The organism is Collinsella sp. 1033st1_E11_1033SCRN_220408 (assembly GCF_039062465.1).
Lineage (GTDB): Bacteria > Actinomycetota > Coriobacteriia > Coriobacteriales > Atopobiaceae > Parolsenella.
In genome coordinates, this window is sequence record NZ_JBCLNF010000007.1 from 1 (window position 1) to 57,671 (window position 57,671).

46 protein-coding genes and 2 tRNA genes (1 of these 48 running past the window's edge) are annotated in these 57,671 nt (G+C 62.5%); 41 read left to right on the top strand and 7 right to left on the bottom strand.

Annotated features, from left to right (window positions below; genetic code table 11):
• Positions 1–277 precede the first annotated feature (277 nt).
• Positions 278–1,168: an aldose 1-epimerase family protein gene (locus tag ABCN07_RS06180; protein WP_343005861.1), complete on the bottom strand. Its 891-nt coding sequence runs from the start codon at positions 1,166–1,168 to the stop codon at positions 278–280.
• Between the two features lie 340 nt (positions 1,169–1,508).
• Here ABCN07_RS06180 and ABCN07_RS06185 point away from each other — a divergent pair, with 340 nt between their 5' ends.
• The 4 genes from ABCN07_RS06185 to pckA all read left to right on the top strand — a co-directional run bounded on the left by ABCN07_RS06185 (position 1,509) and on the right by pckA (position 6,480).
• Positions 1,509–2,516 carry an ABC transporter substrate-binding protein gene (locus tag ABCN07_RS06185; protein ID WP_343005862.1) on the top strand — a complete coding sequence of 336 codons (1,008 nt, stop codon included), beginning with the start codon at positions 1,509–1,511 and terminating at the stop codon, positions 2,514–2,516.
• 12 nt (positions 2,517–2,528) lie between these two features.
• Positions 2,529–3,926, top strand: coding sequence for an ATP-binding cassette domain-containing protein (locus tag ABCN07_RS06190; RefSeq protein WP_343005863.1), 1,398 nt, complete (start codon positions 2,529–2,531; stop codon positions 3,924–3,926).
• A 59-nt stretch (positions 3,927–3,985) separates the two neighbouring features.
• Positions 3,986–4,636, top strand: coding sequence for a peptidylprolyl isomerase (locus tag ABCN07_RS06195; protein WP_343005864.1), 651 nt, complete (start codon positions 3,986–3,988; stop codon positions 4,634–4,636).
• A gap of 236 nt (positions 4,637–4,872) precedes the next feature.
• The gene (gene pckA, locus ABCN07_RS06200) at positions 4,873–6,480 is read left to right on the top strand and encodes a phosphoenolpyruvate carboxykinase (ATP) (RefSeq protein ID WP_343005865.1); all 1,608 of its coding nucleotides are present in this window, start codon (positions 4,873–4,875) and stop codon (positions 6,478–6,480) included.
• Positions 6,481–6,761: 281 nt separating this feature from the next.
• Here the strand turns inward: pckA and pta are convergent, their stop codons facing one another.
• Positions 6,762–7,742, bottom strand: coding sequence for a phosphate acetyltransferase (gene pta / locus ABCN07_RS06205; RefSeq protein ID WP_293814077.1), 981 nt, complete (start codon positions 7,740–7,742; stop codon positions 6,762–6,764).
• A gap of 156 nt (positions 7,743–7,898) precedes the next feature.
• On the opposite strand from pta, the gene glf reads away from it, so the two are divergent.
• Together glf and ABCN07_RS06215 are read left to right on the top strand one after the other, a co-directional pair.
• Entirely contained in the window at positions 7,899–9,101 is a 1,203-nt protein-coding gene (glf, locus tag ABCN07_RS06210; RefSeq protein WP_293814078.1) for a UDP-galactopyranose mutase, read from the top strand.
• Positions 9,102–9,202: 101 nt separating this feature from the next.
• Entirely contained in the window at positions 9,203–10,240 is a 1,038-nt protein-coding gene (locus ABCN07_RS06215) for a glycosyltransferase family 2 protein (protein WP_343005866.1), read from the top strand.
• Positions 10,241–10,398: 158 nt separating this feature from the next.
• Here ABCN07_RS06215 and ABCN07_RS06220 read toward each other — a convergent pair whose 3' ends face one another.
• Entirely contained in the window at positions 10,399–11,292 is an 894-nt protein-coding gene (locus ABCN07_RS06220) for an RNA methyltransferase (protein ID WP_343005867.1), read from the bottom strand.
• Between the two features lie 228 nt (positions 11,293–11,520).
• On the opposite strand from ABCN07_RS06220, the gene ABCN07_RS06225 reads away from it, so the two are divergent.
• From ABCN07_RS06225 to ABCN07_RS06350, 26 genes are all read left to right on the top strand, one after another.
• Complete coding sequence (locus tag ABCN07_RS06225) at positions 11,521–12,999, top strand: L,D-transpeptidase family protein (RefSeq protein ID WP_343005868.1); 1,479 nt, start codon at positions 11,521–11,523, stop codon at positions 12,997–12,999.
• 130 nt (positions 13,000–13,129) lie between these two features.
• Positions 13,130–15,040 carry a fructose-1,6-bisphosphatase gene (locus tag ABCN07_RS06230; protein ID WP_343005869.1) on the top strand — a complete coding sequence of 637 codons (1,911 nt, stop codon included), beginning with the start codon at positions 13,130–13,132 and terminating at the stop codon, positions 15,038–15,040.
• Between the two features lie 87 nt (positions 15,041–15,127).
• Positions 15,128–17,020, top strand: coding sequence for an ATP-dependent zinc metalloprotease FtsH (gene ftsH, locus ABCN07_RS06235; RefSeq protein WP_343005870.1), 1,893 nt, complete (start codon positions 15,128–15,130; stop codon positions 17,018–17,020).
• Between the two features lie 122 nt (positions 17,021–17,142).
• Positions 17,143–18,276, top strand: a complete 1,134-nt coding sequence (locus ABCN07_RS06240; protein ID WP_343005871.1) for an acyltransferase — start codon at positions 17,143–17,145, stop codon at positions 18,274–18,276.
• A gap of 76 nt (positions 18,277–18,352) precedes the next feature.
• Entirely contained in the window at positions 18,353–18,778 is a 426-nt protein-coding gene (locus ABCN07_RS06245) for a transcriptional repressor (protein ID WP_343005872.1), read from the top strand.
• An 80-nt stretch (positions 18,779–18,858) separates the two neighbouring features.
• Positions 18,859–19,446: an NADH peroxidase gene (locus tag ABCN07_RS06250; RefSeq protein WP_293814086.1), complete on the top strand. Its 588-nt coding sequence runs from the start codon at positions 18,859–18,861 to the stop codon at positions 19,444–19,446.
• Entirely contained in the window at positions 19,446–19,886 is a 441-nt protein-coding gene (locus tag ABCN07_RS06255; protein ID WP_343005873.1) for a DUF3783 domain-containing protein, read from the top strand. Before ABCN07_RS06250 ends, ABCN07_RS06255 begins: the two co-directional genes overlap by 1 nt.
• 388 nt (positions 19,887–20,274) lie before the next feature.
• Positions 20,275–23,097: an isoleucine--tRNA ligase gene (gene ileS, locus ABCN07_RS06260; protein WP_343005874.1), complete on the top strand. Its 2,823-nt coding sequence runs from the start codon at positions 20,275–20,277 to the stop codon at positions 23,095–23,097.
• Between the two features lie 2 nt (positions 23,098–23,099).
• Positions 23,100–23,630 (top strand): signal peptidase II, encoded by a 531-nt coding sequence (gene lspA / locus ABCN07_RS06265; RefSeq protein ID WP_343005875.1) that lies wholly within the window; start codon positions 23,100–23,102, stop codon positions 23,628–23,630.
• A 1-nt stretch (position 23,631) separates the two neighbouring features.
• The gene (locus ABCN07_RS06270; RefSeq protein WP_343005876.1) at positions 23,632–24,660 is read left to right on the top strand and encodes an RluA family pseudouridine synthase; all 1,029 of its coding nucleotides are present in this window, start codon (positions 23,632–23,634) and stop codon (positions 24,658–24,660) included.
• A gap of 51 nt (positions 24,661–24,711) precedes the next feature.
• Positions 24,712–26,013: a glycosyltransferase family 2 protein gene (locus ABCN07_RS06275; protein ID WP_343005877.1), complete on the top strand. Its 1,302-nt coding sequence runs from the start codon at positions 24,712–24,714 to the stop codon at positions 26,011–26,013.
• A 385-nt stretch (positions 26,014–26,398) separates the two neighbouring features.
• Positions 26,399–27,910 (top strand): IMP dehydrogenase, encoded by a 1,512-nt coding sequence (locus tag ABCN07_RS06280; RefSeq protein ID WP_343005878.1) that lies wholly within the window; start codon positions 26,399–26,401, stop codon positions 27,908–27,910.
• Between the two features lie 211 nt (positions 27,911–28,121).
• The gene (leuS, locus tag ABCN07_RS06285) at positions 28,122–30,686 is read left to right on the top strand and encodes a leucine--tRNA ligase (protein WP_343005879.1); all 2,565 of its coding nucleotides are present in this window, start codon (positions 28,122–28,124) and stop codon (positions 30,684–30,686) included.
• A 58-nt stretch (positions 30,687–30,744) separates the two neighbouring features.
• Positions 30,745–31,314 carry a PASTA domain-containing protein gene (locus tag ABCN07_RS06290; protein ID WP_343005880.1) on the top strand — a complete coding sequence of 190 codons (570 nt, stop codon included), beginning with the start codon at positions 30,745–30,747 and terminating at the stop codon, positions 31,312–31,314.
• Positions 31,315–31,606: 292 nt separating this feature from the next.
• On the top strand, positions 31,607–32,143 hold the full coding sequence (rimP, locus tag ABCN07_RS06295; protein ID WP_343005881.1) for a ribosome maturation factor RimP: 537 nt from the start codon (positions 31,607–31,609) through the stop codon (positions 32,141–32,143).
• A 90-nt stretch (positions 32,144–32,233) separates the two neighbouring features.
• Entirely contained in the window at positions 32,234–33,493 is a 1,260-nt protein-coding gene (gene nusA / locus ABCN07_RS06300; protein ID WP_343005882.1) for a transcription termination factor NusA, read from the top strand.
• An 84-nt stretch (positions 33,494–33,577) separates the two neighbouring features.
• Positions 33,578–36,193, top strand: a complete 2,616-nt coding sequence (gene infB, locus ABCN07_RS06305) for a translation initiation factor IF-2 (RefSeq protein ID WP_343005883.1) — start codon at positions 33,578–33,580, stop codon at positions 36,191–36,193.
• Positions 36,194–36,275: 82 nt separating this feature from the next.
• Positions 36,276–36,728, top strand: a complete 453-nt coding sequence (rbfA, locus tag ABCN07_RS06310) for a 30S ribosome-binding factor RbfA (RefSeq protein ID WP_343005884.1) — start codon at positions 36,276–36,278, stop codon at positions 36,726–36,728.
• Positions 36,729–36,731: 3 nt separating this feature from the next.
• Positions 36,732–37,808 carry a bifunctional oligoribonuclease/PAP phosphatase NrnA gene (locus ABCN07_RS06315; RefSeq protein WP_343005885.1) on the top strand — a complete coding sequence of 359 codons (1,077 nt, stop codon included), beginning with the start codon at positions 36,732–36,734 and terminating at the stop codon, positions 37,806–37,808.
• Positions 37,809–37,816: 8 nt separating this feature from the next.
• On the top strand, positions 37,817–38,776 hold the full coding sequence (gene truB / locus ABCN07_RS06320; protein ID WP_343005886.1) for a tRNA pseudouridine(55) synthase TruB: 960 nt from the start codon (positions 37,817–37,819) through the stop codon (positions 38,774–38,776).
• A complete protein-coding gene (locus tag ABCN07_RS06325) occupies positions 38,776–40,011 on the top strand; it encodes a riboflavin kinase (RefSeq protein WP_343005887.1) in 1,236 nt (411 codons plus the stop codon). Before truB ends, ABCN07_RS06325 begins: the two co-directional genes overlap by 1 nt.
• A gap of 23 nt (positions 40,012–40,034) precedes the next feature.
• The gene (dnaG, locus tag ABCN07_RS06330) at positions 40,035–41,933 is read left to right on the top strand and encodes a DNA primase (RefSeq protein WP_343005888.1); all 1,899 of its coding nucleotides are present in this window, start codon (positions 40,035–40,037) and stop codon (positions 41,931–41,933) included.
• Between the two features lie 145 nt (positions 41,934–42,078).
• Complete coding sequence (gene rpoD / locus ABCN07_RS06335; RefSeq protein WP_343005910.1) at positions 42,079–43,353, top strand: RNA polymerase sigma factor RpoD; 1,275 nt, start codon at positions 42,079–42,081, stop codon at positions 43,351–43,353.
• 238 nt (positions 43,354–43,591) lie between these two features.
• On the top strand, positions 43,592–43,843 hold the full coding sequence (locus ABCN07_RS06340) for a hypothetical protein (protein ID WP_343005889.1): 252 nt from the start codon (positions 43,592–43,594) through the stop codon (positions 43,841–43,843).
• Complete coding sequence (locus ABCN07_RS06345) at positions 43,833–44,213, top strand: hypothetical protein (protein ID WP_343005890.1); 381 nt, start codon at positions 43,833–43,835, stop codon at positions 44,211–44,213. The genes ABCN07_RS06340 and ABCN07_RS06345 overlap by 11 nt, the downstream gene beginning before the upstream one ends.
• Before the next feature lie 182 nt (positions 44,214–44,395).
• Positions 44,396–44,469 (top strand) — tRNA-Trp (locus ABCN07_RS06350).
• 315 nt (positions 44,470–44,784) lie between these two features.
• Here ABCN07_RS06350 and ABCN07_RS06355 read toward each other — a convergent pair.
• Positions 44,785–45,003 carry a hypothetical protein gene (locus ABCN07_RS06355; RefSeq protein ID WP_343005891.1) on the bottom strand — a complete coding sequence of 73 codons (219 nt, stop codon included), beginning with the start codon at positions 45,001–45,003 and terminating at the stop codon, positions 44,785–44,787.
• 232 nt (positions 45,004–45,235) lie between these two features.
• Between ABCN07_RS06355 and mscL the strand changes: the two genes are divergently transcribed.
• From mscL to ABCN07_RS06375, 4 genes are all read left to right on the top strand, one after another.
• On the top strand, positions 45,236–45,673 hold the full coding sequence (mscL, locus tag ABCN07_RS06360; protein ID WP_343005892.1) for a large conductance mechanosensitive channel protein MscL: 438 nt from the start codon (positions 45,236–45,238) through the stop codon (positions 45,671–45,673).
• Between the two features lie 131 nt (positions 45,674–45,804).
• Complete coding sequence (locus tag ABCN07_RS06365; RefSeq protein WP_343005893.1) at positions 45,805–47,565, top strand: ABC transporter ATP-binding protein; 1,761 nt, start codon at positions 45,805–45,807, stop codon at positions 47,563–47,565.
• Positions 47,566–49,425, top strand: coding sequence for an ABC transporter ATP-binding protein (locus tag ABCN07_RS06370; protein ID WP_343005894.1), 1,860 nt, complete (start codon positions 47,566–47,568; stop codon positions 49,423–49,425).
• Between the two features lie 44 nt (positions 49,426–49,469).
• Positions 49,470–50,003: a hypothetical protein gene (locus ABCN07_RS06375; protein WP_343005895.1), complete on the top strand. Its 534-nt coding sequence runs from the start codon at positions 49,470–49,472 to the stop codon at positions 50,001–50,003.
• A 72-nt stretch (positions 50,004–50,075) separates the two neighbouring features.
• On the opposite strand, the gene ABCN07_RS06380 is transcribed toward ABCN07_RS06375, so the two are convergent.
• On the bottom strand, positions 50,076–50,852 hold the full coding sequence (locus ABCN07_RS06380; protein ID WP_343005896.1) for a radical SAM protein: 777 nt from the start codon (positions 50,850–50,852) through the stop codon (positions 50,076–50,078).
• A gap of 171 nt (positions 50,853–51,023) precedes the next feature.
• A tRNA-Asn gene (locus ABCN07_RS06385) sits at positions 51,024–51,098 on the bottom strand.
• A 228-nt stretch (positions 51,099–51,326) separates the two neighbouring features.
• Between ABCN07_RS06385 and ABCN07_RS06390 the strand changes: the two genes are divergently transcribed.
• From ABCN07_RS06390 to ABCN07_RS06405, 4 genes are all read left to right on the top strand, one after another.
• On the top strand, positions 51,327–52,526 hold the full coding sequence (locus ABCN07_RS06390; protein WP_343005897.1) for an EpsG family protein: 1,200 nt from the start codon (positions 51,327–51,329) through the stop codon (positions 52,524–52,526).
• 100 nt (positions 52,527–52,626) lie between these two features.
• Positions 52,627–53,466: an ABC transporter permease gene (locus ABCN07_RS06395; protein ID WP_343005898.1), complete on the top strand. Its 840-nt coding sequence runs from the start codon at positions 52,627–52,629 to the stop codon at positions 53,464–53,466.
• A 30-nt stretch (positions 53,467–53,496) separates the two neighbouring features.
• Positions 53,497–54,264, top strand: coding sequence for an ABC transporter ATP-binding protein (locus ABCN07_RS06400; protein ID WP_343005899.1), 768 nt, complete (start codon positions 53,497–53,499; stop codon positions 54,262–54,264).
• Positions 54,264–55,214: a glycosyltransferase gene (locus ABCN07_RS06405; RefSeq protein ID WP_343005900.1), complete on the top strand. Its 951-nt coding sequence runs from the start codon at positions 54,264–54,266 to the stop codon at positions 55,212–55,214. The genes ABCN07_RS06400 and ABCN07_RS06405 overlap by 1 nt, the downstream gene beginning before the upstream one ends.
• Before the next feature lie 227 nt (positions 55,215–55,441).
• On the opposite strand, the gene ABCN07_RS06410 is transcribed toward ABCN07_RS06405, so the two are convergent.
• Positions 55,442–57,286, bottom strand: coding sequence for a glycosyltransferase (locus tag ABCN07_RS06410; RefSeq protein ID WP_343005901.1), 1,845 nt, complete (start codon positions 57,284–57,286; stop codon positions 55,442–55,444).
• 225 nt (positions 57,287–57,511) lie between these two features.
• Here ABCN07_RS06410 and pyrR point away from each other — a divergent pair, with 225 nt between their 5' ends.
• A protein-coding gene (gene pyrR, locus ABCN07_RS06415; protein ID WP_293834512.1) for a bifunctional pyr operon transcriptional regulator/uracil phosphoribosyltransferase PyrR crosses the window boundary here: on the top strand, positions 57,512–57,671 show its 5' end (the start). Its footprint extends 431 nt past the window's final position; only the first 160 of its 591 coding nucleotides appear in the window; its start codon is at positions 57,512–57,514; its stop codon lies beyond the right edge, outside the window.

Sequence of the window (57,671 nt, forward strand, 5' to 3'; positions counted from 1 at the left end):
CACAGCGCGTGCGGGGGCCTGCCTCCGATGTCACGCATACTCGGTGTAAACAACGTCATGGCACATAACAGCTAGCGCGCTCCTGAACCGGCCGGATATAACGTTCGTCCTGTGGGGCGGTCGCGTTGAGCGGCCGCCCCTCTGCTTACGTGCCTTTCGTGACGTGCCGCTACAAGAAGGGCCCCTCGGACTCTGTTCGCCACGAGTTTTTCGGCGCAACGCGCCGAAACTGTCTGAGTGGAGAACAGAGCCCGAGGGGCCCAAACCTTTCAGGTGGCTACATCACCGTAATCGTGAAGGTCCGCCTGACGGTCTCGCCCGGCGCAGCCATCAGGAGCCCCTGCTTGAGTTCGAAGGTGTCGTCTTCGTCGGTACGAGTTGCGGTTCCGCACCAGGGTTCGAGCGCGACGAAGGGCGTCGGCGTGCCGTCCGCCGCGGGAAGCGCGCTCCAGATGCCGATGTAGGGGAAGTCCGGGAAATCGACGCGAACTCCGTGACCGGAGGGGCCCACCATCGTGATCATGTCGTCGGGGACATCGGTGAACATGAAGGAGTCGTCGTCGAAGAGCGAGTGGCGGAGCGGCAGCGTGTCTGAGTCCTCGAACAGCGTGGTCATGTGCGCGTAGTCCTGAAGGCCATCCGAGGTAAGGCCTGGCGTGGTGCCCGTCCAGGGGCGCGTGAACTTGAGGGAATAGTCCTCGAACGCCTCACCCTCGACCACGGGAATGTTGAATGCCGGGTGTCCGCCCAGGAAGAAGGGCATGTCGACCTTGCCCGTGTTCGTTACCGAGAAGGTCTGGCGCAGCGTGCCCTCGCCTTCGAGGGCGTAGGTCATCTCAAGGCGGAAATCATACGGATAGCTCGCGTGCATCTCAGGCGTGCTGTCGAGACGGAACGTCACGGAGCTGCCGGTGTTCTCGATGACCTCGTGCTCATAGTTACGGGCGATGCCATGGCGACCCATGTGGCACTCTCCCTCGGCGGACATGGCGAATCCGTCGCGAAGGTTTCCCACGATGGGGAAGAGGATGGGGGCGCTGCGAGGCCACCACTTGGCGTCCGCCTGCCACAGGTACTCGATATCGTTGCGGACGAGGCTTGTGAGCTGGGCGCCCTTGCTAGCGATTGCAGCGGAGAACTCTCCGAGGGAGATCTTGACGACTGACATGGCGGCTCCTTGCGTTTATCGGGCAGGCACGGTTGCCTGCTATGTCTGCTGTTTCAGATTGTAGTATCTGGCCGGAGAGAACGAGACGCGTTAGCTGTCCCCTCATTCGAAATGCCTCATCGCCAATGAGGACGTTACGTATGCGGCAATCTCCGCGCGAAACCCTGCTAGGATTTCTTCCGGGCAAACCCTCGCCAGGCGGCCTTGGCCGTCGATGGGCTCGCGCGCAAGTAGGAAGACTGCAGGGGAGCTTGCGCGAGGTGCGGCATGCGACACATTTAGGCTCTCGCATGAATCGCTGCCTCGAGCGGCATGCATGATGTGGAAGGATGGAACAAGTATGAACATCACTGTCACCAGGAAGGGTTTCGTCGTGGGTTCCGTTGCGGCCTCTCTGTCGCTTGCGGCCTGTGGCTCGAGGGCCACGGCTCCCGCCGCCACCTCGTCCGACCCCGTCGAGGTCCGCGTCGCGTCGCTTAAGGGCCCCACGTCCATCGGCCTCGTCGCCTTCATGGATAAGGCCTCCCTTGAGCAGACCGGTCTTACGAACACCTATGATTTCCAGGTCTACGGTACGGCGGACGAGGTCCTTCCCAAGGTCATCTCGGGAGACGTCGACATCGCCCTCGTTCCCGCCAACGTCTCGAGCGTTCTCTACAACAAGACGCAGGGTGCCATTCAGGCTCTCGACATCAACACGCTGGGAGTTCTGAGCATCGTCACCGGAGACGCCTCCGTGGCCGAGTTCGCTGATCTCGCCGGACGCACCGTCTATCTCACGGGCAAGGGGACGACGCCGGAGTACGTCATGGGCTATCTCCTCGATCGCGCCGGCATCACGGACGCCGTGACGCTCGAGTTCAAGAGCGAGGCTGCTGAGGTCGTGAGCGCCCTCGCCGCGGATCCGTCCGCCGTCGGCGTCCTGCCTGAGCCCTACAAGACCGCCGCGCTCGCAAAGAACGACAGCCTCTCCGCGCCCGTCGCGCTTTCGGATGTCTGGGACTCCCTGGCGACCGACGGTTCCCGCATGGTCACGGGTGTCACCATCGTCCGTCGCGAGTTTGCCGAGAACAATGCCCAGGCTGTCGAGGAGTTCCTCGCCCAGCAGGAGAGCTCGGTCGAGGTCGTGAAGGCGGACCCTGCCACCTACGCCCAGTCCGTCGTCGACCATGGCATCATCGACGCGGCGCCCGTTGCCGAGAAGGCCATTCCGGGTTGCAACCTCGTTTGCCTCGCAGGTGACGACATGAAGGCCGCCCTTTCGGGATACCTTGACGTCCTCTCGCAGTTCGACGCTTCCTCGGTGGGCGGCTCGCTCCCTGGGGATGACTTCTACTACGGCGCCTAGGGTCGTGCCGCAGTGCCTGCATCCAGCTCATCCTCGGATTCCAAGGTCAACGCCCGCGCGCGGAACGCATCCGTGCTCCTGTGGCTTCTCGTGTGGGAGGTCGCGACGCTCCTTATCGACCAGCCGCTGATCCTCCCTGGCCCCGTCGAGGCTGTCTCGTGCCTTGGCGAGCTGATGTGTGACGTGGGCGTGTGGTCTAAGCTGCTCGTTTCCGGAGCTCGCATTATGGGAGGGCTTCTCGCCGCTTATGTCGTGGCGCTTGCGTTGGCGGGCATGTCGCACCGCTACGTCATCGCGCGGGAGCTCGTCCGGCCGCCGCTTTTGGTCTTCAAGGCGACGCCGGTCGTCTGCGTCGTGGTCCTGCTCCTCATGTGGCTGGGCGCTGCCAACGTGAGCGTCGCCGCCGTGTTCCTCATGGCCTTGCCGGCAATCTACTTCTCCGCTCTCGAGGGATTTGACCACGCGAGCGCGTCTATGGCGGAGCTTATGGAGGTCCACGGGGTTTCCGGCATGAGGCGTGTCCTCGCGTACTCCTGGCCCGGGCTTCTGCCGTATCTCTGTGCCACGAGCGAGGCCATCGTAGGCATGAGCTGGAAGGCGGGCGTTGCCGCCGAGCTCATCGGTATGCCCGCGGGTACCATCGGCGAGCGCATATATCAGGCGAAGCTCCTGCTTGAGACGGGAGACCTCTTTGCTTGGACCTTTCTCGTGATCGCCTGCGCGAGCCTCTGCGAGAGGGTCGCGCTCTGGCTCCTGGGGCTAAGCGGCTCGGCGTCGCTTCGCCTGGCGTGCCGCCTCCGTGCGCATGAAACCATGGGTGAGGCTGGCGAGCCCGCTCGCGGTGCGATGGCGACCGACGGCCTCATCCTCCCTCATGGTGCCGCCGCGGGACGCCCCGTGTCCTTGAGCCTCGCTTCGGGTGGCCGCCTCTGCGTGATGGCGCCATCCGGTGCCGGCAAGACCACCCTGCTGCGCGTGCTCGCCGGCCTTGACTCGGCAGACGCGGGCCGGGCCGACCTCGCGCCTCGGGTGTCAGCGGAGTTCCAAGACGCGCGCCTGTTCGAGGACGCCTCCGCGCTTGCGAACGTCCTCCTCTTCGCGTCTCCCCGTCATTCCGAGAAGGGCCTCGAGCAGATGCTCGCTCTCGTTCTTCCCGACGTCGATGCGCGTACGCCCGTGCGCGAGCTCTCTGGCGGGCAGCGCCGGCGCGTGGAGCTCGTCCGAGCCCTTGCCGCCCCGGGCGATGTCGTCCTTCTCGACGAGCCCTTCGCAGGGCTTGACGCCGCCTCCCGCGATGCTGCATGCGCTTTCGTCGTGAGCGAACTTCGTGGACGCTCCCTCGTAGTGGCCACGCATGACGAGGACGACGCGGCAAGGCTCGGTGCTCGTGTGCTTGTCTTGCCCTTTTAGGGTCTCGGGTTTTTCGGGTTACACTAAACGGGTTAACTCACGATTCCTTGGGAGGCCCCATGTCTCGCTCTATCAGCCGTCGTACGTTCGTCTCCGCCACCCTTGGCGTCGCCGTCCTGGGCCTCTCTGCATGCGGCGGCGACACGAAGCCCGCGACAACCTCTGCCGCCTCCGGCGCCTCCGCGGCCTCCACGCCAACGGGTGAGTTCGCAAGCGGTAAGCATGCCGCCACGATCGAGATCGAGGGCTTTGGCACCATCACGCTCGAGCTTGACGCGGATTCCGCGCCCATCACGGTCTCCAACTTCGCGAAGCTCGCCAACGAGGGCTTCTACGATGGCCTCACGTTTCACCGCATCATCCAGGGCTTCATGATGCAGGGCGGTGACCCCAAGGGCAACGGTACGGGCGGTTCGGGCGAGACCATCGTCGGCGAGTTCAGCGACAACGGGATCGACAACCCCATCAAGCACGTGCGCGGCACCATCTCCATGGCGAGGTCTTCGGCTATGGACTCTGCGAGCTCGCAGTTCTTCATCATGCAGGAGGATGCGGACTACCTCGATGGCCAGTACGCGGCGTTTGGCCATGTGACGGACGGCCTGGATGTCGTCGACGCCGTCTGCGACTCCGCCAAGCCAAGCGACAACAACGGCACCATTGCCCCCGCTGACCAGCCCAAGATCGTCTCCATCCGCGTGGAGGCCTAGCGCCCCTGCGGCCGCCTTTTCCGCCTGGCTCAAGCAAGCCTGGCGTCAGTCTCCAAATCCCGTTGACGGCACGATGAACGCCGCCTGCCGTTGGGGGCGCTTTCGCTCTCATGTCATTGGGTATCAAAGCGCCAATGACGTCTCGCGCCGCGCGAGCCTGGGCAAAGGCTCGTTTTTCGCGAGGCAGAGGCACATCACCTCGCTTTGCGAGGCAGGGGGTATTGGAGGCAACCATCATGAAGCAGACTCTTACGGGGCGTCTTCTCAAGCGTGAGCAAACGGTTCCTGGCAGCGCCAGGGTGAACGAGGATCTTGCGCCCGCGAGGCTCGTCGAGGCGGCCCTTGCCAATGGCGAGGGCGTGCTCGCATCGAATGGCTCTCTCGTCGTCGACACGGGGGAGCGCACGGGGCGCTCTCCGCTCGATCGCTTCGTGGTCGATGACCCGGCGATCCATGACAAGGTGTGCTGGGGTAAGGTCAACGCCCCCATTTCGCGCGAGAGCTACGAGCGCATCTGTTCGGGCGTCGCTGGCTACCTTTACGGGCGCGAACTCTACGTTGTCCGCGGCTTTGCCGGGTCTGACCGCAACCACTCCCGCAAGGTTTGCGTCATCTGCGAGCGCGCGAGCCAGGCGCTGTTCATCCACCAGATGCTCGTTCGCCCGTCGGCACGCGAGCTCGCGAGCTTCGGTGAGCCGGACATCTACGTCCTCGCCGCCCCGGGCTATCACTGCGACCCGGAGTCCGATGGCGTCAATTCCTCCGCGGCCGTCATCCTTGACCTCGCCCACGGCGGTATCGTTGTCGCCGGCACCGGCTATTCCGGAGAGATCAAGAAGGCGATCTTCTCCTACATGAACTACCTGCTCCCGGTCGAGGATGGCGTTCTGTCCATGCACTGCTCGGCCAACATCGACCCGCAGACCGGCCAGACCGCCGTCCTCTTTGGCCTTTCCGGCACCGGCAAGACGACGCTCTCCGCAGACCCCAACCGCCTGCTCATCGGTGATGACGAGCATGGTTGGTCAGAGCACGGCATCTTCAACATCGAGGGCGGCTGCTACGCCAAGGCCATCGACCTGAGTCCCATCGCCGAGCCTGATATCTATCAGGCTATTCGCTTTGGTGCCGTGTGCGAGAACGTCATTCTCGACCCTGAGAGCCGCGAGCCGGACTACACGGACGTCTCGCGCACCCAGAATACGCGCGTCGCGTATCCCGTGGAGCACATCAAGAGCGTCAAGCTTGACGGGCGTGGCGGCGTTCCGAGCGTGGTCCTGTTCCTCACGTGTGACGCCTTTGGCGTTCTTCCCCCAATCTCGAAGCTCTCCCGTGAGGCCGCCATGTACCACTTCATGGCCGGCTTCACCTCGAAGGTCGCCGGTACTGAGGAGGGCGTCGTCGAGCCCCAGCCCACGTTCTCCGCGCTTTTCGGTGAGCCGTTCATGCCGCTCGCGCCCAGCGTCTACGCAGACATGCTGGGATCGCGCATCGACAAGACCCGTGCTCGCGTGTACCTCGTGAACACGGGCTGGCAGGGTGGCGCCTATGGCACGGGTTATCGCATCAGCCTCGCCGTGACGCGTTCGCTCGTGGCGGCGGCACTCTCGGGCGACCTCGACAACGCAGGCTACGAGCACGACGATCGCCTCAACCTCGACATCCCGGTCGAGTGCCCGGGCGTGAGCCCTGTGGTGCTCAACCCGCGCAATACCTGGGCGACGGGCGAGGCCTATGACGAGGCAGCGGAGAAGCTCGCGTCGATGTTCGAGATCCACATGGGCAAGCGCTATCCGGAGCTTGATGAGGCCGTCCTCAACGCGGGCCCGCACCATATCGCCTAGACGCGGGTTGCGAATATAAGCCTTCCTTTGACCCCGGTCGCTCGCGGCCGGGGTTTTCGTTTGCTGCGTATCGGTGCTTTTCGCGCCCCTTGCGAAGGCGCGGGTAGGCTCTCCCTGGGCGACCCTTCGCGATTGCCTTATGCTCGCTGGCTGTTTGTCGCGCGGTATCGTTCGGCTTTTCTGTTCGACAAGGACGCGCCGGCTAGGATGCGAGGCCAAAAAAGCGGGGCGCCCGCAGGTGAATGCGAGCGCCCCGTTGGCGTGCGATATGTGACGCCCTGTTACTCGGCCATCTGGGCCTGGACGGCGGTGATGGCGACGACGCCCACGATGTCGTCAGCGGAGCAGCCGCGGGACAGGTCGTTCACCGGCTTGGCGATGCCCTGGAGAACCGGGCCGTAGGCCTCGGCGCCACCGAAGCGCTGGACGAGCTTGTAGCCGATGTTACCAGCCTCGAGGTCCGGGAAGACGAGGATGTTGGCGTTGCCGGCGACGGTGGAGTTCGGGGCCTTGAGATCAGCGACGCTCTGAACGAGAGCGGCGTCGAGCTGCAGGTCGCCATCGAGGGCGAGCTCGGGGTTCTTCTCGTTGGCGAGCTTGACGGCCTCCTGGACCTTGGTGGGAACATCGCCCTTGGCGGAGCCCATCGTGGAGAAGGAGAGCATGGCGACCTTGGGCTCGACGCCGGGCATGAAGGCCTTCCAGGACTCGGCGGAGGCAAGGGCGATCTCGGAGAGCTCGTCGGCGTTGGGGTTGATGTTCAGGCCGCAGTCGGCGAACAGGAGGGTGCCGTCGGCGCCATACTGCTCGGTCTTGGTGCACATGATGAAGAAGGCGGAGACGAGCTTGGTGCCCGGGGCGGTCTTCAGAATCTGCAGGGCAGGACGCAGGGTGTTGGCGGTGGAGTGGCAGGCGCCGGAGACCAGGCCGTCAGCGTCGCCCATCTTGACCATCATGGTGCCGAAGTAGGTGGCGTCGTTCATCTGCTCGAGGGCCTCGGGAAGGGTGACGCCCTTCTTGGCGCGGAGCTCGGCGAACTTCTCGGCGTAGGCCTGCTTGCGCTCGGCGGTGCGGGGGTCGATGACGGTGACACCCTCAACCTGGATCTCGTCCGGGTTGCCGAGGATGACGAGGTTGGCGAGGCCCTCCTCGACGATCTTCTTGGCGGCCTCGATGGTGCGCGGGTCCTCGCCCTCGGGAAGGACGATGGTCTTCTTCTCAGCCTTTGCAGCAGTCTTCATACGATCTAGGAAATCGCTCACGTTCGCTCCTTTTTTGGCGTTTTGCTGGCAATGGATGACACGATAGTCATTATAAGGTTGTCTGCTATAGAATGACATGCAGATTGGACGCACGTTATCGCTCTAGAACGATGGCGTGCGTCACGTTTGAACCGCAAGTTTGTCGAGAGGACATGAATGGGTATCGCAAACGGGCTTCCCGCTGGTTTTTCTGCCGACAGCTACGACATGATCGTTGTCGGAGCTGGCTATGCGGGTTCGGTCTGTGCTCGCCGTCTCGCGGAGGCCTGTGGCTTCCGCGTCGCCGTCATCGAGCGCCGCGACCACATCGCTGGTAACGCGTATGACTACGAGGACGAGGCTGGCATTCTTGTTCACAAGTATGGTCCGCACATCTATCACACGCAGGACGAGCGTGTCCACCAGTTCCTTTCTCGCTTCACCGAGTGGACGGACTACCAGCACAAGGTGCTCGCCAACATCCACGGCACGCTCATGCCGGTCCCCTTCAACCACAAGAGCCTGAAGCTCGCCTTTGGCGAGGAGCGCGGCGAGGCCCTCTACCAGAAGCTCGTCGAGACCTTTGGCGAGAACAAGAAGGTCCCCATCCTCGAGCTTCGCGAGAAGAACGATCCGGATCTCCAGGAGGTCGCGGATTACGTTTACAAGAACGTGTTCCTCTACTACACGATGAAGCAGTGGGGCACCACGCCCGACCAGGTCGACCCCTCCGTTACCGGCCGCGTTCCGGTCTTCGTCGGCGATGACGAGCGCTACTTCCCGCGCGTCGCGCACCAGGGCATGCCGGCGGAGGGCTACACCAAGCTCTTCGAGCGCCTGCTCGACCATGACCTCATCGACGTCTTCCTCGGTGTCGACGTCCGTGACATCCTTACGATCGACGAGGACTATGCGAAGGTCTGCGGCAAGCCCTACGGCGGCGAGATCGTCTACACCGGCCCGCTCGACGAGCTCTTTGGCCTCGATCTCGGTGCCCTTCCGTATCGTACGCTCGACATGGTGTTCGAGACTCTCGATGAGGACCAGTTCCAGCCCGTGGGCACCGTTAACTACACCACGACGGAGGATTTCACCCGCATCACCGAGTTCAAGAACATGACGGGTCAGGTCGTTCCGGGCAAGACGACGATCATGAAGGAGTACTCGAAGGCCTATACGCCCGAGAGTGGCGAGACTCCTTACTACGCCATTCTCGAGGACGAGAACAAGGCGCTTTACCAGCGCTATCTCGACCGCGTGAGCCGTCTCACGAACTTCCACCCGGTGGGTCGACTCGCTGAGTACCGCTACTATGACATGGACGGTGTCGTCGCCAGCGCACTCGACCTGTCCGACGAGCTCGTCGCGGCTCACAACTAGTTCGTTCTTTTAGGGAGTTGCCGGCGTCCATGCGGCGCCGGCGCTCTTATCCGTGTAGACAATGCCTTGCTAAGGCAGAGGGCAACCAGGAGATTTCTCGTATGGCAAAGGGCAAGACCATAACCTTCGGCATCCCGTGCTATAACTCGGCCGAGTATATGGATCACTGCATCACCTCGATTCTCGAGGGCAGCGACTACGCCGATGACGTGCAGATTGTCGTCGTTGACGATGGCTCCACCAAGGACAACACGTACGAGAAAGCCCTTGAGTGGCAGAACCGCTATCCCAACATCGTCAAGGCCGTTCATCAGGAGAACGGTGGGCACGGCATGGCCGTCCTTGCCGCGCTCGAGAACGCCGAGGGCCTCTATTTCAAGGTCGTTGACTCGGATGACTGGCTTGACGAGGATGCTCTCTCGAAGCTCCTTTCGACGCTTCGTGATTTCGAGTGGCGCGATATGCGCGTGGATCTCGTCATTACCAACTACGTCTACGAGCACGTTGAGGACAACACGCACAACGTTGTTGACTTCAGGTATGCGCTTAAGCGCGGCAAGGTGATTACCTGGGATAAGATCGGCCACTTCAACATGGCCCAGAACCTGCTCATGCACTCGTTGTGCTATCGCACCGACGTCCTTCGTGACGGCGGCGTCCCGATGCCCGCCCACACCTTCTATGTGGACAACATCTATGCCTATGTGCCGCTGCCGCGTTGCAAGACGCTCTATTACCTCGACGTCGACCTCTATCGCTACTTCATTGGCCGCGATGACCAGTCCGTCAACGAGAAGGTCATGGTCAGCCGCATCGACCAGCAGCTGCGCGTCACACGCATCATGATGGACGCGTATCACCTCTACGACATCGAGAGCACGAAGCTCCGCAACTACATGATCGGCTACTTCACCCTGATGATGGCCGTCTGCTCGATCTTCTCCCGCCTGAGCGATGCTCCGGATGCCATGGAGAACTGCGACAAGCTTTGGGTGCACCTTAAGCACTATGACAAGCGCATGTACCGCCGCGCACGCATGGGCGTCGTAGGCATCGCGACGAACCTCCCCACGAAGGCCGGAGAGAAGTTCACGCTTGGCATCTATCGCATTGCCTCGAAGCTGATGAAGTTCAACTAGAGCAACGTTTGCCCTGCGCACCGCTTGCGCTTGCGGCGCGTGCCGACCTGAAAAAGGGACAGTCCCTTTTTCAGGTGATTTGACGTTTGCGGGACCCGTCCGTGTGGGCGGGTCCCGTTTTTTAAGCGACCTCAGTCTGTTGGGGCGCGTGCCATTGTTTATCTGCAGAGGTCCCAGAACGCGACGGCCGTCGCAGCGGCGACGTTCAGGGAGTCCACGCCGTGCTGCATGGGGATGCGGACGGTGAGGTCGCACGCCTCGATCGTCTCGGATGCCAGGCCGTCGCCTTCGGTCCCGAAGAGCATCGCGAGCTTCTCTATGCCGTAAAGCTCTGGGTCACCAAGTGAATAGGAATCGTCGCGAAGGGCGAGCGCCGCGGTCTTGAAGCCGAGCTTGCGGAGGAGCGCCATGCCGTCCGCATCTGCAGCGCCTGCGCTGGGCCAGACGCCAAAGCGCGCCCAGGGCACCTGGAACACGGTTCCCATGCTCACGCGGACGGCGCGCCTCACGAGGGGGTCGCAGCAGGTGGGGGTGAGGAGCACCGCGTCTACGCCAAGAGCCGCTGCGCTCCTCATGGCGGCGCCGACGTTCGTGGCGTCGGTCACGCCTTCAAGAATGGCAACTCGGCGAGCTTCTGGCATGGAGGCGAGGAGCTCGGCTGCACTCAGCTCAGAGGGGCGGCGCATGGCGCAGAGGACGCCGCGCGTCACGTTGTAGCCCACGAGCTTCGATATCTCCTCATGGGGGAGCACGTAGACGGGGAGGTCGTCGACCGGTTTTATCTCGAGATGGCCGGCGTGCTCGAGGACCTCGGCGCCCGCCATGCTCTCGACGAGCCTCACGAGGTCCGCCTGCCTTTCGACCTGTCTCTCTTCGAGCAAGAGGGAGAAGGGCTCGAGCCCCTGTGCGATAGCGAGACGAACGACCTTCTCGCTCTCGGCGACGAGCACGCCAGAGGTTGACTCGAGTCGGCTCCTGAGCTGGCGATCCGTAAGGCGCGCGTAGACGTCAAGGCGCGGATCGTTTGCGGAATCGATGCGAATGATGCCCATGCTCTTATCCCCTTGCTATGGTCCCGCGGACGGAGGCGAGGCGGCTTGATGCCCGTCCTTGTTGGGACAAATGTCGCTATCTGTTAAACCGATGCCATGGAAGCCGAATGGCGGGAGTCATTGTCTTCTCCATGCGCTACGATACAGCATACTGTGTGTCGGGAAACAAGCGGCTGCGTAGGCCGGGGAAGACAGATAGCCTCAATGCGGAAAGAATCGAAGCCCAGTATGGGAAAGCACACCGCTGCCCCTGAGAAGCCGGAAGGTCGCAAGGGCAAGGTCGCGCTCATCGTTCTCGCGGTGATCGCCGGCGTCGTCCTCGCAGCCTACCTTGCCGGCGTTCTTGCGTTTTCATTTCTGTTCATGCCCAGCACGACGCTTGACGGTACCGACGTCTCACTCAGGCTTGCAAGTGACGTAAGCGCCGAGTTCGCCACCAAGGCGTCTACCTATAAGACGAAGGTCAAGGGAGACGGCATCGACCTTGACCTTTCCGGGAGTGACGTTAACCTGACATTTGACCAGGGCGCCTATACCAGGGATATCGTTTCGCAGCAGCATGCCTGGGAATGGCCCCTGCGCATCCTTGCCTCTCGTGACATCAAGCCTACGACGGGTGCTTCCATTGATGAGGATCAGCTCGATGCCTTGTTGTCACCCCTCGTCGATGAGATTAACAAGACGGCGACCCAGCCAACGGATGCCACGATTGGCTTCTCGGAGCAAACGCAGCAGTACGAGGTCGTGCCCGAGACTGTTGGCACCGCCATCGACATGGACGCTACCGTCAAGAAGATCTCGACGGATGTCATGAGCCTGCCTGCGAGCATCACGCTTGATGATTCCTGCCTCGTTCAGGCCAAGGTCACGCAGGATGAGCCGAGCCTGGCCACCTCCGCCCAGAACGCGAATCGCTTCATGAAGGCGGACATCCCGCTTACGCTCAACGGCATGCAGGCCGGCGAGGTCACCCGCGCCCAGATCTCGAATTGGATCGCGCTGGATGACCAGCTCAATGCCACGATTGACGCCAACAAGCTGAACGAGTGGCTTAAGACCGATTTCTGCGCCCTGTATGACACCCGCGGCGCGGAGCGTACCTACACGCGCCCTGACGGCAAGCAGGTCACCGTTCCTGCCGGCACGGGTCACTGGGATAACCTCTACGGTTGGACCATTGACGAGGAGGCTCTGGCGCCCATGCTCCAGCAGGCCGTCGAGGCTGGTTCTACGGATCCCATCGCGGTCCCCACGAAGCACGAGGCCAACGCCGCTCCTGATGCGGGCCGCAGGGATTGGGGCAATCGCTACATCGATGTTGACCTTACCGAGCAGCATGTTCGCATGTACGACGACTCGGGTGCGGTCATCTGGGAGTCTGACTGCGTCACCGGTGACCACTCCAAGGGCCATGATACGCCCACGGGAGTCTTCGCGCTCAACGGCAATCGCGCATCCGGAGACGTCGAGCTCCGCGGTGCTATCGATCCCGCGACGAAGCAGCCGTCCTACATCAGCCACGTGAAGTACTGGATGCCCTTCATCGATAACCTCTGGGCTTTCCATGACGCGAGCTGGCGTGGAAGCTTCGGCGGCACCATCTATCAGTACGCCGGCAGCCATGGGTGCATCAACCTGCCATCCGATAAGGCCGCTGACCTCTATTCCGCAACTCAGGTCGGTGACGTGGTGGTCGTTCACTACTAGGCCTCGCTCATTTCCTATAGTAAGTTGACCAGTAAATCGTGGTCAATCTATGGGCATCCTGGAACAGTGCGTTAAAAACGGCGCGTGCGTCATACCATGGCAGGACGTCCATCGACCACGGGGGTGCGCCGTGCCGCAGTGCTTTGCCACAGAGCAGCAGATCAAGTACCTGACGCTTCTCTCTGAGAAGTTCCCTACCTGTCAAGCCGTTTTCACCGAGGTTATCAACCTCGAGGCAATCCTCAACCTGCCCAAGGCGACGGAGCATTTCATCTCTGACGTCCATGGTGACTTCGAACAGTTCGACCACATCATCAACAACTGCTCCGGCGTTATTCGCGAGCGCGTTCGCGCGGTATTTCGTCATCGCCTCACCCCGAGCGAGCAGGCAGAGCTCTGCACGCTCGTCTACTATCCCGACGAGAAGCTCAGGCGCATCAAAGAGACGAAGCAGGACACGCCTTCCTGGTATAGAGCCTCTCTCGGCATGCTTATCGAGCTCGCCCGTTACCTGTCTGATGCCTACACTCGCTCAAAGGTGCGTAAGGCAATGCCGGTGGCGTACGCCTATATAATCGACGAGCTCCTCCACGCGAGCCCCGGCGAGCAGGCCGATCGCGCCGCCTATCACGGGCGCATCATCGAGTCGATCATCGAGACGGGAAGCGCCGGTCACTTCATTCGCAGCCTGGCGTCGCTGATTAAACGCCTCGCCGTCGATCACGTGCACGTTGTGGGAGACATCTATGACCGCGGTGCCCACGGCGACGCCATCGTAGACCGCCTCTTGCGCTACCACTCGCTCGATATCCAGTGGGGCAACCACGATATCTGCTGGATGGGTGCCGCAGCTGGTTCCGCCGTGTGCGTGGCAACCGTCGTGCGCAACAACGTCCACTATGACACCCTCGACATTCTCGAGGGCTCTTACGGCATCCAGCTCCGCGAGCTTGCACTCTTTGCTGAGAAGACCTACCGCGACGGCGAGTCACTGAGCCCTACCGAGAAGGCCATCTCCGTCATCATGTTCAAGCTCATGGGGCAGGTGATTGCTCGTCGTCCCGAGTTTGACATGGGGGACAGGCTTCTTCTCGAGCATGTGAACGCCGAGAGGGGCACGGTCCGTATCGGCGGGCACGAGTACGAGCTCACCACGAAGGACTTCCCAACGCTCGACCTGAAGCATCCTTACGAGCTGACGGAGGACGAGCGACGCGTTGTCACGAGTCTCGTGGACAGCTTCACGAACAGTCGTCGCCTCCGCCGCCACGTTGACTTCCTTTATGAGCATGGCTCTGTTTACCTTGCCTACAACGGCAACCTCCTCTTCCATGGCTGTGTTCCCATGCGCAAGGACGGCAGCTTCCGTCCGATCAGGGTGGGGGACCGCCACATCGCCGGCCGCGCGTACCTCGACGCGTGCGACCGCATCGCTCGCCGTGCCTGGCACGACCACTCCGAGGAGACGCTCGACTGGATGTGGTACATGTGGTGCGGCCTCTCGAGCCCGCTCGCCGGTCGCAAGGTGAAGACTTTCGAGCGCACCTTCGTGAAGGACCGCTCGACTTGGGTCGAGGACCAGGATCCCTACTTCGAGCTCGCCTGCAGGCCCGATGTCTGTCAGCACGTGCTCGAGGAGTTTGGCCTTTATGGCGAGGGCGGCCACATCATCAACGGCCACACGCCCGTGTCGAAGGCCTCCGGAGAGACCCCAATCCGTGGCGCCGGCAAACGTCTCGTCATCGATGGCGGCTTCTGCCGCGCCTACCACTCGAAGACGGGCATCGCTGGCTACACGCTCATCGTTGACGCGAATGGTATGAGGATAAAGGCGCACCGCCCTTATGATGAGATAGGCGATGTCGTGGCTGACCGTGGCGACATCTACTCCGATGATGACCAGCTCGAGGTGAATCCTCGTCCGCTGAAGGTCGCGGACACGGATACGGGTGCTCACATTCGCGCCCAGATCGATGACCTGACGGCCCTTCTCGACGCCTACCGAAACGGCGATCTGCCTGAACGCGGTGACGCTGCCTAGCTTTTCAGTAATCGTTCGGATGTCTGTTTCAGGAACGTCCGCTTGGGTATCCTTGACTCCATCTAAAGCCGAAGCCAAGGACGGACAATGAACGACAAGAAAAAGCGCCAATCGATGATCTTGTACGTGATCATCGCCATCGCGGCAATCGTCGCGTTGCAATCAGTGGTGTATCCAAGCCTCGAGCGCGCCCAGGTGCGTGAGGTCTCGTACAGCGAGTTCATTGATATGGTTGACGATGATGAAGTTGCCGACGTCCAGCTCGACACCGGCAGCGGCAAGATCACCTTTACGAGTAAGGACGAGGAGAACGTCACCTATCGAGCCACCATGTGGCCCAATGACGACACGCTCTCTGAGCGCCTGAACAAGCACAACGTCACCTATTCGGCCCAGATCGCGGATCAGAACTCCGGGCTGTGGATGTACATGCTGCTCGTCTACGGCCTGCCCGTGCTTCTGGCGATCGTTGGCGGTATCTGGCTTAACCGTCGCATGAAGAAGATGATGGGTGATGACGGCCCGTCTATGAACTTCGGCGGTGGCGGCTTTGGCATGGGCGGTGGCCTCGGCAAGAGCCACGCCAAGGAGGTCAAGGGCACCGAGACGGGCGTCAAGTTCGCGGACGTCGCTGGCCAGGACGAGGCCAAGGAGTCGCTCCAGGAGATCGTCAGCTTCCTCAAGAATCCCGGCAAGTACACCGAGATTGGTGCTCGCTGCCCGCGTGGCGCGCTTCTCGTCGGCCCTCCGGGCACGGGCAAGACGCTGCTCGCGAAGGCCGTCGCTGGTGAGGCTGGCGTTCCGTTCTTCCAGATCGCCGGTTCTGAGTTCGTCGAGATGTTCGTCGGTCGTGGCGCCGCGAAGGTCCGCGACCTGTTCAAGCAGGCCAAGGAGAAGGCTCCCTGCATCATCTTCATCGACGAGATTGACGCCGTGGGCAAGAAGCGCGATGGCTCCCTCAACTCCAACGACGAGCGCGAGCAGACCCTGAACCAGCTCCTTTCCGAGATGGACGGTTTCGATAACCAGAAGGGCATCGTGGTCCTTGCCGCGACGAACCGCCCCGAGTCCCTCGACCAGGCACTTCTGCGTCCCGGCCGCTTCGACCGCCGCATCCCCGTCGAGCTCCCTGACCTTGCCGGTCGCGAGGCCATCCTTCGCATCCACGCGAATGACGTGAAGATGGAGAATGGCATCGACCTTGGCGTCATCGCTCGTTCGACGCCTGGCGCCTCTGGTGCTGACCTCGCAAACATCATCAACGAGTCCGCCCTGCGCGCCGTTCGCTTTGGTCGCAAGCGTGTGACCCAGGAGGACCTCGTCGAGTCGGTCGACGTCGTCATCGCTGGTGAGAAGAAGAAGTCGACCGTTCTCTCCGAGCACGAGAAGGAGGTCGTCGCCTACCACGAGACGGGCCACGCCATTGTCGCCGCGGCTCAGAAGGGCTCCGCCCCCGTCTCCAAGATCACCATCGTTCCGCGTACCTCCGGCGCCCTCGGCTTTACCATGCAGGTCGAGGAGGACGAGCACTTCCTCACGACTCGCCAGGAGGCGAAGAACAAGATCGCCGTCCTGTGTGGTGGCCGCGCCGCCGAGGAGATCATCTTCGGCGAGATGACGAGTGGTGCCAGCAACGATATCGAGAAGGCAACCTCCATCGCCCGAGCCATGGTCACCCAGCTTGGCATGAGCGACAAGTTTGGCATGGTTGCTCTCGGCCAGCAGCGTAACCGTTACCTGGGCGGCGGCGCCGAGCTCACCTGCTCAGAGGGAACCGCGCAGCAGATCGACGCGGAGGTACAGCGTCTGGTCGAGGAAGGCCATCAGACCGCCCTTAACACGCTTAAGGCCCATCGCTTCAAGCTTCATGAGATTGCCCACTACCTCCAGAAGAAGGAGACAATCACGGGCGAGGAGTTTATGAACATCTTCACTCGTGACGACGGCTTCGCGCCTACGCTTCCTAAGACTCAGGAATAGACGATGGGGCTCCCCGGGCCATGTGCCGGGGAGCCCCTGCGCTATTAACGTCCGGGACGTCATCTATGATGGTATCCGGGCGTTATTTGGTTGGATCGATCGAGAGGCATGAGGGAGGCGACGTGGGAGCAGGCGCAAGTGAGAGGGACGTGCGGCTCGACCTTCTTAGGTCCATGGCGATGTTTGCCGTCGTCGCGGTTCACGCTGTCCCGTATCTCGGAGTCGTGTGCGGCGCCGATGTTACCGAGGGCCTCGCGAAGCTCTTCCTTCTCTGTGACCCTGTGTTCTTCGCCCTCTCGGGCTATTTCGCAATCCGGCCGCTCAAGGGAACGTTGCGCGACTATTACCTTGGTAAGTTCGTGAGCGTTGTCGTGCCGATCATCGTCTATTCCGTCGTGGCCTATGCCTTTGCGGCGAGGTTTGGCTATCTGGGTGCTCTGGGGCTTGACGGGGGCGCTTCCTCCGCCGTTTCCCCCGCGGGCTATCTCGCCTTCGCTTCGAGCATCATCTCTGGCGCGTGGTGGTTCGTCCCCGTTCTCATACCGATGCTCCTGGGTGCCCCGTTCCTGTTCGTCATGCTTGAGGCCCTAAGCGACTCTCAGCTCAGGCTGCTCGTCAAGGTCGTTATTGCGCTCTCCCTCTGGGGCGTCGCCTGCGATCTCGTCGCCTCGCTTTCTGCGTTTGGCGTGACCTGGGCGGCTGATCTCTCCTCGACCCTGCTTCACCTCATCCCGGCGCGCATGGAGCCGCTCTTTGGATACCCGCTCTTCTTCTGCATGGGCTATGCGCTCCGTCGCCTCGGGTCGGTCACGTCGGGCGAAGCCCGCAACCACGCCCTTCTTCTCGGTCTTCTCTTCTGGGTTGGCGACGCCCTCCTCGCGCAGTTCGGCTTCGAACGCTCCAATCCCAGCCATCTTTGGGTTTTCTCCACGGTGGGGGCGTTCGTGCTTGCGGCAGGGGTCCGCGTGAGGGGCTCTCGCGCAACGCGTTTTATAGAGTGGACGAGCCGCCGCAGCTATTCGATTTATCTCTTTCAAGCCGCTGCCATCGTGCTCGTTTTTGGGCATGTCGACCTTGCGGCTTTTGATGGCGCCACGCGCGTTTTCCTCTGGCTGGTGGCGACCTTTGCCTCGTACGCGCTCTCATGGTGCGCGGCATCCGTTCTTGACATCGTTCTCCTCGCTCCCATCCAGCGTTGCCTCAAACAAGCCTTTGGGATAGCTGGCACTCGGCAGGTATCAACTAAGGCTAACTAAATAGTAGAAAATACTTATTGATATCTAGTCGCAATTGGATATACTACTAATTAGCTCACATAAGGAAGGAGGGGACATGGCAGCAAGAAACACGGTACAGAAGGCAATCATCCATCACGCGCTTGTCGGGCTTGCTAATCATCCCACGGCGGATGAGGTCTATGAGGCCGTTCATGCCACGCATCCCTCCATCAGCAGGGCAACGGTCTTTCGCACGCTTTCGAGGCTCTCGGATGAGGGAGTGGCATTGCGCGTCAGGATCAACAACGGCGCGGATCACTTCGATCACCAGACCTTCCCGCATTATCACGTTCACTGCGTCGAATGCGGCAGGGTGGATGACGTGATCATGCCCGCCGTTGACGATCCGGCACTTCTCGACGAGAGGGCGTCTGCCGTGTCTGGGTACGCTGTGAGTGGATACGAGCTTCAGTTCGACGGCGTGTGTCCGGCTTGCCAGAAGGCGCATGAGAATGCGTCGTCCCAGGTGAGCGAGGCTTAGACATCTCGGTCAGCAATGGCCGTCATGCATAGGAGAGGATGGCGGTGCCTGGGAGCGCCGCCACTACAAAGGAGGATTTTATGGATAAGTGGGTTTGCAAGGTCTGCGGTTACATCTACGAGGGCGCCGAGCCGCCCGCGGAGTGCCCGGTCTGCCACGCTCCGGCCAGCGCTTTCGAGAAGGTCGAGGGTGAGCTCACCCTCGCCGCCGAGCACGAGTACGGCATCTATGACAAGACCGTCAAGGACAACCCTGAGATCTCTGACGAGGACAAGGCCTACATCCTCGAGCAGCTGAAGGCTAACTTCACCGGCGAGTGCTCTGAGGTCGGCATGTACCTCTGCATGGCTCGCATCGCTCACCGCGAGGGCTACCCTGAGGTCGGTCTCTACTGGGAGAAGGCCGCTTACGAGGAGGCCGAGCACGCCGCCAAGTTCGCGGAGCTCCTTGGTACCGAGCTTGAGCCGAACATGAAGGCCACCACGAAGGACAACCTCGCTTGGCGCGTTGACTGCGAGTTCGGCGCCACCCAGGGCAAGTTCGAGCTTGCCTCCTGCGCCAAGAAGAACGGTCTCGACGCCATCCACGACACCGTCCACGAGATGGCTCGTGACGAGGCCCGTCACGGCAAGGCCCTCAAGGGCCTGCTCGAGCGCTACTTCGGCTAATGCCGGGCAAGAGCAAAAAGAGCTCATCCAAGTCCAAGCCCTCGGGGCCGGTGCCTTGCGCCGTGCTCTGGGGGCTTGGCCCTGATTCGGAGCGTGGCGCGGCCGTGCGCGCCGTGCTTCGCGAGATGGGCCTCGTCTGTCGAACGGCCATACCCGAGCGTCTCGGTGACCCTGCGGGAGCCTTCGCTCGCCTCCCGGCGATGAGGCCGCGCCTCGTGCCCTATGCGGGCCCGATGCCGGCGGGGGAGTTCGTTCTCCTTTGTGGCCTCACCCAGCCCCAGGTGGAGGAGTTCTGCGCGCGCTGCCGCGAGGAGGATTGCGTCGTGGGTGCCAAGGCCGCCCTCACGCGTGAGAACCGCACCTGGCCCCTCGTCCGCCTCATCGAGGCCGTCAAGGCCGAGCATGCGGCCATGACGGGAGAAGGTTCCGCGACTTCCTAAAGCGAGCCTCATCGCCCGTCGAATACGTGTTAAGATATCCCCTCGAAAAGCTGTGATGGGGAAGAGTAGCCTGGTCACTGTGGCATAGAGCGAGCGGGGACGGTGGGAGCCCGCAGTCACACTCAAGCGAAAATCACCCCGGAGCTGCGGCCCAAACAGGCGCGTGAAAGCGTTGTCCCCAGTAGGCGTCGCCGGAATGGTCCCCGTGACGGGCCAGCCGAGTAAGGCGAGTTCCTCGCCCGCTGGGTGGTTAAGCGAAACGTCACGGCGCAAGCCGTATCCAGGCGCTTCGTCCCGGCGGTCGGGGCGGGCGCTTTTTTCGTGCGCGTGTAACGCGCGCGGGCGCTTGGCTGATGTGGGCAGATGCCCGCGAAAGGAGTTTTTGCAGGTGGCAAACGAGTACAAGCAGACGATGAACCTCCCGAGCACGAGCTTCCCGATGAGGGCGAGCCTCGCTGTCCGCGAGCCCGAGCGCCTCAAGGCTTGGAACGACAACAAGGTCTATGAGCTGGCGCGCAAGAAGAACGAGGGTCATGACAAGTTCGTCCTGCATGATGGCCCTCCGTACGCCAACGGCCCGATCCACATCGGCCACGCCATGAACAAGATCTCGAAGGACATCATCAACCGCTACTGGTCGATGATGGGCCGCGACGTTCCCTACGTTCCCGGCTGGGACTGCCACGGCCAGCCCATCGAGCACAAGGTCGAGGAGAAGGTCGGCACCGCAAAGTTCAACGAGATGCCCACCTCTGAGATCCGCGAGATGTGCAACGAGTTCGCCGTCGAAAACATTGAGCTCCAGAAGGCCGGCTTCCGTCGCCTTGGCGTCCTCGGTGACTGGGACAATCCCTACCTCACGCTCTACCACCAGCACGATGCCGCTGACATCGAGGTCTTCAAGAAGATGTTCGACAAGGGCATGGTCTATCGCGGCCACAAGCCCGTCCACTGGTGCTCTCACTGCCACACGGCCCTCGCCGAGGCTGAGATCGAGTACGGCGACGAGGTCAGCCCGGCCATCTTCGTGCGCTTCGAGATGACGACCGTCCCCGCCGGCCTCGAGGCCTGGGCGGGCAAGCTGTTCGTCGACATCTGGACCACCACCCCGTGGACCCTGCCCGCGGATGACGCCGTCATCCTGCACCCGGAGGCCTCCTACGTCGCCGTCATCCACGACGGCCACGCCGAGCTCATGGCCCAGTCCCTGGTCGAGCGCGACTGCGCCAAGTTTGGCTATGGCGACGTCGAGCTCGTCCTCGGCGAGGACGGCGAGCCCTGGAGCATGACGGGTACCGAGCTCTGCCACAACAAGTACAAGCAGCCGATCTTTGGCGACCAGGGTGTCGAGGGCGAGTTCATCTACGCTGACTACGTCACGCTCGACGACGGCACCGGCATCGTCCACGCCGCTCCCGGCCACGGCGTTGACGACTATCTCGCCGGCCAGAAGTTCGGCATCCCCGTGGTCATGCCCGTCGACGACGACGGCCGCTTCTACGTTGGCGACACCATGGGCACCGGCGGCCCGTGGTCTGGTCTCGAGGTCAACGAAGCCAACCCGAAGATCATCGCCTGGCTCGACGAGCGCGGCATGCTGATCCTCCACGAGGACATCAACCACAGCTATCCGCACTGCTGGCGTTGCCACCAGCCCGTGCTCTTCCGCGCTACTGACCAGTGGTTCATCTCCATGGACAAGACCGGCCTTCGCGAGGAGGCTCTCGACACCATCGAGAACAAGGTCGCCTGGTACCCCGAGCACGCCAAGAACCGCATCGGCGCGATGGTCGAGGGCAGGCCTGACTGGTGCATCTCCCGCCAGCGCAACTGGGGCGTGCCCATTCCGAGCTTTACTTGCGAGGACTGTGGCGAGACCGTCATGAACGACGCCACGCTCGACGCGGTCATCAAGCTCTTCCACGAGAAGGGCTCCGACGCCTGGTTCACGGACGCTCCCGAGTCCTACCTCGGCGATGCCTGCGTCTGCCCCAAGTGCGGCGGTCACCACCTCAAGCCCGGCAAGGACATCCTCGACGTTTGGTGGGACTCCGGCGTTTCCTGGAAGGCCGTCTGCGAGTTCCGTGACGAGCTCCAGTATCCGGCGGACATGTACCTCGAGGGTTCTGACCAGCACCGCGGCTGGTTCCAGAGCTCGCTTTTGACCTCGCTCGGCGCGAATGACATCGCCCCGTTCAAGTCCGTCGTCTCCCAGGGCTTCACGCTTGATGGCCAGGGTCGCAAGATGAGCAAGTCGCTCGGTAACGTCATCGACCCGAACAAGGTTTGTGACGAGATGGGAGCCGACATCCTGCGCCTCTGGGTCGCCTCCACCGACACGAGCCACGACGTCGCCGTCGACCACGAGATCCTCGCGCGCACCTCTGACGCCTACCGCCGCTTCCGCAACACCTTCCGCTTCCTCCTCGGCGAGCTCGAGGGCCAGTTCGATCCCGAGTGCGACCTCGTGCCGGTCTCCGAGATGGAGGAGTATGACCGCCTCGTGTTGGCTCGCGCCTGCGAGATGCACGAGAAGGTCAGCGAGGCCTACGCCGGCTACCGCTTCTACCAGGTCTATCGTGCGCTCTATGACTTCGTCGTCACCGAGCTCTCCAACGGCTACCTGAATGCCACGAAGGATCGCATGTACTGTGACGCTCCTTCCGCCAAGACCCGCCGCAGCGCCCAGACCTGCTGGTACTACCTGCTCGAGATGCTCCTTCGCGATCTCCAGCCGATTCTGTCGTTCACCTGCGACGAGGTCATGGAGCACCTCCCGGCCTCCGCTCGCGATGGCCAGAAGTTTGCCGCCCTTCTCGATTGGTGGACGGCTCCTCTCGCCCACGACGAGGTCGAGGCCCTGCTGCCCGCCTACAACGCCATGCTTGAGGCTCGTGGTGCCTACACCAAGGCCAACGAGGCCGCCCTCGCCTCTGGCGTCGTCACTGAGAAGACCAGCCAGGCCACGCGTTGCGTCCTGACGCTCCCGGCGGAGTCCTACGAGCTCCTCAAGGGCTCTGAGGCTCTCCTCGCCGAGGCCTTCGTCTGCTCTGAGGTCGAGCTCGCCTCTGGCGACGAGCTCGCTTGCGAGGTCCTTCCCGCCCACGGCGAGAAGTGCCCGCGTTGCTGGAACTGGCGTCCGCTTGGTGCCGACGGTCTGTGCTGCCGCTGCAGCGAGGCCGTTGCCGAGGCCGCCACGAAGGCTGAGTAGCCTTGACGGGCTCTCGTCGCATAGCTGCGTTTGCAGGGGTCGCCGCCTGCGCCGTCGCGCTTGACCAGGTCAGCAAGGCCTGGGCGCGCGAGGCGCTGGCCGGCGGCCCCGTGCCCTTCATTCCCGGCGTGCTTGATTTCTCCCTCGTCATGAACACGGGCGCGGCATTCTCGATCGGCTCTGGCTCAACCTGGGTCTTCGTCGTGCTCGCCGTCGCCATCTGCCTGGGTCTTGCCATCTTGGTCGCTCGCGAGCGCGAGATGCCCGCCTCGCTTGTCTGCGCGCTTGGCGCCGTTGCGGGCGGGGGAGTGGGCAATCTCATCGACCGCGTGGCGGCTGGCCGCGTGACTGACTTCTTCTGCACGACCTTCATCGACTTCCCGGTCTTTAACGTCGCCGATATCTTTGTCACTTGCGGTGTAGTCATCGCGTTCGCGCTCGCCTGGCGTTGGGATGTCGCTCGCGAGGCGGGGGATGACTCGGGTGCCGCCAACGCCGCGTCGAATGCCGAGAACACGCGCGAGGAGAATTAGCATGGCGCAGCGCATAGTCGACCTTCTCGTGGGGCCGGAGTCCGATGGCTGCCGCCTCGACGCGTTCCTTGCGACGGGCGAGGGCATGCCGTCTCGCTCCGCTTGCTCAAAACTCGTGGAGCAGGGCTTCGTCACGATCAATGACACGCCAGCGACCTCGAAGAGCGAGAAGGTCCTTCTCGGAGACAGGGTGCGCGCCACGGTTGACGACCCCGAGCCCCTCGTGCCCGAGGGAGGCCTCGCGCCCAACCCCTACATCGACCTCGACATTCGGTATGAGGACGAGCACCTCATCGTGCTCTCCAAGCAGCCGGGCCTCGTCTGCCACCCGAGCCCCGGTCACGTTGATGACACCCTCGCGAACGCCCTCGTCGCCCACTGCGGGCTCGCTCACCTGGGGACGCTTCAGGGTGATGACCGTCCGGGCATCGTCCATCGCCTCGACATGGACACTTCCGGTCTCATGCTTGCCGCCAAGGACGATTCAACTCAGAAGGCGCTCCAGGACCTCATCCGCCTGAGGACTCTCGACCGCCGTTATGTCACGCTGGTCTGGGGCTATGTCGCCGCGGATTCGGGCACCATCGACACGGGCATCGCGCGCTCCACGCGTGACCGCATCCGCATGGCCGTCTCTGACGAGCCGGGTGCGCGTGAGGCGATCACGACCTTCCGTGTTCTCGAGCGTTTCGAGGCGGCGCGTCGCGACGAGGGCTACACGCTGCTCGAGTGCCATCTCTACACCGGCCGCACACACCAGATTCGCGTTCACATGCGTCACATCAACCACCAGGTTATTGGAGATCCGCTCTACGGGCGCGGCGACCTTGCCCAGAATCTTGGTCTCACGAGGCAGTTCCTGCACTCGTGGAGCGTCTCTTTTGCGCACCCCGTGTCCGGAGAGACCGTAGAGCTTCGCGACACACTCCCTAATGACCTCGCAGCTGTACTAGAATCGCTCGAAGGTCGTTCGATGGGCCGCACCGAGGCGGGGGAGGGTATCTGCCCCATGCTCCTTGGGCGCGCCTAGCACTCGTTTGGCCATGGTCGCATAAGCATTCGATTCGAGCGAGAGGCCGTTTTGGAACTCAATCGTCTGGGTATCACGCCCATTGTGGTCTTCAACTTCATCATTTGGTGCTTCTTCACCTTCGCGTACTTCTACCAGTTCGTCTACATCCTTGTGACGTGGAAGCGCGGAGAGGTCAAGCTCCCGGAGGCAAAGAAGAATCATCGCTATGCCTTCTTCATCGCCGCGCACAACGAGGAGAGCGTGATCGCAAACCTCGTGCGTTCGATCAAGGCTCAAGACTATCCCTCCGAGCTCATTGACACCTTCGTGGTGGCGGACGCCTGCACCGACAACACCGCGGAGGAGGCGAGGCGAGCCGGCGCCATCGTCTATGAGCGCAATGACCTCGCCCGCAAGGGTAAGAGCTGGGTTCTCGATTACGGCTTCGCCCGCATCCTTGAGGAGTATCCCGGCAAGTACGAGGCCTTCTTCGTCTTCGACGCGGACAACCTCCTGTCGCCCACCTACGTGACGGAGATGAACAAGGTTTTTGACCAGGGCTACCTCGTGGCTACGAGCTACCGCAACTCCAAGAACTTCGACTCGAGCTGGATTAGCTCTGCCTATGCGCTGTGGTTCCTTCGCGAGGCCAAGTTCCTCAATAACTCACGCATGCTCTGCGGTACGGGCTGCGCCATCTCCGGCTCCGGCTGGATGGTCTCGTCGCGCATCATCCAGGGTATGAACGGCTGGGACTTCCACACCCTCACGGAGGACATCCAGTTCTCGACGTTCTGTGCCGCCAACGGCATCCGCATCGCGTACGCCCCGGCCGAGTTCTATGACGAGCAGCCTATCGACCTTAAGAGTTCCTGGACCCAGCGCATGCGCTGGACTAAGGGCTTCTACCAGGTGTTCTTCTCGTATGTGGGAGACCTGATCCATGGTGTCGGCAAGAAGCGCTTCGGCTCCTATGACATGCTGATGACCATCGCGCCGGGCAACATCCTGACGCTCGTCTCCGCCTTCGTGAACACGGTCTATCTCGTCATCGGCGGCCTAAGCCACGGATTTCTCGCTACACAAAATGAGCTCTCCATGGCGGTGGGCTCGCTCATGATGACGTTCGGCTCGATGTACGTGACGTTCTTCGTCCTCGCCGTCATCACGACGATTTCTGAGCGCAAGCACATCATCTGCCGCAAGGAGCGTCGCTGGCGCATCTTTACGAACCTCTTCACCTTCCCGCTGTTCATGATGACCTACATCCCCATCTGCATCGCGGCCCTCTTCAAGAAGGTCGAGTGGGTTCCCACCAAGCACACGGTTTCCATCTCCATGGATCAGATCAACGCCGCCGAGAACTCATAGAACCCCTGCTACTTTGGTTCATTGCGTGGCCATGTGTTCGCTCTAGCCGGACGTTAGCATGGTCACGCTTTCTTTATGCGTTGCATCCTTGCGCTTGCGGCGTGTGCCGACCTGAAAAAGGGACAGTCCCTTTTTCAGGTTATGCCTCGCGTGTTTACGTTTCCGGCGCTTGCCCGTGCATTCATCCGTGCGTGCGGCGCGTGCCAATTCGCGCGTCGGGTGGCGACTTTCGTTCGCGCATTGTGCGACCTGCCAAAAGGTTAGGTCCCCTGAATTAGATAGTGGTAGCAAGCCATCGGTATCAGACGTTACAATTGTCAAGATTGAGTCGGCATACGGCCAGCGGGCCCCCGTCCGCGGCAATAGACAGATTGGGAGAGCATACATGGCAACGTTCTTCGAAGGCGAATCGCACACTTTCTCTGAGTACCTGCTCGTACCTGGCTATTCTTCTTCCGAGAACATCCCGGCGAACGTCTCCCTTAAGACGCCCCTGTGCCGCTACAAGGCCGGTGAGGAGCCGAGGGTCACGCTGAACATCCCCATGGTCTCCTCCATCATGCAGGCCGTTTCTGGCGAGCGCATGGGCATCGCCCTCGCCACCGAGGGTGGCATGAGCTTCATCTACGGCTCCCAGACCCCCGAGGCCGAGGCTGCCATGGTCAAGGCCGTCAAGGACTACAAGGCCGGCGTCGTCGTGTCCGACTCCACGCTCACGCCCGAGATGACGATGGAACAGGTCATGCGCCTCAAGGAGCAGACCGGCCACTCCACCATGCCCGTGACCGAGGACGGCTCGCCCCATGGCAAGCTCCTCGGTATCGTCACGAGCCGCGACTACCGTCCCTCCCGCGATGACCATCAGGCCAAGGTCGCCACGTTCATGACCCCGCGCGAGCAGCTCATCGTGGGCACCGAGGAGACGACCCTCAAGGTCGCCAACGACATTATTTGGGACAACAAGCTCAACGCCCTTCCCATCGTCAACGCCGATGATTGCCTCGTTGGCATCGTCTTCCGTAAGGACTATGACTCCCACAAGTCCAACCCTGACGAGCTGCTTGATGCCCACAAGCGCTACATGGTCGGCGCCGGCATCAACACCCGTGACTACGCCACCCGCGTGCCCCTGCTTCTCGAGGCTGGCGCCGATGCCCTCTGTATCGACTCTTCTGAGGGCTTCTCCGAGTGGCAGAAGCTCACGATCGACTGGATTCGCGAGAACTACGGCGAGGACGTCATCGTCGGCGCCGGTAACGTCGTTGACGCCGAGGGCTTCCGCTACCTCGCCGAGTGCGGCGCTGACTTCGTCAAGGTCGGCATCGGCGGCGGCTCCATCTGCATCACCCGCGAGACCAAGGGCATCGGCCGTGGCCAGGCCACTGCCCTTATCGACGTCTGTCGCGCCCGTGACGAGTACTTCGAGGAGACCGGCATCTACGTTCCCGTCTGCTCCGACGGCGGCATCGTCTATGACTATCACATGACCCTCGCCCTCGCTATGGGTGCGGACTTCATGATGCTCGGCCGCTACTTTGCCCGCTTCGACGAGAGCCCGACCAACCGCGTGAACGTCAACGGCCAGTACATGAAGGAGTACTGGGGCGAGGGCTCCGCTCGTGCCCGCAACTGGCAGCGCTATGACCTCGGTGGCGCCGCGAAGCTTTCCTTCGAGGAGGGCGTCGACTCCTACGTGCCGTACGCCGGCTCGCTGAAGGATGGCGTCAACATGACCATCTACAAGATTAAGTCCACGATGTGCAACTGCGGTGCCAACAGCATCAAGGAGCTCCAGGAGAAGGCTCGACTAACGCTAGTCAGCTCGACTTCCATCGTCGAGGGTGGCGCTCACGACGTCGTCCTTAAGGATCGCACCCAGTCTGTGTCCTTTAACTAGGACAACGTAGAATCGTTCCTGTGGCGCCGTCCTTCGAGGTAGAGGGGCGGCGCCTTTTTGTTGGGGGAGACGTGGTGGCGCTAGGATTGCGAGCGATCTGTTCGCCGTGGTAACCATTTGGATAACCGGGCGTTTTCCGCGATCTCCTTATTGTCAGTAAAGCTGCTACTATTTAGCAGTTATCCGCTTGTATCCATGGAGGGCACGTACGATGTGCGACGAGAAGACTAACGATAGGCACGAGTTCCCCGCCTATGACGCTCAGGCCATTGAGGAGAAGTGGCAGCGCGTCTGGGCCGAAGAAGGCACCTACAAGACCGACGAGGATCCCAGCAAGCCCAAGAAGTACGTGCTGGAGATGTTCCCGTACCCTTCCGGTGACCTTCACATGGGTCACGCCCGCAACTACACCATCGGCGATGCCATGGCTCGCCAGGCTCGCATGCGCGGCTTCGACGTGCTTCACCCCATTGGATTCGACGCCTTTGGCCTCCCCGCGGAGAACGCGGCCATCAAGCACAACACCCAGGCCGGCAAGTGGACGTACCAGAACATGGATAACGCCCTCGCCACCATGCGTCGCATGGGCTTCTCCTATGACTATGACCGTCTCGTCCGCACCTGTGATCCCGAGTATTACAAGTGGGGTCAGTGGATGTTCCTCAAGATGTGGGAGAAGGGCCTTGCCTATCGCGCCACGTCTCCGGTGAACTGGTGCCCCAAGTGCCAGACGGTCCTCGCTAACGAGCAGGTCGTCGACGGCAAGTGCTGGCGTTGCGGCTCCGTGCCCGAGAAGCGCGAGCTCTCCCAGTGGTACCTCAAGATCACTGACTACGCGCAGGAGCTCCTCGACGACCTCGACAAGCTTGAAGGCTGGCCTGAGAACGTCAAGGCCCAGCAGCGCAACTGGATCGGCCGTTCCGAGGGCGCGGAGATTGACTTTACCCTCGCCGCCGAGGACGGCGTGACGCCCACCGATCGCAAGATCACTGTCTTCACCACCCGTGCCGACACCCTTTTCGGCGTCTCGTTCTTCCTGCTTCCGCCCGAGAGCCCGCTTGCCGCGGAGCTTGTCGCCGGCACCGAGCACGAGGCTGCCTTCAAGGAGCTCAAGGCCGCCACGGAGAAGGTCTCCAACGTCGACCGCCAGGGCTCTGAGCGCGAGAAGCACGGCATCTTCACCGGCCGCTACGTCATCAATCCGATCAACGGCCGCCCGGCCCCCATCTGGGTCGCAGACTACGTCCTCATGGACTATGGCACCGGTGCCGTCATGGGTGTTCCCTGCGGTGACCAGCGCGACTTCGACTTCGCCAAGAAGTACGGCCTCGAGATCGCTCCGATCATCTGCGAGAAGGATGACCCCCTCTACGATGAGCTCAAGGACGAGCGTGAGCTTCGCGTCACGTCCGTCGACTGGGACCACGCCATGGTCGCCGAGGGTTACCTCGTCCAGTCCGGCGAGTTCACCGGCCTTAAGGGCGGCAAGCACTCTGAGGCAGTGGACGCCATTCTCGGCTGGCTCTCCGAGCGTGGCCTTGGCCGCGCGAAGGTCCAGTTCCGTCTCCGCGACTGGCTCATCAGCCGCCAGCGCTACTGGGGCAACCCCATCCCGATGATCCACTGTGACTGCTGCGGCGACGTCCCCGTGCCGTATGACCAGCTGCCGGTCACCCTGCCCGAGAACCTTGACCTTGGTGCCGGCGAGACCCTCGCCGAGTACGCCCCCTTCTATGAGACGACGTGCCCCAAGTGCGGTAAGCCCGCGAAGCGCATCACGGACACGATGGACACTTTCACGTGCTCCAGCTGGTACTACCTGCGCTATTGCGATCCGCACAATACCGAGCTCCCGTTCTCCAAGGAGGCGGTTGATCGCTGGATGCCTGTCGACAACTACATCGGCGGCATCGAGCACGCGATTCTCCACCTGCTCTATAGCCGCTTCTGGACCAAGGTCCTTCGCGACCTCGGCATGATCGACGCCGACGAACCCTTCACCAACCTGCTCTGCCAGGGCATGGTCAAGGACGAGAACGGCGAGACCATGTCCAAGTCCAAGGGCAACGTCGTGCCGCCCTCCAGCGTCATCGGGCCCTTCGGCGCGGACACCATGCGTCTTGTCATCCTCTTCATCGCCCCGCCCGAGAAGGACTTCGACTGGGACGAGAAGGCCGTCGCCGGTGCAAACCGCTTCATCAAGCGCGCCTGGTCGATCGTATGGCAGCTTTCCGAGGGCGCCCAGGCTGGTGACTTCGATTACACGAAGCTCGATGGTCAGGCGGCCGAGCTCTTCCGCACGCTTAACGGCCTTGGTGCCCGTTGTACGGCCGACTACGATCGTGGTCAGTTCAACACCGCTATCTCCGCAGTCATGGAGATCGTGAACGCCGCGAGCAAGTACCTCATCGAGACCCCGGCCGATGAACGCAACCACGAGCTCGACTATCGCGTCGCCCACGACATCGTGGCGATTCTCGCGCCCATCTGCCCGCACTGGGCCGAGGAGCTTTACCACGAGGCCCTGCACCTCACCGGTTCTGTCTATAACGAGCCGTGGCCGGAGTTCGACGTCGAGCTCTCTCGTGCCGACACCGTCGAGATCGCCGTCCAGGTAATGGGCAAGGTCCGTGCACGCGTGAACGTCGCCGTCGATGCCAGCCGCGAGGACCTCGAGAAGGCCGCCCTTGAGGCCGTCGCCTCCCAGATCGAGGGCAAGACCGTTCGCAAGGTCGTCGTCGTTCCCGGCAAGCTCGTCAACGTCGTAGCCAATTAGTCCGTCTATGCGGGGCGCTTCTTGCGCCCCGCCGTCATGTTATGAGGTGAGGTCGGCCATGAAGTGTCCGCATTGCGGTCGTGACCTTGGGGAGGGTCTGCTTCCCACTCGCTGTCCCGGTTGCGGGAGCGCCTTGTCTGGCGCCAAGAGGGGGCATAGGGCCAATCGTCACGAGCAGCGTGCATCTGCCGACCTCGCCGCCGCCTCTCGCAGGAGCGTCGAGGGCCTTTCCGGCATGGGCGCGGGCCGTCGCTCTCGCGGGGAGACCGGCAAGCGCGTCGCTCGTCTTTTCCTTGGCTTTCTGCTGGTCGCGGTGTTCTGCTGCCTGGTCTTCTTCATGGCCTATCGCGCCGAGCTCATTGGCGGCAGGACAATCCCCAACGTTGTCGGCTCTGGCACCGAGCAGGCGACTTCTCGCCTCTCTGACAAGGGCTTTAACGTCGGGGTGAACGAGGTGGAGTCGACCGAGCAGCTAACCGGTCGTGTCATCTCGACCAACCCGCCCGCCGGCACGCGTGCCGACAAGGGCTCGACCGTGACCATCGACGTTGCGAAGAACCCCGAGACAGCGGCTGCGAACGATGCTCCGGAAACAGCCGGAGAGGCCGTCGCGGAGGCGGGGGAGTAGCGGCTCTTTTGGGAGCGGCGTCTCTTTTGCCTGACGAGGACACTCCGGTGACTGGCTGCGCGCCTTTCCGCCGATCCTAACCGGAGCTAGGCTTCGCAAGGAGGATGCGAGTTGTGTGCTCGACTTGTGACATATCTGCACACACAAAATGCATCTTGACGTGTTACCTGCTTGTTTATTAAACTGTCTCCGATAAGAGTGTTTGATTGAGGGATGTGGGGTGGAGTTTTCGCCCCGCATCTCTTTGTGTGTAAGCGGGGGTTATACGCCTCGCGCTGGGAAGGAGGGTCACATGGCAGAGGACAAGGCCGCTGCAATCCTCGAGGTCCTCGAGGTAGCGGGCGCTCAGCATGGCATCGACGTCGTTGACGTGGAGGTCGTTGGCGCCACCAAGGCCCCTACGGTTCGCGTCCGCATCGACTGGGCCTATGACCCGGAGAACGCGGAGAGGGGCACCATCTCGCTCGATGACGTCGCCGCTCAGACCGAGTGGGTTTCCGAGGTTCTCGACGCGTTCGACCCGTTCTCCGGCTCCTACACCCTCGAGGTGAGCTCGCCGGGTCTCGATCGCCCGCTTCGCCGCGAGACCGACTTCGAGCGCTTCGCTGGCGAGACCGTCGCCCTCACGACGACTGCGGTTGAGGGTCGTCGCCGTTACTCCGGCAAGCTTGTCGGCATGCGTGATGGCTCCGTCGTCATCGTCGATGACGAGGGCGAGGTCGAGATTCCCCTCTCCGAGGTACGTCGCTGCACCATCAAGCCTACCTTTGAGAAGGGCGAGAAGAAGTCCTTCGACAAGCCCAAGAAGGGCAAGGCGCAGAAGGCCTAACGGCTTTCGTTCGCGGGTCTGCCCATTTCGCACTCAGTTTGGAAACGAATGGCCTAGAGCCATATGACAGATAACCAGGAAGGAACGCACATGGCATCTGAGATGATGGAAGCCCTGATGATGCTCTGCCAGGAGAAGCACATCGACGAGCTCTACCTGCTCGACCGCCTCGAGCAGTCGCTCGCCGCGAGCTACGCCAACGTCATGCGCCTCGACTTCGGCGCCAAGGTCACCATCGACCGTACCACCGGCAAGATCTACGTCTACAAGCTCATCCCGAAGGATGACTCGATGGACGAGGAGGGCAACTACACCGAGTTCGACGAGGTCGACGTCACGCCCAAGGACACGAGCCGCATCGCCGCGCAGCACGCCAAGGCCGAGATCAATGCAATCGTCCGCAACGCCGCTCGCGAGCAGATCTACGAGGAGTTCTCCGCTCGCGTCGGTGACATCATCACCGGCACCGTCCTCCAGTCCACGCCTGACTTCACGATCGTCAAGATTCGCGAGGGCGTCGAGGCCGAGCTCCCGCACTTCGATCGCAAGCGTCACCCGGAGGAGCGCAACGAGCGTCCGGCCGGCGAGCGCTATAGCCACAACCAGCGCATCAAGGCCGTCATCATCGACGTCCGCGACCCGAACGCCACCGTGCAGCCCGTTCGCGGCGAGCACTCCCGCCCGTCCATCGTGGTGAGCCGCACCCACCCGGAGCTCCTCCGTCGCCTCTTCGAGCTCGAGGTCCCCGAGATTTACGACGGCGTCGTCGAGGTCCGCTCCATCGCTCGTGAGGCCGGCGTCCGCTCCAAGGTCGCCGTCTCCTCCCTCGATGACCGCCTCGATCCGGTCGGCGCCTGCGTCGGCCCCAAGGGCAGCCGCGTGCGCACCGTCGTTGGCGAGCTCCGTGGCGAGCGCGTCGACGTCGTCCTGTGGAGCGATGACCCGGCTCGCTGCGTCGCCAACGCGCTCTCCCCGGCGAAGGTCTCCCGCGTCCTGTTTGATGAGGACACCAACTACGCCACCGTCATCGTCCCGGACGATCAGCTCTCCCTTGCCATCGGCAAGGAGGGCCAGAACGCCCGTCTCGCCGCTCGCCTGACCGGCATGCACATCGACATCAAGAACGAGTCGCTCGCCGCCGGTATGCTCGAGGGCATCTCCGCGCCTTCCGCCGAGCCCGAGGACCTCATCGACGTCGACGAGGCTCATCGCTGCGAGTACGTCGGCGCCAACGGCGTCCGCTGTCGCAACATGGCTCGCCCCAACTCCCGCTACTGCGGCGTCCACGAGGCCATTGCCCTTGCCGGCGACGACGTCGAGGTCTCCGACGACCCGGACTCCCTGATCTAGGATGCTCGAGCCCAGACGGCTCATTTGACTTGAAACCCTGCGGGCAAGACCCGCAATGATTGCCCGCACAGGAAGGTAGGTCACATGGCAAAGACCCGCGTACATGACCTTGCCAAGGAATTTGGCATGACGAGCAAGGAGATGCTCGGCCACCTCGCCGACATGAAGATCCCGGCGAAGTCCGCCTCGAGCACCCTCGAGGATGCCTACGTCTCGATGATTCGTAAGAAGATGGCTCCGATCCTCGAGGCCCACGCCGCGGAGATCGAGGCTGCCAAGCAGGCCGAGGCCGAGGAGAAGGCCAAGGCCGAGGCCGAGGAGCGCGCCCGCGCCGAGGAGGAGCGTCTCGAGGCCGAGAAGCGCCGCGAGGCCGAGCGCGCCAAGGAGGCCGAGGAGCGTGCTCGCCTCGAGGCCGAGCGCAAGCGCAAGGAAGAGGAGCGCGCCGAGGCCGAGCGCAAGCGCAAGGAAGAGGAGGAGCGTAACCGCGTCCGCGACAACGCCCCCAAGTCCGTGCCTTCCATGACCAGCCTGCTTGACCAGATCGCCCAGCAGGAGCAGATCCTCAAGGCGCAGCGCGAGGAGCAGGCCGCCAAGAAGGCCGAGGCCGCCCCGAGTCGTTCCCGTCGTGGTAACCAGCACGCTACCGCGAAGAGCGCCCCCAAGGACGAGGGTCCCGCCACGCCCGAGAAGGCCGCCACTGCGCGCGGTCGCGGCAAGCGCAAGGGCCACACCGAGGATGACGGCGAGGATCGCTACAGCCGCATGGCCAAGGCCGCCGAGGAGTACAACCGCGAGCGCGTCCTCGAGGAGGCCCGCGCCAGCGTCGAGGAGGCGTCCCGCGAGTCGACCGGCCGCCGCAAGAAGCGCAAGGAGCGCCGCCAGAAGCAGGCCGAGCAGGCCGCCAAGGAGCAGGCAATCGAGGAGGCCATCGCGAACGACCAGAACGTCGCCGAGATTGGCATGGTCAAGGTCCCGACCGGCTCCACCGTCGCCGAGCTCGCCGAGCTGCTCGACGTTCCCGCCTCTGACATCGTCAAGCGCCTGTTCCTCCTGGGCAGCCCGCTCACGATGACGCAGTCCATGTCCGACGACCTCATCGAGCTCGTCGCCGATGACCTCGGTCGCGAGGTCAAGGTCATGAGCAAGGAGGAGGAGAACTCCTTCACGTTCTACGACGATCCGGCTGACCTTCTCCCGCGCGCTCCCGTCGTGACCGTCATGGGTCACGTCGACCATGGCAAGACGTCCCTGCTCGACGCCATCCGCCACACCGGCGTTGCCAGCGGCGAGGCCGGCGGCATCACGCAGGCCATCGGTGCGTCTCAGGTCAAGATCGGCGACCGCACGATCACCTTCATCGATACCCCTGGTCACGAGACCTTCACCGCCATGCGTGCCCGTGGCGCCAAGGTGACGGACATCGTCATCCTGATCGTCGCCGCGGACGACGGTGTCATGCCCCAGACCGTCGAGTCGATCAACCACGCGAAGGCCGCCGGCGTGCCCATCATCGTGGCCGTCAACAAGATCGACAAGCCCGGCGCCAACCCCGACAGGGTCCGTCAGGAGCTCACCGAGTACGGCATCATCCCGGAGGAGTGGGGCGGACAGAACATGTTCGTCAATATCTCCGCGAAGAAGAAGATCGGCATCGACGAGCTGCTCGAGACTGTCCTTCTCCAGGCTGACGTCCTCGAGCTCAAGGCCAACCCGAATACCTTCGCGTCCGGCAACGTCCTCGAGGCCAAGCTCGATCGCGGTCGCGGCTCCGTCGCTACGGTCCTCGTGACCCGCGGTACGCTCCACATTGGCGATTCCCTGGTCGCCGGCATGGCCTACGGATCCGTCCGTGCCATGCTCGACCCGAAGGGCCGTCCGGTCACCGAGGCTGGCCCCTCTGACCCGGTCGAGATCCTCGGTCTCCAGAGCGTTCCCGCCGCCGGCGACGAGTTCCGCGTCTTCACCGAGGCCCGCGAGGCCCGCGCCCTCGCCGAGCAGCGCGCCCTCAAGGCCCGTATCGAGGAGCAGAACCGCGTCAAGCACGTCACGCTCGAGACGCTCTTCTCCACGATGGAGGACGCCGAGGTCAAGGAGCTCAACCTCGTCATCAAGGCCGACGTCCAGGGTTCGATCGAGGCTCTTCAGGACTCCCTCGACAAGATGGATCAGTCCGAGGTTCGCATCAACACGATTCACTCCGCCGTCGGTGCCATCACCGAGACGGACGTCACCCTTGCCGACGCCTCCAACGCCATCATCATCGGCTTCGGCGTGCGTCCGGATGCCAAGGCCCGTTCCGCCGCTGAACACCAGGGCGTCGAGATTCGCTGCTACGACGTCATTTACAAGGCCCTCGAGGACCTCGATGCCGCCCGCATCGGCATGCTCAAGCCCACGGAGGTCGAGGTCTCCACGGGCATGGCGCTCGTCCTCGACACCTTCAAGGTGCCGAAGGTCGGCATTGCCGCCGGCGTCCGCGTCGAGGAGGGCGAGATTGCCGCTACCAACTCCGTGCGCCTCGTCCGTGACGGCATCGTCGTCTACAACGGCAAGATTGCGTCCCTGCGCCACTACAAGGAGGACGTCAAGACCCTCCGCAGCGGCCTCGAGGGCGGCATCGGTCTCGAGAACTTCCAGGACATCAAGCCTGGCGACCAGATCGAGGCCTACCGCATCGACGAGGTCGCGCGCACCGAGTAGCCTCGGGCGGGTATAACGCTAGTAACGTACCTGGGGCGGCCCAACGCGGGTCGCCCCTACTTGACCAAAGAAGGTGGAAACGATGAAGCAGAACTCCTCTTCGCGTAGGAACGGCGAGATCGCGCGTGAGAAGCTCGCCAGCATCCTCCTGTTCGAGATCTCCGACCCCGATCTCGAGCTTGTGACCCTCACTGGTTGCGAGGTGTCCGTCGACCGCTCCTTCGTTCGCGCCTACGTCTCCTGCGAGCCCGAGCGCTACGAGTCCGTCATGGCGGCACTGAATCGCGCCAAGGGTCGCCTTCGTTCGCTGCTCGGCCGTGCCCTCGGTTGGCGCGTGACCCCCGAACTCGCCTTCTCTCTCGACACCACTACCGACGAGGCCGAGCGCATCGCCGTCGCCCTCGAGAACCGTCCTCCCACGATTGACGTCGAGAAGGACGAGTTCGGCTATCCCGTCGTCGATGGCTCCGGGGACGATGAGGACGCCGATGGCGCTGATGATGTCGACGCTCTCGAAGAGGACGCTGAGGCTTAAACCATGAACGTAGGGGACGAGAAGGTCTTCTCAGAACAACGAGAGAAGTTCGCGCAGGTGGCTGCACTCATTGATGCTGCGACCGAGATTGTCATCTGCGCGCACACCAACCCGGACGGCGACGCCCTGGGTTCTGGCCTTGCGCTCGCGCAGCTCATCTCCCAGCACTGGGAGGACAAGCACGTCACGAACCTGCTCGCTGACAACGACCCTATACCGCGCCTGTACCGCTTCCTCCCCGGAGCGGATTCCTTCGTTCGCGCAAGCGCGTATGAGGGCGATCCCGACCTGTTCATCATCGTCGACCTCTCCGTCGCGTCACGCCTGAATCAGGCTCAGCCAGTGCTCGAGCGCAGCGCGCACGTCGCGATCCTCGACCACCATCCGTCCACAACGCCCTTCGGCGACGTCGCGCTCATTCGTCCCGACGCGGCCGCTGCCGGCGTGATCATCGCGGAGTTCGCGCTTGCGATGGGAGCCACGATCACTCCCGACATCGCCAACTGCCTGTTCTGCGCGATTGTGACCGACACGGGCCGCTTCCAGTACCAGAACGCGGATTCCGAGGCGTTCGAGTGCGCCAGCATGCTTGTGGATGCGGGCGCGTCGCCCTCGCTCATCTCACTCAACGTGTACCAGAGCTTCAGGCTCGCCTACCTCCACCTCGAGAGCGTGGTCATGGGCAGGATCGTGACGTTCGAGCACGGGCGTATCGCCTACAGCTACGCCACGAGGAAAGATCTCGAGCGTACGGGCGCCTTGCCTGACGAGTGCGACGGTCTCATTGATGTCGTTCGCAGCGTCGAGGGCTCCGAGCTCGCGCTCTTCCTCAAGGAGACGCCGGACGGCCTGATCCGCGGAAACCTCCGCTCCAAGGGAGACCATGACATCTCCGTCGTCGCCCGCGCCTTCGGGGGAGGTGGCCACAAGGCCGCGTCCGGCTTTACGACGGACATGGGCATCGACGCCACGCTCGCCGCGGTGCTGCCCCTCATGCGCGCCGTCCTCGTCGCGGGTCCCGGCGAGAGTCCCACCCCCATTGCTCGACAGCTATCGTTGAACATCGACCGAGAGGCATAACGACACCTATGCGACGTGGCACATCTGGAATCAACGCCCTTCTCGCGGTTGACAAGCCGTGTGGCATGACCTCGCATGATGTGGTCTCCCGCGTGAGGCGCGCGCTCGGCGAGCGTCGCGTGGGGCATGCCGGCACGCTCGACCCGGACGCATCCGGCGTGCTCGTGGTTGGCGTGGGGCAGGCGACCAAGCTCCTTGGCATGCTCACGCTCGACCGCAAGAGCTATCGCGCACGCATCGAGTTTGGCTCGCAGACCACCACCGATGATGCCGAGGGCGAGGTCATTGCATCTTCTGCGGTGCCCTCTGAGCTTTTCGATGCCGACGTCGCCGCGCGTGCGGTGGCAGGCCTCGTGGGCGAGCTTGATCAGATGCCTCCCGCCTTTAGTGCCATCAGCGTGGGTGGCAAGCGCGCCTATGCGCTCGCGCGCGAGGGCAAGGAGGTTAAGCTGTCGCCTCGCCATGTGACTATCCACGAGGCGAGCCTGCTTTCCGTCACCGGCGAGGGCACGGCGGAATCGCCCCTCGTCTGGGAGTGCGACTTCGACGTGTCGAAGGGCACCTACATTAGGAGCGTCGCGCGTGACCTGGGGCTCGCGCTTGGGACCCACGCTCACCTCTGCGGTCTTAGGCGCACGAGTGCGGGCATGGTGAGAATCGCCGACTGTGTGTCGCTCGACGAGCTCGCCGAGCGTGGCCGCGACTTGATGGCGGACCGCGCGCTTGACCCGGTTGCCTGTCTCGGTATCGCCACGCGCGCGGTCGAGGTCGCCGAGATTGCGGATATCACCTGCGGGCGTCACATTCCCATGGGTCTCGTTTCGCTCGATGGCGCCAGCCGCGAGCCGAGGCCTGGCGAGCCTATTGCGCTCGTGTGGGACCACGCCCTCGTAGGCGTGTGGCAACGCCGCTCGACCGATCTCGTCTGCTCCACCAACTTCCCGCAGGCAATCGAAGGGGTTCGCTGATGGCAAAGGGTTCAATGGGGAAGGCCGCGCCTGCGGGGATGCCCGAGGCCGTGGCTGCCGCAAACTCCACGGAGCTTGGCCGCGAGCTCATGGACCTCGCGCCGGAGATGCCCCTCGCCGCCGCCCGCGCGCGAGAGCTCCTCTCGCTCTCGGGGCGTCTTCTCGACACGCCCGAGCCGGCGGAGCTAGCCTCTCTGGCAGTCGAAGGCTCCGAGGGTTCCGATAAAATTGTCTCGTACATGACGTATGGGCAGAAGCTCCTGAAGTCTGATCGCTACGTCTGCGTAATCGGTGTCTTTGATGGAGTGCATCTCGGCCACCAGGAGCTCCTTCAGTGTGCGGCGCGAGATGCGGCAGAGCGGGGAGACAAGCTTGCCGTTCTCACGTTCACGCCAGACCCGGCGGACGTGCTTTCCGGTCCCACTCCCTCTTCAAAGCTTCTTTCGGACGAGGGGCGCGTGAACGCGATGCTCGCATTCGATGGGGATGAGGATTGCCCGGATGTCAGCTCGGTCGTCTGCGTCGACTTCGACCGCGAGTTCGCGTCGCTCACGTGGGCGGAGTTTGCCGGCGAGGCGCTTGGCCTCATCTTTGGCGACGAGTTCGAGGACTATTTCGAAGCTGCCTTCGTTGGGTCTGACTTCCGTTTTGGTGCCCACGGCGAGGGGGACCTCGAGCTGTTCCAGAGGGTCGGTGATATCCGCGGCTTTGACGTCACGGGCGTTGATCTTCTCGAACAGGGCGGCGCTCCCGTTACGGCGACGCGCATCCGCGGACTGGTGCATGCGGGGCGTGTCGAGGAGGCCGCCGGGCTTCTCGGCCGTCCGCACATGGTGGTTGGCAGGATCAAGCACGGCAGGGGAGAGGGGGCGTCGTTTGGCTTCCCCACGGCAAACATCGTCTGCGACCCCTCTGCATGCGTGCCCGAGCAGGGCGTCTATGCCGGCTTCGTCACGATTGCGGATGATGATGGTGCCCGCAGTGCCTATCCCGCCGCCATCAATGTCGGCCTTCCGCCGAGCTTCAAGGGCGAGGTACCCGAGGGCACGCTTCTCGAGGCGAACCTCATCGGCTTTGACGGGGATCTCTACGGCAGCAAGGCGTGCGTCTCCTTCGTGAGGTGGCTGCGCGACTCCCGCCCGTTCTCCACGCTCGAGGAGCTCGAGCGAACGGTGCTCGGAAACATCGACTGGGCGGGCCGCGCGCTTGGCGGACGGGGCATCAGAATCAACTAACGACGAGGTCAGGGGGGTGTCACATGATTACCGAGGAGGACAAGGAGCGCGTTCGCCAGGCAACCGACATCGTCAACCTCGTCTCAGAGACCGTCGTGCTCAGGCAGCGCGGCGGCGACTTCTGGGGTTGCTGCCCCTTTCACCACGAGAAGAGCCCGTCGTTTCACGTGACGCCGTCGACTGGCCTGTGGCACTGCTTCGGCTGCCACTCAGGTGGCGACGTGTTCGACTACGTCATGAAGCGCGAGGGCCTCGACTTCCTCGATGCCGTTCGCTTCCTCGCGGAGCGAGCCCACATAGACATCGAAGAGGGTCAGGGGACGGCGAGGCGCGGGCCCAAGCGCACGCGCGTGATCGACGCGCTCGAGGCTGCCCAGGCCTCTTTCTCAACCCGCCTCATGCGCGGGAGGGGTGACGGCGCCGCCGCCGCGCGCGCCTACTTCGCGAGCCGTGGCTTTAACTCGGACATCTGCTCTCGCTGGCATCTCGGCTATGCCGACCCGTCCGTGTCCGTCGTGCGCGAGCTCCAGCAGGCGGGCTTCTCGCGAGGCGAACTCGAGGCCGCTGACCTGGGCGTCTCTCGCGGTGGCGGTCTTCGAGACCGCTTCTTCGACCGTGTGATGTTTCCCATCCATGACGAGCAGGGCCGCTGCATCGGCTTTGGCGGCCGCGTGATGGGGGATGCCAAGCCCAAGTACCTCAACACGCGCGAGACGAGCGTGTTCCACAAGTCCAAGCACATGTTCGCCTTCGATTATGCGAAGGAGAGCATCGCCGCGCGTGGGTTCGCCATCGTGACCGAGGGCTATATGGACGTCATCTCGATGCACGAGGCCGGCTTCACCAACACCGTGGCGGCGCTCGGCACCGCGCTCTCCGCAGACCATATCCGCACGCTGTCGCGCTTCGCGAAGACCATTGTCTGCATGTTCGACGGCGACGCCGCCGGTCAGCATGCGGCCGAGGCGGCCGTTCGTTATGTCGAGAGCACGAAGGCGTCGCTTACCTGCGTCGTGCTTCCAGACAACCAGGACCCTGATGAGTTCCTGAAGGCTCACGACCGCGAGGCGATGGAGGAACAGCTGCGCCAGGCGAGGCCCCTCATCGAGTTCGTTGTCGACAAGAAACTCGAGACGCTCGACCTTTCGAGCCCCGGCCTGAGGATCGCCGCGCTCGAGGAGATCGCGAAGGTGCTCGCACCGCTCAAGTCCTCGTATCTCCTCGATGGCTATGCGCAGCAGGTCGCCGGCAGGCTTGGCATCGACGTCGAGGTGACGAAGGAGAAGATTCGCTCCACACCCGTCGAGGGGGAGGAGACGGGGAATGCTCCCGCCGATGACTATGGCTATGAGTACGCGCCCTCGGGTGGCTATGGAGAAGCGTATGCGCCCGCGGATGACTACGGCTATGACTACGTGCCAGAGCCGGAGCCCATGGTGCAACCGCAGCCTTCGGTCTCTCTTGGCGCGCTCTCTGCCGAGGATCGTACGCAGATTCGGGCGGAGAGGAACCTGCTCGCCATGATGGCGGACAATATCGACCTGTTCCGTGGCTACGCGGACCGCATCGCGACCTTTGCCTGGGCTGATTCGCGCCATGAGGCGATTGCCTGGTCGATGCTCGCGACGCCGGTGGGCACCACGCCCGCAGACGTCGTTGCTGCCGCGACGCGCGCCTGTCCGGACGCGCCGAAGATCCTCTCGGCGAGCTCCTTCTCCTCGACAAGTGCGTGGGACACGCAGACTAACGTCGAGTTCGTCGTCAACGAGGCTGAGATTCGCTCCATTGACCGGAGGGTTTCGATGCTCACCGCGTCCCTTGCCGGCGGCGCAGATCCGGCACGCTCCCGCGAGGCGCTTCAGGAATTGGGGCAGCTCCGGGCGCGCCGGGGTGAGTTACGGGCATCACAGCCCCTTGAATAGCGATTCTCTGGAATTCTATGAGTTAAACCCCGATATCAGGGTAAGATAGCAATAACTGTGCATCGACGGCCATGTCGAGAGGAAGTCCGTGGCAACGAGTAAGAAGGCAAAGAAGGAAACCAAGCTCTCCGCCGATCTCGAGGGGGTGTTTGGTCAGCTTGTCGACCGCGCCAAGGGGGTCGGTTCCGTCAGCGAGGATGAGATTCAGGTCGCTCTTCGTGACGTCGACGTGGATGATGACAAGCTCGAGGATCTCTACGGGGCCCTTCGTTCCCGTGGCGTCGAGGTCCTCTCTGATGACGACAGCGACCCGGACTCTGATATCGAGGAGTCTAGCGACGACGATGACAATGACAACGTCGGTATCGGCTCCCTCGGTGACGATGACGACGATATGCCTCGCGAGAAGATCCCCGCGATTCCTGCCGCTCCCAAGCGCTCCAAGAAGGGCTCGAGCCTCAAGGCTCGTCGCCGTCAGGACGCCGCCACGGTGATGCTCACGGGCGACCCCGTCCGCATGTACCTCAAGGAGATCGGCAAGGTGGACCTTCTCACCGCCGCCGAGGAGGTCGACCTCGCCATGAAGATCGAGGCCGGCACCGAGGCTACGGAGAAGCTTGAGGCCCACGAGAGGGGAGAGCTCGAGCTTTCCCGCGTCGAGCTCCGCCGCCTCAATCGTGTCGAGCAGGTGGGTCTCGAGGCCAAGCAGTCGCTCATCTCCGCGAACCTCCGCCTCGTCGTTTCCATCGCCAAGCGTTACGTTGGTCGCGGCATGCTCTTCCTCGACCTCATCCAGGAGGGCAACCTCGGTCTCATCCGTGCTGTCGAGAAGTTCGACTACACGAAGGGCTTCAAGTTCTCCACCTATGCCACGTGGTGGATTCGCCAGGCCATCACCCGCGCCATCGCCGACCAGGCGCGTACGATCCGCATCCCGGTCCACATGGTCGAGACGATCAACAAGCTCGTCCGCGTTCAGCGTCAGCTCCTGCAGGACCTCGGTCGCGACCCAACTCCCGAGGAGATCGGCGAGGAGATGGGCATGAGTGCCGAGCGCATCCGCGAGATCCAGAAGATCAGCCAGGAGCCGGTCTCCCTCGAGACGCCGATTGGCGAGGAAGAGGATTCCCAGCTCGGCGACTTCATCGAGGACTCCCAGGCTGTCGCTCCTCCCGAGGCCGCGAGCGATTCGATGCTTCGCGAGCAGCTCGAGCAGGTGCTCGATGGTCTTGCTGATCGCGAGCGTAAGGTCATCAAGCTCCGCTTTGGCCTTGAGGATGGCCACCCGCGCACCCTCGAAGAGGTCGGCCGCGAGTTTGGCGTCACGCGCGAGCGCATTCGCCAGATCGAGAGCAAGACTCTGGCCAAGCTCCGTCACCCGAGCCGCTCCGGCAAGCTCAAGGACTACATGGAGGAGTAAGCGCGCTTGTGTTTGCCCAGCTATGCCCATATACCTTAGTTGATCTTGGACTAATTTAGACTAACTGGTTTTAAGCTCTTCCCGAAGGAACCCAAAAAGCCTCTTCGTGGCCACGTGCCGCGGAGGGGCTTTTGATGTGTGCGCGGTCTGAACCCTCGCGTCAGACTTCGTCGCCGAGTCTATTCCCATCCCCGAGCTGCTCACGCAGGATAGCAACCCGACGACCGCCGAGGCGGGGATGGCGCTGGACCGCGCTGTACTCAGCGTCACCTACGACAGGGCAACGGTGAGCCGCGTCGCGTACTACCAGGCGGAGAGGCTCGAGGACGGGGTCATTCACGGCTTCGTAGAGATGTGCTCCGAGCTCGTGGCTAATGACGCGGCGAGGAGCCTCAACACGACGATCATGAGGAACGCGGCGCGCGACATGGGAAGGGCGTCAGGTTCGCGCGCGTCGCCAGTGGGAGGAACACCTGCGCGTGGTGCCTGATGCTCGCCGGCAGGGGTCCGTGTACCACACGCTCGAGTCGGCCAGTGCGCTGGGCAAGTTCCACCGGAACTGCGACTGCAAGATTGTGCCGAACTTCGAGGGAGACAGGTACGTCCTTCTCGTCGAGGGGCACGACCTCTGGACACACCACGTCCTGGAGCAGAACGGTATAAAGACCCAGACGCACGGCGCGGCCGACATCGACCTGACCATCAATGTCGAGTGGTGGGAGGGCAAGAGTCCCAAGCCAATCGGCGACTCAGCCAGAGACGGGGGGAGTCTCTCATTCATCGAGAGGAACCTTCGCAGGGCCTCTCACCAATTCAGGGATAGGGGGGCACGGCAGCGCGCGGGTCGTCCTCAACCTTAGGTATAGGCACGCCGCTAGCGACGACGTACTGATAAGGGAGCCGAAGAGGCGTATGGCTATGCACGACGTCGCGGAGGTGCTCTTCATAAAAAGCGACGGAAGTTTGGAGCATCTATACAAGTGAAAGCCCCCAAGTGTCTCTAGCAGACCCATGGAGGCTTTCGCTAACCAAATTCTAGCACGCGCCATTAGCTCAACGGCAGAGCGGCGGTCTCCAAAACCGCTGATGGTTGCTCGACACGCCCATGGGGCGCCATTCGCCGGGGCGTGGCGGAATTGGCAGATGTGCATGCCTCAGGAGCACGCGGGCTTCGCCCGTGCGAGTTCGAGAACGTGCGTCGTGAGAGTGCCTTCGCAACGAATATCTCAGGCGTTAAGTTCATGAACTGAGGAGCGAGGGGGCGCGGAAGCGCAGTGCGCTTAAAGCCTTGATCCTTGATGGGGCGTAGGACTGCCTAAAAGAATGAAGCGACGATACTCTGCCCAGGCTCTTAACCCGGGGGGTGTTCGTCGCTGCATGAAAAGTTAGTCGCAATTCGGGGTGTAGCGGAACGGGCGGGCTCGGACGTGGTTAGAGCTCGCGGGTGAAGTTGATGCTCACGAAGAACTTGGGAGCGTTGCGGCTCCTGCGCTCTTCGAGCTCACGCTCCCTCTCGCGATCTTCTTCGCGCATGACTCGTTCAAGCTCGGATGGGGTCATCATGATGCCGCCGTAGGAAAACTTTCTCTCTAACTTGCTTTTGTGCAGGTAGTCATCAAGGTCGAAGTCATCATCGTAGTCGTCATGCATGGTGGGCCTCCTTAGCCTCGCCAGGTCAAACCCATACCCTATCTCAGATACTACCCGCTATTGCGGACATTAAGTTTCGGCCTCGATCGAGGCCGTAGCGCACCGATTTTGCTGCCGCCAAACAGTATGTACCCCCTATGGTTTGCCTGGCGATAAGCGCGCGGTAAGACCCTGTGCCTTGGCTCGTTATGCTTGACGCGGATGTTTGCAACTACATCGCTCGGGGGCACCCATGAAGAAGCTTGTCAAAGAGTTCCAGGAGTTCATCAGCCGCGGCAACGTCATAGACATGGCCATCGGCGTCATCATCGGCGGTGCGTTCACCGCCATCGTCACCTCGCTCACGGAAGACATCATCAACCCGCTCATCAAGCTCATTGCCGGTGGCAATGTCGGCGAGATCGGCGGGCTCGTCGTTCCGGGTACGGAGATCGATTTCGGAAAGTTCCTCGGAGCCATCATCAACTTCCTCATCGTCGCCGCGATCGTCTTCGCGATCATCAAGGCATTCAACGAGGCACAGAGGCTTGCCCTGAGCCGCGTCCACACCGAGGAGCAGCCGCCCGCCGCGCCGGCTCCTATCTGCCCCTTCTGCCTCGAGGAGCACAAACCCGGCGCGACTCGCTGTCCGCACTGCGGCTCCGAGCTGCCTTCCTCTGATGATGCCTAGCCCTTCGGGTCGGCTCTCGGTTTACAAGTTCCTTACGGCGAACGCTTAGTATGATTGGACGCGTTTAGTTTGCGCGTCCAATCTTCTTTATGCGGGATGTTCCTGCGCGATTCGAAAGGCGCTCACTCGCTATGCTCGATTTCCTCAAGCGATTCTCCGGTCCCTACATGCGCTATTTCGTGCTGGGGCCCCTTTGCAAGCTCATCGAGGTGTTCTTCGACTTGCTCACGCCCCTCGTCATCGCGAGGATGATCGACCGGGGCGTCATTGCCGGCGACGTTCACGCCGTTATCGTCAGCGGGGTTGCTCTCGTTGCCATGGCTGTCGTCGGCCTTGCCTTCACCCTCGTGTGCCAGAAGATGGCGGCGCTTTGCTCACAGGGTATCGGTACCGAGGTTCGCGGCGCGCTCTATGCGCACGTCAACGAGCTCTCCTCCGTCGAGCTCGACCGTTTCGGCACGCCCTCGCTCATCACGCGTATCACCAACGACGTTAATCAAGTCCAGGTCGCGGTCGCTCTCGGCGTGCGTCAGCTTATCCGCTGGCCGCTGCTCGCCGTTGGGTCCATGATCGCGGCATTGCTCATCGACGTCAGGCTCGGCCTCGTCTTTCTGGTGTCCACGCCTTTGATCGGCGTCATCTTCTGGGTGGTTATGGCTCGCTGCGTGCCGTACTTCTCGAATATGCAGAAGGCTCTTGATCGAATCGCCCTGGTGTGCAGGGAGGGCCTGTCTGGCGTCCGCGTCGTGAGGGCCTTTGTGAGGGAGGACCACGAGCGCAAGCGCTTCCGCGAGGCCACGGAAGCGCAGGCGAGTATAGCCACCGCGGTTGGTAGCCTCTCTTCCATCCTCAATCCCGCCACCTTCCTCATCATGAACGTCGCCGTATGTGTGATTCTCGTTCTCGGCGGTCAATCCGTTAACGTCGGTGGCCTCACGCAGGGCCAGGTCATCGCCTTCGTCAACTACATGACCCAGACGCTCCTCTCGATCGTCTACGTCGCGAACCTGGTCGTCGTTTTCACGCGTGCCTCCGCCTCCGCCTCCCGCATCAACGAGGTCTTCGCCGCCGAGCCCTCCGTCCGCGACGTCGCCGGGGAGTCTGGCGAGGAGCCCGCCCTTCCCGAGGGCACGCCCGCACTCGCCTTCGACCACGTCACCTTCTCCTACGGCGGCGGAGCGCCCGCCATGAGCGACGTCACGCTTGCGCTTGACCCCGGCCAGACGCTGGGCGTTATTGGCGGCACGGGTTCAGGCAAGTCCACGCTCGTCTCGCTCATCGCACGCCTCTATGACCCGGGCGAGGGCACCGTCAGCGTTTTGGGAGTCGATGCCCGTGCCTGGCCTCTCGCACGCCTTCGCCACGAGGTAGCGCTCGTGCCCCAGCGCGCCTCTCTCGTCGCCGGCACGATTCGCTCGAACCTCCTCTGGAGGGATTCTGGTGCCTCAGATGACGAACTCTGGGAGGCTCTTGAGGTCGCGCAGGCGGCAGACTTCGTGAAGGCCATGCCTCAGGGCCTCGATAGCGCGGTCGAGGCGGGTGGCAAGAACTTCTCAGGAGGCCAGCGTCAGCGCCTGACCATTGCCCGCGCCCTTGTGGGGTCACCTAGCATTCTCGTGATGGATGACTCAGCCTCGGCGCTCGACATGAGGACGGATGCCGCTCTGCGCCATGCCGTCAGGGAGCTTGGCAAGTGCGATGCCGCTGCTGGCAAGTCACCGCTTACGACGGTCATCGTCTACCAGCGCGTCTCTGCGGTCCGTTCCGCCGACGTTATTTGCGTCCTCGATCATGGTGCCCTCGCCGGCCTTGGCACACACGAGCAGCTCCTTGAAACATGCGGCCTCTACCGCGAGATTTGCGATTCCCAGCTAAAGGGGGAGGCGAACTAGATGAATCCCTATGCTTCGACCGGTTCCGTAGCGACCGTCACCGCGACCGTTGCCGGTAAGGACTCCCTCGGCGGCCCCAATGGTGATACCGGCGGATCTTCCTCCAGCATGTCCACGCTTGAGGTGACGCGAAGGCTCCTCGCCTACGTCGGGCCTTACAGGGGGCTGCTGGTCGCATCCCTCTTGAGCGCGATCGCGGGCGTGACGCTTCAGCTTTACGTACCCATCCTCATCGGTCGCGGAATCGACTGCATGATCGACGTCGGTCGAGTTGACTTTGACGTCCTCGTCCCCCTCGTACGCGAGCTCGCCGTCGTCGTGATCGCTGCCTCGGCGCTCCAGTGGGTCCAGGGCTACTGCGTGAACCGCCTCTCATACGAGACCGTTCGCGATCTTCGTAATGTCGCCTCTGACAAGCTCAATCGCATGCCCCTGTCTTTCATCGACTCGCATCCGCACGGCGACCTCATTAGCCGCGTCGTGAACGACGTCGACCAGATCGGCGACGGCCTTCTGCAGGGAACCAACCAGCTCCTGAGTGGTGTCGTGACCATCGTCGGCACGCTTGGCTTCATGCTCGCGACTTCCGTGCCCATGGCGCTCGTCGTGGTTCTCGTGACGCCGCTGTCCGTGGGCGCTGCCTGGCTCATCACCCGCCTCTCCGACAAGAGCTTCGCGGATCAGCAGCGAATCCAGGGCGAGCTTGGCGCTCACGTCGAGCAGTACGTTGGCGAGCAGCGCCTTGTCGACGCGTTCGCATTTGGGCCAGAGGCATGCAAGCGCTTCGATGAGATTAACAAGCGCCTCTACACGTCCGGCGAGCACGCACAGTTCATGAGTTCGCTCTCGAATCCCGGCACACGTTTCATCAACAACATCATCTACGCGATAGTTGCTGTGGTGGGCTGCTTGAGCGTCATCACGGGTGCCCCCGCACGCCTTACCGTTGGCGAGGTCCAGGCGTTTCTGAGCTACGCCAACCAGTACACGAAGCCCTTCAACGAGATCACGGGCGTCATCGCCCAGATTCAGACCGCCTATGCCTCTGCTCGACGCGTATTCGCCCTTCTGGACGCCACCGAGGAGGAGCCAGATGGTCCGGGGGCCATAGAGCTCGCCCGTCCGCGTGGCGAGGTCAGCTTCGACCACGTGGACTTCTCCTATGTGCCTGACCGTGAGCTCCTCAAGGACATCTGCATCCACGTGACTCCGGGCGAGCGTATTGCCCTCGTCGGCCCCACGGGCTGCGGCAAGACGACGCTCATCAACCTGCTGCTGCGCTTCTATGACGTGAACTCTGGAACCATCGCGGTGGACGGACGCTCTTCGGACGAGTACACGCGGGCGAGCCTGCGCCGATCGTTCGGCATGGTCTTGCAGGATAGCTGGCTCTTCGCCGGCACCGTTCATGACAACATCGCCTATGGGCGCCCTGGTGCGACGCGCGAGCAGGTCGAGGAGGCGGCGCGCCGCGCCCATGCGGACAAGTTCATCCGTCAGCTTCCCCAGGGATATGACACCGTCATCGGCGAGGACGGCGGCTCCTTCTCCCAGGGCCAGCGCCAGCTGCTCTGCATCGCCCGCGTCATGCTGACGGATCCCGCGATTCTCCTTCTCGACGAGGCGACCTCGAGCATCGATACGCGCACGGAGCTCCAAGTGCAGGCGGCGTTCGACGAGCTCATGCGTGGTCGCACGAGCTTCGTCGTTGCCCATAGGTTGAGTACGATCCGCAATGCCGATTGCATCCTTGTCATGCGCGACGGCCGCATCATCGAGCGCGGTACGCATGAGGAGCTTCTGAGCCTTCATGGCTTCTACTCGAGTCTTTACGAGAGCCAGTTTGCCCGAGAAGAGTAGGATAGGGCAAACTTCGATGTTTCGAGTGTCTGTGGGGTGTCGCCATGCGTAAGGATAAGTTCGCTGTTATAGCTGCAATCGTTGGGATCATTTTTGCCATTGGTCTTGTGGGATGCGGCGATTCCGGCGATGCCGAGTCCAAGGCCGCCATTTCCGATGGCGTGACGGACGGGCTCGAGCAGCTCAAGTCCGGCTCTGGAGAAGCCGTGGACCTTGCGAAGGAGACGCTTAACTCCTATGTGGGGAGCCAACTCGAAGACATGGGCATATCCGATGACGAGCTGATCTCCACGTATCTCCAAGATTTTGATTACAAGGTTGGCGACGTGACGATGACGGGGTCCTCGGCGTCGGTGCACGTGACGTTGACCAGCCGTTCGGTCTCTGACATTGTCAAGGACTTCGCCGCGCGTTCGCGTGGGATGAGCGGCTCGGAGGCGGGTGCGGTCCTCATGCAGTGCGTGGAGGATGCCGAGCTCGTGCAGTCCGAGGCGGACGTCTATGTCCAGAAGGCGCCTGACGGCTCGTGGGACACGCTCGACGGGCTCAAGAGTTCCCTCGTAAAGCTCTGCATATAGAAGGTTCGCACCGTCACTCCGGTACGTGAAAAGGGCCACCGACTTCAGCCGGTGGCCCTTGCTTTGCCGCGCCTAATAGCTCACCTGACAGGGGATGCCGAGGGCCTCGACGCGGCGGGCGATGCCGTCGAGCGTCTCTGGAGAGGCCTTCCTGAGGCCCGGAGCCGGCGTCTCCCGCGCGACGGTGTAGATGGTCGCTTCTTGCGGGCGGATGCGGTCGAGCGCCGTCAACCACGGCGTCACATACTCGTCGCCGGTGTTGTCGAGCTTCTTGCCCCCATACTCACCAGCCAGGAACATCGTCTGCACGATGACGTGGCCATTAAAGCTCGCAAAGGTCTCGATCTGGTGCTCGATATCGTAGCTGCCCACGGGCCTGTCGAGAAGCTCGATATAGGCGGGGTCGACCGTGTCGAGCTTGAGGATGTTGTCATCGACGAGCATCAACGCATCATGGACGGCGGGCCTGTCGGCGAAGGTCCCGTTAGAGAGAACCGCGATCTTCGCCATGGGCGCGAGCTCGTTTCTTAGCTTGACTGCGCCTGCGATTGCCTCGGGGAACTCCGGTGCCCCCGTTGGCTCTCCGTTGCCGGCAAACGTGATGACATCCGGCAGCTCGCCCTGGGCAGACATTTCGCGGAGCTTGGCCTCGAGCGCCAGGAGTACCGCAGAGGCGCTATTGTGCCTCCCGTCGCAACGGCGCTCGGAATTAAAGCCATTCTCGCAGTAGAGACAATCGAACGAGCAGATCTTGCCAGAGGCAGGCATCATGTTGACGCCGAGGGAGAGGCCGAGGCGGCGACTCCTGACGGGTCCAAAAACGGGGCTGTCATTCAGAAACGTTGCCATGCGTCGCTCCTCGGGTTGGTTGCGTGGAACCATTATCGCATTGAGGAGGAGGCGAGCGCCCGGATGAGCGGCGTGGGAAGGCTGCCGCGCGAATTCCGTCCAGTGGGGGGTGCGGCGAGGTGCATGTATAACAAAAAAGCCTCGCTGGAATCCAGCGAGGCCATTCAAGTCTGGCTCCTCGAGTAGGACTCGAACCTACAACAACGCGGTTAACAGCCGCGGGCTCTACCATTGAGCTATCGAGGAATTCAGTTGTCAGGAGCGCGTGCTTTGCTCCGTGCGAACGAGGATTAGTATACAGAAGCTGTGGGCGAGTGCAACCATAATTTTTGACAAATTTTGGTGTGCTAGGGTTATTTGTGCCCCCAGAAGTCGTTGACCGTGGCGTTTTCGCGGGTAAACGGCCTATTGGGGTAAATTGAACTTGCAAAAAGTAGTTGCCAGAGATGCCAAGCTGCGAGTCTCGGGGGATTCATGCTCGTCTATTTGCTTACTGCTGCGGTCGCCATGCTGGCGGCGCTATCTGCCGAGGGGCTGCGGGAGGAGAACCCCAAGGTCTCGAACCTTTTGTGGTTCGTCGTGTTCTTGGCCCTCACCATTCCGGCGTCCCTTCGATATGACATAGGCGTCGACTACAGCGCATCGATGGAGTCAGCCGGCTATCTCGGCTATTGGCAGCTGTATCACCTCTACGCCAACCAGCCGCCCGCATCCGGTATGGATCCCGGCTTCTATGCCCTCATCCGCTTCCTCAACCTGTTTACGGACAACCCCCAGTGGATGTTCGCTTTCTTGTCCGCGGCCACGTATGCGCTCCTGATACGAGCCTGCTGCAGGTTGTCACCCGATCCCGTCCTGTCCCTCGCCCTGTTTCTCGTCGCAGGCTTCTACTTCGAGTCTCTCAACATCGCGCGCCAGTGGTTCGCCATTGCGTGTGTGATGAACGGCCTCGAGTGGGTGGGGGAGCGCGACACGAGCGCGCGCCAGGCTTTTGCTCGCTATGCCGTCTGGATCGTCCTGGGAAGCCTCATGCATCTGAGCTGTCTCATGTGGCTTGCCCTTTGGCCGTTGCTCCGCTTCAGAATGACGCCGGAGCGCACGGTGCTTCTTCTCGCAGGTTGCGTCGCGCTTGCCCTCGTGGGGATCTACGTGGCGCGCGTCGTGTTCGCCCAGACGAGGTTCGGCCTCTATCTCGACCCCTCTAGCGACGTCTACGTAGGGCCGCGCCCGCGCGTCAATGCCATGATTACGTTCGGCCTCACGTGGGCATTCCCGTTCGTGGTCGCCTTGCTGGCTCGCGCGAAGGCTGCGGGTTCCGATGGGGCAAGCGGGGCGCCTGGAAGGGGCGACTCTCGAGTTCAGCTTGCCGGCCCCGGTCTCGAGTCTGCGCTTGTCGTGTGCGCGACCCTGGCGTTCGCCCTTTACGTCTCGGCTGCATTTCTCCCATTCATCGTCGACCGCGTCGCGCGCTACTTCGCACCCATGCTCATCCTCCTCATGCCTCATACGATCGTGCGCATCGAGGACAAGCGCCTGCGCTCGGCGGCGATAGCCCTCGTGCTTGTTGCCTGGGCAGCGGCGACGTACGTACAGGTCGTTGTCGGCGGTCAGTATGGGGTCGTGCCCTATGTGTCCGTGTTTGGTGAGCGTGCAGCGGCGGGCCTTCTCTCGTAGGGCTCCCTTGCTATCATTTACTAGTTACGTTGCGCCTTGGTGTTTGCGAGGCGCTGACAAGACGGGCCCGTATGGGCCAAACATCGTCAAGGAGATGGCTTTGTCCCAAGAGCAAACCACTACAGCCACGGCAACCGTTCCGGCATCAGAGGCGTTCGCCAAGTCTGACCGCGCCAAGGAGAAGTTCATCCTCGCGCAGCTCGTCGGCAAGGACTTCAAGCGCAAGTATCGCCGCAGCGTACTCGGAGTCGTGTGGAGCGTCCTCAACCCGCTGCTCATGATGGTCGTCATGTCGCTTGTGTTCTCGTTCTTCCTGCGTTATGACAACATGGAGCACTACCCGCTCTACCTCATCCTCGGCAACGTCATCTGGACGATCTTCGCGGACTCAACCAACCAGGGCGTCACCTCGATCCTCGACGCCGCGCCCCTGCTCAAGAAGGTGCGAATCAACAAGACGGTGTTCCCGGTCGAGCGCGTTCTCTTCTCGCTCGTCAACTTCGCGTTCTCGATGATCGCCGTCTTCATCGTCATGCTGTGGGAGGGCGTGTGGGTCAGCTGGACCATCATCCTGCTCCCGGTGCTTCTCGTTCTGCTCATGGGCTTCTGCGTCGGCATGAGCATGCTGCTCTCCTCGCTTGCGGTCTTCTTCCGTGACGTCATCCACCTGTGGGGTGTCGTCATCCTCGCTTGGAGCTATGTGACGCCGCTGTTCTGGCCCGTCAGCATGATCGCCCAGGTTCCGTATGCGTTCATGCGCGTCATCATGCTCGCGAACCCCATGTATAACTACGTGACGTTCATGCGCATGATCCTTCTCAACGGCCAGCCGCCTGAGCTCATCACCGTCGCCATGTGCGCCATCTGGGCCGTCATTGCGATTGCGCTTGGCTGGGTGGTCTTCCACAAGCTCGAGCGCAAGTTCATCCTCTATATCTAAGTCTCGCACGCGAGAGATTGGCTCATACGTATGGCTTCTAAGACCGACATCACCCCGGGCGAGGATTACGCTATTGAGGTAGACGACGTCACCATGATCTTCAACATGGCGAGCGAGCGCCTTGACAACCTCAAGGAGTACTTCATCAAGCTCGTGAAGCACGAGCTGTTCTTCGAGGAGTTCCACGCCCTCAAGCACATCAGCTTCAAGGTCAAGAAGGGCGAGGTTCTCGGCCTCGTTGGCACCAACGGCTCTGGTAAGTCGACGATGCTCAAGATCATCGCCGGTGTGCTCGAGCCCAGCGAGGGCAAGGTCACCGTTCATGGCAACATCGCCCCGCTCATCGAGCTTGGTGCGGGCTTTGACATCGAGCTCACCGCACGCGAGAACATCTACCTCAACGGGGCACTCCTCGGCTATACCAAGGAGTTCATTGACGCCCACCTCGATGACATCGTCGACTTCGCAGAGCTTCGCGACTTCATGGACATGCCGCTCAAGAACTACTCCAGCGGCATGGTCGCGCGTATCGCGTTCGCAATCGCGACCGTCGTCGAGCCGGATGTCCTCATCGTCGACGAGACCCTCTCCGTCGGCGACGTCTTTTTCCAGGAGAAGTGCGAGAAGCGCATCCGCCAGTTCATCGAGAGCGGCAACGTCACGGTTCTCTTCGTGAGCCATTCCCTCGAGCAGGTCGAGCGACTCTGCACGCGTTGCGTTTGGATCGAGAAGGGCGAGCAGCGCATGATCGGCGACACGGATGAGGTCTGCAAGGCCTACAGGAGGCAGTACAACTAATGGCCTCCGTCTGCGCTAACCCCGGGAACCGCAAGAGCGTCGCCGCCGTCGTTGTGACGTATAACCGCAAGGACCTGCTGCTCGAGTGCCTCGATTGCCTTTGCAAGCAGGACCTTGGCGCACTTGGCGAGCGCTACGGCCTTTCCGTCATCGTCGTTGACAACGCGAGCACGGATGGCACCGAGGAGGCGCTGGCCGCCCTCGCTGAGTCCGGGAAGATCACCTACTTCAACACGGGCGAGAACCTCGGCGGTGCCGGTGGGTTCAACTATGGCATGCGCAAGGCCGTCGAGCTTGGACACGACTACGTCTGGGTCATGGACGACGATTGCATGACCCATCCTGACACCCTGCGTGAGCTCCTCATCGCAGGCGAGGGCCTGAACGGGGAGTACGGCTACCTCACGAGCGTCTGCCTCTGGACCGACGGCACCCCCTGCTCCATGAACCGCCAGAGGCACCCGCTGCATCACACGATCGAGGATTTCACCCCCGAGCTGCAGCCCTGCACGCTCGCGTCCTTCGTCTCGCTGTTTGTGCCTGCGGACGTCATCGCGGAGCTCGGCCTCCCCATCAAGGATTTCTTCATCTGGACTGATGACTGGGAGTTTACGCGTCGCGTGTCGAGGAAGTATCCCTGCTATGTCGTGGGCACGAGCGTGGTCACGCACAAGTGCAAGGTTAACGGAGCTGGCAACGTCGCCATCGACTCCGGCGAGCGCATCGCGCGCTTCCGCCTCGCGTACCGAAACGACATCGTGCTCTATCGCGGCGAGGGCCCTGCCGGCTACGCGTATGTTGCCGCGCGAGACCTCAACCACCTCTGGCGCATCGCAACCGAGGCGAAGGGCCGCAAGCTCGAGCGCGCCAGGGCCGTGCTGGGTGGAACGTTCGAGGGTTTGAGATTCCACCCTGAAATCGAGTACGTGAAGAGGCCGGAGAAGCGCTAGCCTCTCCCTTTGGCTGGTTGCTAGATCGAGCTGGCGGCGTGGAGTCCATCGCCATGTGTCCAGGTGTTCCGGCAGCCTTCGTGTCCCGGTGTTCCAGCGGTCTCGGAGGGTCTGGTCATTTCCCAAATAGATGCGCGCCCCGTCAACAGTCATTGTGACGGGGCGCGCTTTTTTGCACCTGGATGGTCGAAGGACCCCGGGCATCCCTCCGTAGGATGCCGGCGTTCCTACTCTTCCATGCCGAGGTAGTGTCGCCAGAACTCTTGGCTGATCATGGTCGGGAAGGCTGCCTGGTAGTCTGCCGCCACGCGCTCGTGCTCGAGCTGCCAGCGCTGCTTGAGCTCGCGGACGCGCTGCTTGATCTGAGCGTTGCGCGCACGGTCCATGCGACGGACGCAGGCCTTCTCGCCCGTGATGTCGAGGACGACTATGGTCTCGCGAGCAAGGGTGTCGCGGCTGTAGAGGGTGGGTCCGCTGACCATGAGGTGGCCCGGTGCCTTCTTGAGGAGGGCGTCCGGCAGCAGGTGCTTGTCATACGGAATGGTCTTCAAGAGCTTGCCCGCGAGCGTGAGACCATGGTGCTTCTCGAGGGTGACCTCGCGAATATTGCCCTCGGAAAGTATCTCTGGGTCGATTTCGTCGAGAGGCACGAACTTGTCGTTGAGCTTGGCGTTCTCGCGCATGAGGGCGCTACCGTCGGCCTCCATGAGCCACTGCGGGCCGCGCAGGTAGTCTTCCACGCCTTGGAGGAGAAGCTCGGCGGCTCCGTACTCGAGGTCGCGACGGCGAAGCAGAACGTTTCGCCAGACGCGGGCCATGAAGAGCTCGGTGTTGACGTGGCCGTCGCACGCGGCCATGACGAGGAAGTTGCGCACGTACTGATAGCAATCGACGGAGGCGCGTGGACGTCCCTCGAAGCTCTCGTGCCAGACGCAGATGCCGTTCATCGTCATGTACGTTGGGTTGGAACGCAGGCCGTACTCGACGTCGTCGCAGCGCACAAAGACGGGGACGGGCAGTCCCTTCTCGCGGATGTTGGCGACGGGGATGCACGAGAACCACCATGCGCCGTAGGCGTTCTCCACCTCGACGTCGATCCTCTCGTTCTCGACGACCTGGTCGAGGCGGTCGATGAAGAGGTCCGGCTTCACCTTGTGGTAGACCCCGCTGCGCAGGACATGGCTCACGTCCTCGAAGAGCCTCTCGGGCTGCTCGACGGAAAGCATGGCGCCGTTTATGAAGGCGTGGGCGTACTTCTCATTAGCGAGGGCAAGGAGGTTGTAGGTGCGCTTGATGCTCTCGGGGAAGACGTGGACGTCGTCGTCCATGAGGATGACGTGGGTGAACTCGGCGGAGGAGTCCATTGCGGCGATCATGCCGCGGGCAAATCCTCCCGCGCCACCGACGTTGGCGTTGGGGATGACGGTCACGAGGTCATCGGAGAGGGCCTCGGCATCGAGCGTCGAGCCGTTGTCGACCACGAACATGTGGAAGGCGTCGTGGATGGGGCCATCGTCCGAGCGAATGGCGTCGCGCATGAGCTCGATGTTGGGGACGATGTAGTGCTCCTTCTTGAAGGTCGTCGTGGAGAGCGCGATGCGCACCGGGTGGATGCGCTCTTCGTCGACCTCGGCGTAATAGGCGCCGGAGTGGAGGAGGGTCGTGCCGGAGGGGAGAAGCTCGAACGCGACGAGATCCATGCCCGAGCAATCGAACGTGGCGCAGACGCTTGCGACCTTGCCCGCCTCGGGCTCGACGGTGATTCGGTCAAGCTCGACGGTGTTCTCGGAGTCAGCCTTGGCGCCCTCGGGCATGCCCTTGATGATGACCTCACAGGCATCGCCGGAGAGCTCGAGCCTGAGCGTCACGGTGGTAATGTCGCAGTACTTGGCCCACTTCGAGGCGGAGCACGCGTTTAGGAAGGTCATGAAGTCAGCGGGCTCTGCGAGCCTGAGCGCGGCCGTCTCCTCGTCATAGTCGAGGGGGCTCGCGCAGAAGGCGTAGAGCTCGTCGTGCCCCGCGAGGTGCTCCGCGGGCTTGAGAAGGACGTTAGAGAGCTTGTGCTCGATCATGGGCGCTCCTGGTTTCTCAGTCGCTTAGTCGACCGTTTAGCGATTCGGTGAAGGGCGTTTCTCGCCCAGTAGTTAGTAATCAGTAGTATAGTGGTCACAACCTTTAAGACGGTGCGGGACACCGGCAAGGAACAAGCTGGTGAGTTTCCCAGCCTCATGCGAGACCCTTGGATGACGCCCCGTGCCGCAACAGGCATAGGCGTCTTTTTTTGTGAAGGGAGCCACATGGAACAGCAGGGACTGGGACCCAAGGCGACCATCATGGACGCTGCGGCAATGGGCAGAGCCCTTACCCGCATCGCGCATGAGGTCATCGAGAACAATGAGGGGGCGGAGAACCTCGCGATTGTGGGTATCGTCCGCCGCGGTGCCAACATCGCAGATC

Coding starts and splice junctions, on each gene's coding strand:
- ABCN07_RS06215 (WP_343005866.1), top strand. CDS start 9,203: ATGGCAAAGGGCAAGACCATAACCTTCGGCATCCCGTGCTATAACTCG.
- ABCN07_RS06380 (WP_343005896.1), bottom strand. CDS start 50,852: ATGGCAACGTTTCTGAATGACAGCCCCGTTTTTGGACCCGTCAGGAGT.
- ABCN07_RS06180 (WP_343005861.1), bottom strand. CDS start 1,168: ATGTCAGTCGTCAAGATCTCCCTCGGAGAGTTCTCCGCTGCAATCGCT.
- rimP (WP_343005881.1), top strand. CDS start 31,607: ATGGCAGAGGACAAGGCCGCTGCAATCCTCGAGGTCCTCGAGGTAGCG.
- infB (WP_343005883.1), top strand. CDS start 33,578: ATGGCAAAGACCCGCGTACATGACCTTGCCAAGGAATTTGGCATGACG.
- ABCN07_RS06370 (WP_343005894.1), top strand. CDS start 47,566: ATGAATCCCTATGCTTCGACCGGTTCCGTAGCGACCGTCACCGCGACC.
- ABCN07_RS06340 (WP_343005889.1), top strand. CDS start 43,592: ATGGCGCTGGACCGCGCTGTACTCAGCGTCACCTACGACAGGGCAACG.
- rbfA (WP_343005884.1), top strand. CDS start 36,276: ATGAAGCAGAACTCCTCTTCGCGTAGGAACGGCGAGATCGCGCGTGAG.
- ABCN07_RS06405 (WP_343005900.1), top strand. CDS start 54,264: ATGGCCTCCGTCTGCGCTAACCCCGGGAACCGCAAGAGCGTCGCCGCC.
- ABCN07_RS06315 (WP_343005885.1), top strand. CDS start 36,732: ATGAACGTAGGGGACGAGAAGGTCTTCTCAGAACAACGAGAGAAGTTC.
- ABCN07_RS06400 (WP_343005899.1), top strand. CDS start 53,497: ATGGCTTCTAAGACCGACATCACCCCGGGCGAGGATTACGCTATTGAG.
- glf (WP_293814078.1), top strand. CDS start 7,899: ATGGGTATCGCAAACGGGCTTCCCGCTGGTTTTTCTGCCGACAGCTAC.
- ABCN07_RS06375 (WP_343005895.1), top strand. CDS start 49,470: ATGCGTAAGGATAAGTTCGCTGTTATAGCTGCAATCGTTGGGATCATT.
- ABCN07_RS06365 (WP_343005893.1), top strand. CDS start 45,805: ATGCTCGATTTCCTCAAGCGATTCTCCGGTCCCTACATGCGCTATTTC.
- ABCN07_RS06255 (WP_343005873.1), top strand. CDS start 19,446: ATGCCGGGCAAGAGCAAAAAGAGCTCATCCAAGTCCAAGCCCTCGGGG.
- ABCN07_RS06185 (WP_343005862.1), top strand. CDS start 1,509: ATGAACATCACTGTCACCAGGAAGGGTTTCGTCGTGGGTTCCGTTGCG.
- ABCN07_RS06270 (WP_343005876.1), top strand. CDS start 23,632: ATGGCGCAGCGCATAGTCGACCTTCTCGTGGGGCCGGAGTCCGATGGC.
- ftsH (WP_343005870.1), top strand. CDS start 15,128: ATGAACGACAAGAAAAAGCGCCAATCGATGATCTTGTACGTGATCATC.
- pckA (WP_343005865.1), top strand. CDS start 4,873: ATGAAGCAGACTCTTACGGGGCGTCTTCTCAAGCGTGAGCAAACGGTT.
- ABCN07_RS06390 (WP_343005897.1), top strand. CDS start 51,327: ATGCTCGTCTATTTGCTTACTGCTGCGGTCGCCATGCTGGCGGCGCTA.
- nusA (WP_343005882.1), top strand. CDS start 32,234: ATGGCATCTGAGATGATGGAAGCCCTGATGATGCTCTGCCAGGAGAAG.
- ABCN07_RS06355 (WP_343005891.1), bottom strand. CDS start 45,003: ATGCATGACGACTACGATGATGACTTCGACCTTGATGACTACCTGCAC.
- ABCN07_RS06245 (WP_343005872.1), top strand. CDS start 18,353: ATGGCAGCAAGAAACACGGTACAGAAGGCAATCATCCATCACGCGCTT.
- ABCN07_RS06290 (WP_343005880.1), top strand. CDS start 30,745: ATGAAGTGTCCGCATTGCGGTCGTGACCTTGGGGAGGGTCTGCTTCCC.
- ABCN07_RS06410 (WP_343005901.1), bottom strand. CDS start 57,286: ATGATCGAGCACAAGCTCTCTAACGTCCTTCTCAAGCCCGCGGAGCAC.
- ABCN07_RS06280 (WP_343005878.1), top strand. CDS start 26,399: ATGGCAACGTTCTTCGAAGGCGAATCGCACACTTTCTCTGAGTACCTG.
- ABCN07_RS06225 (WP_343005868.1), top strand. CDS start 11,521: ATGGGAAAGCACACCGCTGCCCCTGAGAAGCCGGAAGGTCGCAAGGGC.
- ABCN07_RS06325 (WP_343005887.1), top strand. CDS start 38,776: ATGGCAAAGGGTTCAATGGGGAAGGCCGCGCCTGCGGGGATGCCCGAG.
- ABCN07_RS06250 (WP_293814086.1), top strand. CDS start 18,859: ATGGATAAGTGGGTTTGCAAGGTCTGCGGTTACATCTACGAGGGCGCC.
- truB (WP_343005886.1), top strand. CDS start 37,817: ATGCGACGTGGCACATCTGGAATCAACGCCCTTCTCGCGGTTGACAAG.
- ABCN07_RS06195 (WP_343005864.1), top strand. CDS start 3,986: ATGTCTCGCTCTATCAGCCGTCGTACGTTCGTCTCCGCCACCCTTGGC.
- leuS (WP_343005879.1), top strand. CDS start 28,122: ATGTGCGACGAGAAGACTAACGATAGGCACGAGTTCCCCGCCTATGAC.
- mscL (WP_343005892.1), top strand. CDS start 45,236: ATGAAGAAGCTTGTCAAAGAGTTCCAGGAGTTCATCAGCCGCGGCAAC.
- dnaG (WP_343005888.1), top strand. CDS start 40,035: ATGATTACCGAGGAGGACAAGGAGCGCGTTCGCCAGGCAACCGACATC.
- ABCN07_RS06220 (WP_343005867.1), bottom strand. CDS start 11,292: ATGGGCATCATTCGCATCGATTCCGCAAACGATCCGCGCCTTGACGTC.